Origin of the sequence: Bradyrhizobium sp. Arg816, assembly GCF_029989365.1 — a bacterium.
Lineage (GTDB): Bacteria > Pseudomonadota > Alphaproteobacteria > Rhizobiales > Xanthobacteraceae > Bradyrhizobium.
In genome coordinates this window covers 57,672-115,051 of record NZ_JAPRAQ010000021.1, presented here as the reverse complement: position 1 = coordinate 115,051, position 57,380 = coordinate 57,672, and the positions used below count along the sequence as shown (strand labels likewise).

Here is a 57,380-nt window from a genome sequence, read left to right as displayed (position 1 = left end):
CGCTCTTCGTCGCCGATGACCTGCTTGTATTTAATCTTTTGTCCAGTCCCGGTGCAGGTAAAACGACGCTGCTCGTCCGCGGGGTGTCTGAGCTCAAGCGTAGCCGGCCGGTCGGGGTTATCGAAGGCGACCAGCAGACCTCGAACGATGCCGAACGCATTCGGGCCGCCGGCGTGCCAGCCATTCAAGTCAACACCGGCAAGGGTTGCCATCTCGACGCTGCGACGATTGGCGAGGCTTATCGCCGCTTGCCGCTGCTCACGGGTGGTATTCTCTTCATCGAGAACGTCGGTAATCTGATCTGTCCCGCAGCCTTCGATCTTGGCGAGGCCTGCAAGATCGTAGTGCTGTCGATTACCGAAGGTGAAGACAAGCCGCTCAAATATCCTGATATGTTTGCCGCTTCTTCGCTCATGGTGATCAACAAGATTGATCTGGCCCCGCTGCTTGAGTTCGATTTGGGCAAGACGATTGAATACGCCAGACGAGTCAATCCAAAGATCGACGTGCTTGTAGTTTCGGCTCGTACGGGCGAGGGTTTTGGCGCGCTCTACGCCTGGATCGATAGACAGGCGGGGCATCAGAGGCGCGCCCTAGAGGACACAAGGCGATGAGCGCCCCAACCACCTGCGACCGAACGCGGCTGCGCGTCCGCGTGAGTGGGGCCGTGCAAGGGGTCGGCTTTCGTCCTTACGTCTATGGACTCGCCATGCGCTACGGATTGGCGGGATTTGTCATCAATGGCCCCGAGGGCGTTACGATCGAGGTCGAGGGCCACCGTGCGTCGGAGTTTGTCGCTACGTTGCCGCTCGAGGCGCCTCCGTTGGCACGCATCGACCACATCTGCGTTCGGGAGACTGCGGCGCTCGCGGCGAAAGACTTTTCGATCGGCACGAGCGAAGGCGGCAAATTGTCAACCCAGATCGTCGCTGATGCTGCTGCCTGCCAGCAATGCCTCAGCGAGCTGTTCGATTCAGAAAATCGGCATTACCTTTACCCCTTCATCAGTTGCTGCAATTGTGGCCCACGCTACACCATCGCCGAACGGCTGCCGTACGACCGCCGCAACACCGTGATGAGGGCTTTTAGGTTGTGCGCCGCCTGCGCGGCCGAATATGCCGATCCGGCGAGCCGCAGGTTTCATGCGGAGGCGATCGCGTGTCCGACATGCGGGCCTCGGCTCAGCCATGGGATCAGCGCCATTGTCGCGGCAATCGCGGGGGGACAAATCGTGGCGATAAAGGGGCTGGGTGGGTACCAGCTTCTTTGCGACGCGCGTAACCAGGACGCCGTGCAGCGTTTGCGCGGCAGAAAGCAGCGCCTTCAGAAGCCGTTCGCGATTATGGTCGATTCCATAGAGCGCGTCAGCGACATCGCGGAGGCGAACGCGCCCGAGCTTGCGCTGCTCGAATCCGTAGCACGTCCCATCGTCCTTCTGCCTTCGCGCAACAATTTGGCGCCCGCCATAGCTCCTGGCTTATCTCGTGTGGGTGTCATGCTGCCTGTAGCGCCGCTGCATCACCTCATCCTTCATGCGCTTCGCTCGGCAGGAGCATGTGCGGAGACCGGCCCGGTCATCGTTGCCACCAGTGCCAATCTTTGCGGCGAACCGCTCCTGATCGACAACGCGCAGGCGCTGCGGCGGCTCAAGGGGATCTCCGACCTTATCGTGACCCATGATCGCGATATAGTGACGCGTGCTGATGACTCCGTGGTGTCGGTGGTGGCTGGCCGGCCGCAATTCATTCGTCGTGCCCGTGGCTATGTTCCCGAACCGATCAGGCTTGCGATGTCTGTGCCGCCCGTACTCGCCGTGGGCGGCGCACTGAAATCGACGGTCACCATCACGCGGGACAACCAAGCGTTCGTCTCCCAGCATATTGGCGATCTGGATACGGCCGAAGGCATCCGTGCGTTCGAGGAGACGATCCGACGCCTCACATCGAGCCTTGATGTGGAGCCTGTCGCCATCGCCCATGATCTGAATCCCGATATGGCTTCTACCCGGTTTGCGGAAGCAAATGGCCGCGCGCTGGTCGCTGTCCAGCATCACCACGCGCACGCTGCCGCAGTGATCGCCGAGCATGGCCATGCGGGACCTGCGCTTGCCCTGGTGCTCGATGGCCATGGCCTTGGCTCCGAGGGCGGTAACTGGGGTGGCGAGCTATTGTTGTGCGAAGGGACGAGGTGCCGACGTATCGGGCACTTAGCGCCCCTGCAAATGCCTGGTAGAGATCGTGCAGCCCGCGAGCCGTGGCGCATGGCCAGCGCAGTACTACATGAGCTCGGCCGGGGTAACGAAATCGGGCCGCGCTTTGCGGCGCAACGGCAGGCTGGATGTGTGTCGGCCTTGCTCGAACAGCCGGGCGGGGTCACCACGACCAGCGCGGGTCGGTTGTTCGACGCGGCAGCGGCGCTGCTGGGGATTGCGAGTTTGCAGAGCTATGAGGGCGAAGCGGCGATGAAGCTCGAGGCGCTGGTGCGGCGGACTGCGATTCTCGAAGCCGGCTGGACGATCGATGGTGGCGTGCTGTCGCTTCGTCCGCTGTTTGCGCGGTTGATTGCAGATGACATTGACGCGGTGGGCGGAGCCGGGCTGTTTCATGGCACCTTCGCCGCCGCCTGCGTTGACTGGGTCAGGCGGTCTGCGCGGACAACGGGCGTTAATACCGTCGTTCTGAGCGGCGGCTGCTTCCTGAACGCGACGCTGGCGGATGAAATCCCGCGCGGTTGCAGCGCTGCCGGCCTTACCCCGCTCGTGCCACGGCGGGTGCCGCCCAATGATGGCGGTTTGAGCCTTGGCCAGGCCTGGATTGGCGCTCTGCAGATAGCTCAACAGTCGTCCGCCAGGGGAGGAACAGCCTGATATGTGTCTTTCGGTTCCGGCAAAGATTGCGAAAATTCTTCCCAACGACATGGCCATAGTGTCCATCGATGGCATCAGCCTGGAGATATCGATCGCTCTCGTCGACGAGCTCGAGGTCGGCGATTGCGTCCTTGTCCATGTCGGCTATGCGCTGGCCAAGATCGATCCGACGGAAGCCAAGCGCACGCTGGAGTTGCTGCAGGAGCTGGGCAGCGCAGGAGAACGCCGATCATGAAATATGCGGACGAATTTCGCGACAAGGCCATCGCGCAGGGAATTGCGCGTGCGATTGGCGCCGAGGTCAGTTCGCAAAGAGCCTATCGGTTCATGGAATTCTGCGGCGGGCACACTCATGCGATCTCCCGCTACGGCCTGGAGGATCTGCTGCCCGCGAACGTCCGCATGATCCACGGGCCCGGTTGTCCCGTCTGCGTTCTGCCCGCCAGCCGAATCGATATGGCGATCCGGCTTGTCGACCGACCAGAGGTCACTCTGTGCGTCTACGGCGACCTGATGCGCGCGCCTGGGTCGCAAGGACAGTCCCTGTTGCGAGCTAAAGCGCTCGGCGCCGACATCCGGATGGTCTACTCGACGCTCGACGCTATCCGGCTCGTCGAACAGGCGCCGAGCCGCGAGGTGGTCTTCTTTGCCATCGGATTTGAGACCACGACGCCCCCGACGGCGGTGATGATCCGAATTGCCGAGGAGAAGCGGTTGAAGGGCCTCAGCGTGTTCTGCAACCACGTGCTTACACCCTCCGCGATGCACAGCATTCTCGAGAACCCCAAAATCCGCGACACCGGCGGGGTTCCAATTGACGGCTTCATCGGGCCTGCACATGTCAGCACCATTATCGGTACGCAGCCTTACGAGCCCCTGGCAGAACAATTTGGCAAGCCGATCGTGATCGCGGGATTTGAACCGCTCGATGTGATGCAGGCGATCCTTATGCTGGTGCGGCAGGTGAACGAAGATCGCTACGAGGTGGAGAACCAATACAGTCGTGCGGTGACGCGTGGCGGCAATCGGCGCGCCAAGGACGAGGTATCGCAGATATTCGAACTGCGCGAGCAGTTTGAATGGCGTGGGCTCGGACTCGTACCCAACAGCGGACTGAAGCTGAAACGGGCTTACGCGCAATTCGACGCTGAGACGCGTTTTGCGATCCACGACCTACGTGTCGCAGACAATCCGGCGTGCGAGTGCTGCGCGATCCTGCGTGGCGCCAAGCGGCCGGTCGAGTGTAAGCTGTTTGGAACCGTCTGCACGCCGGAAACTCCCATAGGGTCCTGCATGGTATCATCGGAAGGCGCTTGTGCGGCGTATTGGACCTATGGCCGAGTTCGCGATGAACCGTTGAGGCGCACGTCATGAGCGTAAAGGGCTATCAACGCAAGCTCGACGTCGAGAACGGACGCGTTGATCTTTCCCACGGATCCGGGGGCCGTGCCATGGCACAGCTGATCTCCGGTCTTTTTCACCAAGCCTTTGGTAATGAATGGCTCGCCCGCTGCAATGATCAGTCGGCGTTTGACGTCACGGCAGGCAGGATGGTGATGACGACCGACGGCTATGTGGTCTCGCCGCTGTTCTTTCCCGGCGGCAATATCGGGTCACTGGCTGTGCACGGCACGATCAATGATGTCGCGATGTCCGGCGCGCGTCCCCTCTATCTGTCGGCCAGTTTTATCATCGAGGAGGGCTTCCCGTTTTCTGATCTGAAGGCGATCGCCGATTCCATGGGCGCGGCAGCGCGCAGTGCCGGCGTTTACATCATTGCCGGAGACACCAAGGTCGTCGAGCGCGGCAAGGCGGATGGTCTGTTCATCTCTACGACCGGGATCGGGATTGTGGCCGATGGGCTCGATCTCTCCGCCGACAAGGCAAGGGTCGGGGACCGTGTGCTGGTCTCCGGTAGCCTCGGCGATCATGGGGTGGCGATCATGTCAAAACGCCAGAACGTCCCTTTTCAAACCGAGGTCGTCTCGGATTCCGTAGCGTTGCATAACCTCGTAGCGGTCATGGTTGCCGCCGGCGGTAGCGCCATCCGGGTGATGCGCGACCCCACGCGCGGTGGGCTTGCCGCGACCCTCAACGAGATTGCGCATCAATCCGAGCTCGGGTTCCGTCTGCAGGAAGCATCCATTCCGGTGAAGCCGGCGGTTGCGGCTACCTGCGAACTTCTTGGACTCGATCCGATCCATGTCGCCAACGAAGGCAAGCTCGTTGCGATCGTCGCGCCTGATTTGGCCGATGCCGTGCTTGCAGCCATGAAGGCGCACCCGCTCGGGTCCGACGCAGCTGATATTGGCGAAGCGGTGGCTGACAATCGGAAATTTGTGCAGATGGCGACCGGTTTCGGCGGTCGACGAATCGTCGACTGGTTGTGGGGCGAACAATTGCCTCGGATCTGTTGACACGCTGCGCATCGTCCAGCTTTTGGGAACCAAGTTTATGATCAATGGTCATGAGCCATCACCCATCACCCATTAGCTCTGGAAACGATCCCTTCTATGGGCGATCTGCCCAACCGGCAGACTGCGACTTCGCTCTTTGGGCGTGCTGAATTTCGGTTGTTGGCTTTTCCACGAGCCGAGAACGCAATTCGAAACGATTCATCGCCACCGCGCACTTTCGACGGTTAAGCTCAGCGAGCATGGTCACACGATCCGCTCGGCACCCGTGGGTTTGAAATCCTGCGAAGCTTGTCAAATATCGTTGAATTTCTGCGCCATTTTAACGGCTGCGTCGCAATATCGCTGCTCGCTTCCGATTAGAAAGGCGCTCCAGGCAGGAGTTTTCAAATGAAGGTCGGAGTCCCCAAGGAAATCAAGGCTCACGAATATCGCGTGGGCCTTACCCCGGGAGCTGTCCGCGAATACGTGGCAGCGGGCCACCGCGTGATGATCGAGACCAATGCCGGCGCTGGCATTGGTGCAACCGATGACGATTATCGCAATGTTGGCGGAACGATTCTAACTTCCGCAGCTGAGGTATTCGCATCGGGCGAGATGATCGTAAAGGTTAAGGAACCTCAGCCGACCGAATGGTGTCAGCTGCGGGAAAATCAGATCCTGTTCACTTATCTGCATCTGGCCCCCGACCCGGACCAGGCCAAGGGCCTCCTGAAATCTGGATGCACTGCGATCGCCTATGAGACCGTTACTGATGCGCATGGTGGTCTTCCGCTGCTGGCGCCGATGAGCGAGGTCGCGGGTAGGCTTGCGATCGAAGCGGCGGGGGGCGCCCTGAAGCGGAGTGCAGGCGGACGAGGGCTGTTGATCGGTGGGGTGCCCGGTGTTCAGCCTGCCCGAATCGTGGTGATCGGAGGTGGCGTCGTTGGTACGCACGCGGCACGCATGGCGGCTGGTCTGGGCGCAGAGGTGACCATCATCGACCGTTCGATACTCCGGCTCCGCGAGTTGGACGAGCTATTCGAAGGACGCGTTCGCACCAGGTTTTCGACCATCGACTCTGTGGAGGAAGAGGTATTTGCGGCGGATGTGGTGATAGGTGCGGTGCTCGTTCCAGGTGCGAGCGCGCCGAAGCTAGTCCGCCGGAGCATGCTGAGCTCGATGCGCAAGAGGGCGGTGCTCGTGGACGTCGCTATCGATCAGGGCGGCTGCTTTGAGACATCGCAACCAACCACTCACGCTGATCCTACTTACGAAGTGGATGGCATCATTCATTATTGCGTGGCCAATATGCCCGGGGCCGTGCCGCTGACCTCGAGCCAGGCACTGAATAACGCGACGCTGCCGTTTGGTTTGGCTCTGGCCAACAAGGGCTTTTCCGCCGTGCTCGACAATCCGCATCTGCGCGCAGGCCTCAACGTCCATCGGGGCCGGCTAACTTACGAAGCAGTCGCCGAAAGCCTCGGGCTGCCCTTCTCACCGATCGAACAGGCTGCGGCCTGATCCCAGAGGCCCTCATGGGCGTTTCCTCCCTGACTTAGGCCACCCTTCGGGGTGGCCTTTTTTCGACTCCATCGATCTGCTGACCGCGCCGGCATTTATTTCGAATGCGCAGCGAAGCGGAGGATCACCAGACGAACGCCTGGCTTTAATCCCCGCACGATGCGATACAATGTACTTTCGGTCCATACAGCGCATATGAATGCCGGTTTTGCCAATCCAAGGCAATCGAGAATGCGTACTGCGGGTCCGCTGGGGACCCGCGATCACCAGAGCGACTTTGTCTGGCTCGATCGCCGCGACTCATTCTGACTGGCTGTGGAGACGCCAACCGGCCGGTGATGACTGCGCGGGTTATCTATCGTGGTGCTGTCGCCGAAGCCGCCGCTGTCCCGGTGAGTGGAACCATCAAGATGCGGTTCGCGGTCGACCTGACACACCGGCGGAGAACTTTTTGAAGTCGCGCGGCGCATCCATCATCGCCGCAGCACGGCGGGCTTAGGAAGGATCGCAGATCGTTCCCTGAGGCTGGCGAACGCGGTTCACCTGATCGCTGCCTGCCGTGAGATCGACCATGCGCAAACCACGGCATCGAGCTCGAGCTGCTGTCATGCGCGTTGTAGGATTTGCGACACCGTGTCGAGGCGGCGACTTGCGTTCTAGAAATAGCCCAGACAAAATCAAGTCAACTGTCTGGCACAAGACTTGAAAGCAAGAAACTGTCCCGCAACTTTCGCTTATGGAATCGCAGTGATGGCCTACAAGATAATCGCATCCCAGTGCACTGTCTGCGGTGCATGTGAGTTCGAATGTCCCAATGCCGCGATCAGCCTGAAGAACGACATATATGTGATCAATCCGACCCAGTGTACCCAATGTGAGGGGCACTTTGACGCGCCGCAATGCGCCGTCGTTTGCCCGGTGCCCGATACCTGCGTGCCGGCATAGGTGGAGTAGCCGATGAGAGGAGCTCCGGCGCGAAACATGATGAAAACGCGATCGACAGCCGCCGCCTTTTGGATCCGTCTTCTGTTTCTCTCACTCGCTGGCCCCGAGTCGGCGGCAACTTGCGCGATCCGCTCAGATAGATTGCGGCGGAATCCTCGCCAGCGGGAGTTGTCGTTGCGCGAGTGGAGCGGGCAATGGTAGCTGTGCAAGAGACGGTCGAGCGCGTGAAGCGCATCGACGTCGACCAGTATCGTTATGGGTTTGAGACCCTGATCGAGACCGACAAGGCGCCCAAGGGACTGTCGGAAGAGACCGTCAAGTTCATCTCCGAGAAGAAGAACGAACCCGCCTGGATGCTCCAGTGGCGGCTCGAGGCGTATCGGCGCTGGCTGACCATGACCGAGCCGACCTGGGCGCGCGTCGACTATCCCAAGATCGACTTCCAGGACCTCTATTATTACGCGGCGCCGAAGCCGAAGAAGACGGTCACCTCGCTCGACGAGATCGATCCGGAGATTCTCAAGACCTACGAGAAGCTCGGCATTCCCTTGCGGGAAGTCGCCATGCTCGAAGGCGTCGAGCCGAAGCCCGGCGAGGAAGACCCTAACAGGCGCAAGATCGCGGTCGATGCCGTCTTCGATTCGGTCTCGGTTGCGACCACGTTCAAGGCCGAGCTGAAGAAGGCCGGCGTGATCTTCATGCCGATCTCGGAGGCAATCCGCGAGCATCCCGAGCTGGTGCAGAAATATCTCGGCTCCGTGGTTCCGACCTCGGACAATTTCTACGCGACGCTGAACTCGGCGGTGTTCTCCGACGGCTCGTTCGTCTACGTGCCGCCGGGCGTGCGCTGCCCGATGGAGCTGTCGACCTATTTCCGCATCAACGAGCGCAACACCGGCCAGTTTGAGCGCACGCTGATCATCGCCGACAAGGGCTCCTACGTCTCCTATCTCGAAGGCTGCACCGCGCCGCAGCGCGACGAGAACCAGCTGCATGCCGCCGTGGTCGAGCTCGTTGCGCACGATGATGCCGAGATCAAATACTCGACGGTGCAGAACTGGTATCCCGGCAATTCGGAAGGCAAGGGCGGCATCTACAATTTCGTCACCAAGCGTGGCGACTGCCGTGGCGACCGGTCCAAGATTTCCTGGACCCAGGTCGAGACCGGCTCCGCCATCACCTGGAAGTACCCGAGCTGCATCCTGCGTGGCGACAATTCCAGCGGTGAGTTCTACTCGATCGCGATCTCGAACGGTTTCCAGCAGGTCGATTCGGGCACCAAGATGATCCACCTCGGCAAGAACACGTCGAGCCGGATCATCTCGAAGGGCATCGCCGCCGGCAAGTCGCAGAACACCTATCGCGGGCTCGTCACCGCGCACCGGAAAGCGACCGGCGCGCGCAACTTCACCGCCTGCGATTCCCTGCTGATCGGCGACAAATGCGGCGCGCACACCGTGCCGTATATCGAGGCGAAGAACTCCTCGGCGACGTTCGAGCACGAGGCGACGACCTCGAAAATCTCCGAGGACGTGCTGTTCTATTGCATCCAGCGCGGCCTCAGCCAGGAAGAAGCCGTCGGCCTCGTCGTCAACGGTTTCGTCAAGGACGTGCTTCAGCAGCTGCCGATGGAATTCGCGGTGGAAGCGCAGAAGCTGATCTCGATCTCGCTCGACGGATCTGTCGGGTAACCAAACATCCCGCGAGCCCCCTCGAATGCGGCTCGTCAGATGACATTTCAGGGATCAGATCAGAATGGCGCTACTCGAAATCCGAGATTTGCGTGTTGGTGTCGAAGACCGCGAAGTTATTCGCGGCCTCGATCTTAACGTCAATGCGGGTGAGGTGCACGCGATCATGGGGCCGAACGGCTCCGGCAAATCGACGCTCTCGCATGTTATCGCCGGCAAGCCCGGTTATGAGATCACCGGCGGACAAATCCTGTTCAGGGGCGAGAACCTGTTGCGGATGGAGCCAAATGAACGCGCCGCCAAGGGCGTGTTCCTGGCATTCCAGTATCCGATCGAGATCCCCGGCGTGACCACCATGAACTTCCTGCGGGCGGCACTGAACGCTCAGCGCAAGGCGCGCGACCAACAGGAATTCTCCACCCCCGAATTTCTGAAAAGAGTCCGCGATGTGGCCGATTCGCTCAACATTCCGCAGGACATGCTCAAGCGCGGCGTCAATGTCGGCTTCTCAGGCGGCGAGAAGAAGCGCAACGAAATTTTGCAGATGGCTTTGTTCGAGCCGAGTCTGTGCATCCTGGACGAGATCGATTCCGGCCTCGACATCGACGCGCTGCGTATCGTCGCCAGCGGCATCAACGCCTTGCGCTCGCCGAAACGAGCGATGATCGTGATCACGCACTATCGGCGGCTTCTCGACCATATCGAGCCGGAAATTGTACACGTGATGTCGAAAGGGCGGGTCATGAAGAGCGGCGGCAAGGAACTCGCGCTGGAGCTCGAGGCTTGTGGCTACGCCCAATTCGAAGACGCGGCCTGACGGCTCTAGGGATTCCCCGATGAAGCAGGTTTTGCCCAAAGCCGACACCGAACGCGCAATTGACAGTGTTTTCGCTGCGGCGCGTGGACGGATGCCTGGTGCAGGCCTTGTCCCCCAAATCCGGGCGAGGGCATTCGAGGTCTACGAGCGTACCGGCCTTCCGCATCGGGGCATGGAGGACTGGAAATACACAGATCTGCGCGCCCTGATCGGCGAGGTGCTGCCACTCGCTCCGCGACCGAATGCGGAGGCGTTGGTGCGCGCAAAGGTGTCGGCCGAGCAAGTGTCTGCCGATCAGGCGGTCAAACTGGTTTTGGTGGATGGCGTATTCGCGCCGGAGCTATCCGATCTCGGCAGGCTGGAAAATGAAGTTGTTGTGCGGTCGCTGCGAGAGGTTCTGGAGAATTCGGCCACTGAGGCCATCGCCGGTCTGGTGCTGTCGACGACGAACGATTCGGCGATCTCGCTCAATGCCGCAATGGCGACAGATGGCCTGGTGATTACGGTCGCCGATGGCAATGCGGTGAAGCGTCCAATTCAGATCGTTCACGTCGCAACAGGACTGTCGGTGTCCACCTTTACACGCTCCTATCTGCAGCTCGGTAAAGGAGCGCATGCGGCCATCGTGGAAAGTTTCGTCCCGGCTGAAGGCGCGAGCGGCTATCAAGCCAACGATGCGATAATCGCCCTGGTTGGTGACGAGGCGAGCCTTTCGCATATCCGCGTGGCAGCCGATGCCTCTGACGCCGTGAACATCTCGTCGGCGATCATCGCAGTCGGCGCCAGGGCTAAGCTTGACCTCTTCAGCATGACCTGCAGCGGCTCCATCAGCCGCTATCAGGGATTCATCACGCTGGCCGGCGAAGGAACCAAGCTCTCGGCAAATGGGGTTAATCTCATCAGGGACAAGCTGCGCGCCGACACAACGATCGTGGTCGACCACGCCGGGCCACATTGCACCAGTCGGGAGAAGTTCCGCGCGGTCGTCGACGATTGCGGCCGCTCGGTATTTCAGGGCCGAATCGTCGTTCGTCCCGCCGCCCGGAAGACGGACGCCACCCTGACGACGCGAGCGTTGCTCCTATCCGACCAGGCCGAGGCCGACAATAAGCCCGAACTTAAAATCTTGGCTGACGACGTGACCTGCGGCCACGGAGCGACATCGGGCGCGCTGGACGACACGCTCGTATTCTATCTGCGCGCTCGGGGGCTATCCGAGAAGGACGCGCAGATGTTGCTGATTAAAGCGTTTTTTGGCGAGTCGATTGAGGAGATCACTTCTGAGAAACTGCGCGATTTTGTGACAGCGCAAGCTGAACACTGGCTGCAGGCGGGACGATGAGCGCACATCCCGCCGTGAGCAATGGTAGTTACGAGGTCAACCGTCTGCGTACGGACTTTCCTGCGCTCGCCATGACGGTGTACGGAAAGCCGCTTGTTTATCTCGATAACGCTGCATCCGCGCAAAAGCCCAACGCGGTGCTTGACCGTATGATGCAGGTGTACTCCAGCGAATACGCCAACGTTCATCGCGGCTTGCACTACCTCGCTAACGCGGCGACCGAGGCGTATGAAGGCGCCCGTACCAAGGTGGCCCAGTTTGTGAACGCGCGTTCAAACGAAGAGATCATCTTCACCCGGAGCGCCACGGAGGCAATCAATCTGGTGGCCCAGACTTTTGGCCGTGAACGCATAACCCCGGGTGATGAGATCGTTCTCTCGATTTTGGAACACCACTCCAACATTGTGCCATGGCACCTTCTCAGGGAACGACTCGGTGCAGTGATCAAATGGGCACCAGTGGATGATGACGGAAACTTCTTGCTCGATGATTTTGAGCGACTGCTGACCCCGCGCACCAAGATGGTTGCAATCACACAAATGTCGAACGTGCTCGGCACGGTATTGCCGGTGAAAGACGTGGTGAGGGTCGCGCATGCTCGTGGTATCCCGGTGCTGGTCGACGGCTCGCAAGCTTGCGTCCATCTGAGCGCCGACGTCTGTGACATTGATTGCGATTTCTACGTCATGACGGGCCACAAACTCTATGGTCCGACTGGGATCGGTGTGCTTTACGGCAAGTCTGAGCATCTGGCATCGATGCCGCCCTTCAATGGCGGCGGGGAGATGATCCGCGAGGTCTCGCGTTCCGGCGTCATTTATGCTGATCCGCCACACCGGTTCGAAGCGGGTACGCCGCCGATCGTCGAAGCCATCGGTTTAGGGGCGGCTATCGATTACATCAATTCAATAGGCAAGGTGCAGATCCGCAGGCACGAGAGCGTACTGCTCGCTTACGCGCAAGAGAGGCTGGCGGGGATCAATTTCGTGCGCATGATCGGGACCCCGGCCGACAAGGGACCGATCATTTCCTTTGATGTGAAGGGTACGCATGCGCATGATATTGCCACCGTCATCGACCGCGCCGGTGTAGCGGTGCGGGCGGGGACCCATTGTGCGATGCCGCTGCTCAAGCGCTTCGGCGTGCTGGCGACGTGCCGGGCGTCCCTCGGACTTTACAATACACGTGAAGAGATCGATGTGCTCCTGCGTGCGCTTATCAAGGCGCGGCAGCTGTTCTCGTGATCCGGTGAGCCTACGATGTCCAGGTGGCAAGGCAGCTCGCATTGCGGTCTGGAGGATGAGGTCATGCACCTCATCCCATCGCAGCAGGTAAGAACCTGTAGGTCGCAGCAAGCATAGATAGCATGGCAGGCCTGTGTCGGCCAGCCGCCGCTTGCGGCCGGTCTTCCTGTGCGGCGCCTTCGGCGAGCGCGATCGCAGAGTACTGCGATCACGGACACGCTCGAGAATTGGGCGGGCATTTTCACGCATAGCCGGCCCTTGTTCCATTTCGAACAGGGCCAAACCAAGCGTTCTCTGCTCAAAGTGTAATGTCGGGTTCGCAACAACACCGCCCGTCACCGCGCGAAGCGCGCTAAGCGATTTTGATTGCTATGTTTTTTAGTGCTCACGAAGCGCTGGCATGTTGGTTGCAAAAGTCTTGCTCAAGAACCCGCCCTCGCAACAGCTAACCTTCGAAGGACATCAGATGAGTCTCGCCACGACCCAGAGCATCGCAGAAATCAGGGCTCGCAACAAAGAGCTGATCGAGGAGGTGCTGAAGGTCTATCCGGAGAAAACCGCGAAACGGCGTGCCAAGCACCTCAACGTTCACCAAACCGGCAAGTCAGATTGCGGGGTGAAGTCCAACATCAAATCCATACCTGGCGTGATGACGATCAGAGGCTGCGCCTATGCAGGGTCAAAGGGGGTGGTCTGGGGACCGATCAAGGACATGGTCCATATCAGCCATGGCCCGGTAGGCTGCGGTCAGTATTCGTGGGGCTCGCGACGCAATTATTACGTTGGCACGACGGGCATCGATAGCTTCGTGACCCTGCAGTTCACCTCCGACTTCCAGGAAAAGGATATCGTATTCGGTGGCGACAAAAAGCTGGGCAAAATCCTTGACGAAATCCAGGAGCTGTTTCCGCTCAACAACGGCATCACGATCCAATCGGAATGCCCGATCGGATTGATCGGTGACGACATCGAGGCCGTGTCGAGAGCGAAATCCAAGGAATATGGCGGCAAGACCATCGTGCCGGTCCGTTGTGAGGGCTTTCGGGGCGTTTCGCAGTCACTAGGCCATCACATTGCCAACGATGCGGTGCGCGATTGGATTTTCGACCAGCTCGAGTCCGATGGTAAACCAAAGTTTGAGCCGACGCCGTACGATGTTGCGATCATCGGAGACTACAATATTGGCGGCGACGCCTGGTCATCACGAATTCTGCTAGAGGAGATGGGCCTGCGGGTGATCGCGCAGTGGTCCGGCGACGGTTCACTGGCTGAGCTCGAGGCAACGCCGAAGGCAAAGCTCAACATTCTGCATTGCTACCGTTCCATGAACTACATCTCACGCCACATGGAAGAAAAGTTCGGTATCCCCTGGTGCGAGTACAACTTCTTCGGACCTTCAAAGATCGCAGAGTCGCTGCGCAAGATTGCGGGCTATTTCGACGACAAGATCAAGGAAGGCGCCGAGCGGGTGATTGAAAAGTACCAAGCGCTGGTGAACGCTGTGATCGCAAAATATCGCCCGCGCCTGGAGGGCAAGACGGTGATGCTGTACGTCGGCGGGCTCCGTCCCCGTCATGTGATTGGCGCATATGAGGACCTCGGGATGGAAGTCATTGGCACCGGATACGAATTCGGTCACAACGACGACTATCAGCGCACAGCTCAGCACTACGTAAAGGACAGCACGCTCATCTACGATGACGTCAATGGCTACGAGTTCGAGCGCTTCGTCGAAAAGCTCCAGCCTGACCTCGTCGGCTCGGGCATCAAGGAAAAATACATTTTTCAAAAGATGGGTGTGCCGTTCCGGCAGATGCACTCCTGGGACTATTCGGGGCCATATCACGGCTATGACGGCTTTGCGATCTTTGCGCGCGACATGGACATGGCCATCAACTCGCCGGTCTGGAAGAAAACGAAGGCCCCCTGGAAGGAAGCTTCGAGAGCCAAGCTCCTGGCTGCAGAATAAACCAACTCATCTCGCTCTGTGAGAAAGCCGGGGCGACACCAATCTCGATAGTGAAGGATTTCAACAATGGCGCAGAGTGCCGAACACGTGCTCGATCATCTCGAGCTGTTCCGCGGTCCAGAATACCAGCAGATGCTGGCCAAGAAGAAGATGTTCGAGAATCCTCGCGATCCCGCCGAGGTCGAACGCATCAAGGAATGGACGAAGACGGCCGAATATCGCGAAAAGAACTTTGCGCGGGAGGCGCTAGCGGTAAATCCGGCCAAGGCATGCCAGCCGCTTGGCGCCGTGTTCGCCTCTGTTGGCTTTGAGGGCACGCTGCCCTTCGTCCACGGCTCGCAAGGCTGCGTGGCTTATTACCGCAGCCATCTGTCGCGGCACTTCAAGGAGCCTTCTTCTTGCGTCTCTTCGTCGATGACGGAAGACGCTGCCGTATTCGGCGGGCTGAACAACATGATCGACGGGCTCGCGAACAGCTATAACATGTACAAACCCAAGATGATTGCGGTCTCTACGACCTGCATGGCCGAGGTGATCGGCGACGACCTCAACGCCTTCATCAAGACGTCGAAAGAAAAAGGCTCGGTTCCGGCGGACTTCGACGTGCCATTCGCCCATACGCCGGCGTTCGTCGGCAGCCACGTCACCGGTTATGACAATGCGCTCAAGGGCATTCTGGAGCATTTTTGGGACGGTAAGGCCGGAACAGCGCCGAAGCTGGAGCGCAAGCAGAACGGGGCGATCAACATCATCGGTGGGTTCGATGGCTATACCGTCGGAAACCTTCGCGAGATCAAGCGAATCTTGGCGTTGATGGGCATCCAGCACACGATTCTCGCGGATAATTCTGAAGTTTTCGATACTCCGACAGACGGCGAATTCCGGATGTATGACGGCGGCACGACGCTGGAAGATGCGGCCAACGCGGTTCACGCCAAGGCGACAATCTCCATGCAACAGTGGTGCACCGAAAAAACGCTGCCATACGTGGCTGGGCATGGGCAGGACGTCGTATCCTTCAACTACCCGGTGGGTTTATCCGCAACGGATGACTTTATCGTGGCGCTGTCACGCATCAGCGGCAATGAGATTCCCGAGCAACTCGCGCGAGAACGTGGCCGCCTAGTCGACGCCATCGCTGACTCCAGCGCGCATATCCATGGCAAGAAGTTCGCGATCTATGGCGATCCGGATCTTTGCTATGGGTTGGCTGCGTTTCTGCTCGAACTCGGCGCCGAACCGACCCATGTGCTATCCACCAACGGCAACAAGGCCTGGCACGAAAAAATGAAGGTGCTGCTTGCAAGCTCGCCATTTGGGCAGGGCTGCCAAGCCTATCCGGGCCGAGACCTCTGGCACATGCGCTCACTCCTGTTCACCGAGCCAGTCGATTTTCTGATTGGCAACACCTACGGCAAGTATCTGGAGCGCGATACTGGAACGCCACTGATCCGCATCGGCTTTCCGGTTTTCGATCGGCATCACCATCACCGCTCCCCCCTATGGGGCTATCAGGGCGGCCTGAATGTGCTGGTGAAGATCCTGGACAAGATCTTCGATGAGATCGACAAGAAGACAAACGTTCTTGGCAAAACTGACTACAGCTTCGACATCATTCGTTGATGAGCGACCGTGCGCGCCATCGCCCAAGCACTCGACGATGGCACAAGCACACAACGGTTGACCATGCAATTACTTTGCGCTGAGAGGAAAAAGGGATGAGTTCACTAGCGGCCACGGTCCAGAATGTTTTCGACGAGCCGAGCTGCGCCAAGAACGGCAGCAAGTCGGAGGCTGAACGCAAGAACGGCTGCACCAAACAACTGCAGCCGGGTAGCGCTGCCGGCGGCTGTGCTTTCGATGGCGCCAAGGTTGCGCTGCAGCCGTTCACCGATGTCGCTCACTTGGTGCATGGTCCGATCGCGTGCGAAGGTAATTCCTGGGACAATCGCGGCGCGGCGTCGTCAGGCTCGAATCTGTGGCGTACCTCGTTCACAACCGATTTGAGCGAAACCGATATTGTATTCGGGGGCGAGAAGCGGCTGTGCAAAGCGATCAAGGAGATCATCGACAAGTGCGACCCGCCCGCCATCTTCGTCTATCAAACCTGCATCCCGGCGATGATCGGCGACGACATCAACGCAGTCTGTAAGGCAGCATCTCAAAGGTTCGCAAAGCCGGTGATCCCGATCAATTCCCCGGGCTTCGTCGGCTCGAAGAACCTCGGTAACAAGCTCGCCGGCGAGGCGTTGCTCGACTATGTGATCGGGACGCAAGAGCCAGACTACACTACGCCCTACGATATCAACCTGATCGGGGAATACAACCTTTCGGGAGAGCTCTGGCAAGTGAAGCCATTGCTAGACGAGCTTGGAGTACGGATTCTCTCCTGTATCTCCGGTGATGGCAAATATCGCGAAGTCGCTTCATCTCATCGCGCTCGGGCGGCGATGTTGGTGTGCTCAAAGTCCATGATTAACGTCGCACGCAAGATGGAGCAACGCTACGGGATCCCGTTCTTCGAGGGGTCGTTCTACGGTATTCAAGATTCGAGCGAATCGCTGCGTCAGCTTGCCCGCTTATTGGTTGAACGCGGCGCGCCGACAGATCTGCTCGGACGGACAGAAGCGGTGATAGCGCGCGAGGAAGCGTGGGCCTGGGCTGCGATAGCGCCGTACAAGCCTCGATTCGAAGGCAAGAAGGCCTTGTTGATTACCGGCGGCGTCAAGTCATGGTCGGTCGTTGCGGCACTCCAGGAAGCCGGGCTTGAGTTAGTCGGAACCAGCATCAAGAAATCAACCAGGAAAGACAAGGAGCGCATCAAGGAGCTCATGGGGCAGGATGCCCACATGATTGAGGACATGACGCCGCGCGAAATGTATAAGATGTTGAAGGAGGCAAAAGCGGACATCATGCTATCGGGCGGCAAGTCGCAGTTCGTCGCGCTGAAAGCGGCGATGCCCTGGCTCGATATCAACCAGGAGCGTTGCCACGCCTATATGGGCTATGTCGGCATGGTCAAGCTGGTGGAGGAGATCGATAAGTCGCTCTCCAGTCCGATGTGGGAGCAGCTACGTCGACCGGCACCATGGGAGGCATTGGCCAAGGCGATGGAGCAGATGCAATCGCCGGTGGCGGCGATCGCCTGCGATCCGGCGCTCGCCGAAATCGCGCGCCGCGCGAGGAAGATCTGCGTGTGTAACACGGTCGATCTGGGCACGATTGAGGATGCAATATACGCGCACGGCCTGAGGAGCGTCGCAGCGGTGAAAGAGCATACCAATGCGGTCGGTGGCTGCTGCCAGAGACGCATCGAAGGTATCTTGGTGTCCGAGCCGTCTGCCATGCGACAGGCCGCAGAATAGGGAGGCGTCATGGCCATCGTCACGGCGCCGACGAAAGCCTGCGCTGTCAACCCGCTGAAGATGAGTCAGCCGATCGGCGGCGCATTCGCCTTCATGGGGCTGCGTGGGGCGATGCCGCTTCTGCACGGCTCTCAGGGATGCACATCCTTCGGGCTCACGCTCTTCGTCCGGCACTTCAAAGAGGCAGTACCGCTGCAGACCACCGCGATGAGCGAGGTCGCTACCGTACTCGGCGGTTATGAGAATCTCGAGCAGGCGATACTGAACATCTCCAACCGTACCAAGCCAAAGATCATCGGAATCTGCTCGACCGGTGTCACCGAGACCAATGGCGACGATGTGGATGCCTACCTCAAGCTAATCCGAAACAAGCATCCGCAACTCGCAAAGTTGCCACTGGTGTATGTCTCGACGCCTGACTTCAAGGGCGCGTTCCAGGACGGCTGGGAGAAGGCTGTGGCGCGCATTGTGGAGGTGCTGGTGGAAGGGCCCAGCACCAATGGCCTGCGGGACCCCTCGAAAGTGAATATTCTGCCGGGATGTCACCTCACGCCCGGCGACCTTGATGAACTCCGTGTCATAGTGGAGGATTTCGGCTTGTGCCCGTCCTTCCTCCCTGACCTGGCGGGATCGCTCGATGGGCATATCCCCGATGAGTTTACGCCCACGACCATCGGCGGCATCGGCGTCGACGAAATCGCGAGCATGGGCCGCGCCGGATGGACGATTGCAATCGGGGCGCAGATGCAGCGAGCGGCAGAGGTCATGCAGGTCAAGACCGGCGTGCCTTTTCGTGTCTTCGAGCGGCTGTGTGGTCTCTGTCCGAACGACGAATTCATGACGTTCTTGGGCGAGATCAGCGGCCGCCCCATACCCTTGAAATATCGGCGCCAGCGCAGTCAGCTCGCCGATGCAATGCTGGACGCGCACTTCCATATTGGCGGTCGCAAAGTTGCTATCGGCGCTGAGCCAGACCTTCTGTTCGATCTGTCCGGGATGCTGCACGACATGGGCGCGCAGGTGACAGCGGCCGTGACGACCACCCAGTCGAAGGTGATCGAGCGGATCAAGACCAAGGAGGTACTCATTGGCGATCTCGAGGATCTGGAAGGGCTTGCCAACACACACCATTGCGACCTGCTGATCACGCATTCTCATGGCAGGCAAGCAGCGGCTCGGCTTAAATTGCCGTTCTATCGTACGGGTTTTCCGATGTTCGATCGACTTGGTGCGGGACACCGACTATCGGTGGGCTATCGTGGTACCCGCAATCTGATCTTCGAAATCGCCAACCTCGTGATCGCGCATCGCGAGGAGAACGATCAGCCTACGCCCGATAGATGGCGGACTGGGTCCGGACCGCCACGTTGCTCGGGGTATCGCAGCTCCACCGGCGCGGCTGGGAGGGCGATTGGATGAAGGTCGCGTTTGCCACTCAGGACCTGAGACGAGTCGATGCCCATTTTGGTTGGGCAAAGAATATCGCAATCTACGATGTCGCGCCTGGCGGGCACGTGTTTCTCAAAGCGATTGAGTTTGAGGGCGACCTTAAGGAAGACGGCAACGAGGATAAGTTGGCGCCGAAAATCGAGGCTATCAAGGATTGCGCGATTCTTTACGTCGCCGCCATTGGCGGTGCCGGGGCTGCGCGGGTGGTGGCCAACAAGATCCATCCTATCAAGGTGAACAAGCCAGAAAGCATTCTGGCGTTGCTCGAAAAACTCGAGCGCGTACTGAAGGGCACGCCACCTCCTTGGCTACGAAAGGCTATGGCAAAAGACCAACGGCGAACGTTCGAGTTCGACGAATGAGGTGATATGACGGCAAAAATGGAGCAGCAGGGCAGCGCGGTCGATGCGCCATTCCTTATCGAATTGGTCAAGATTTGGCGTGCTCAGGATGCCAACGGAGCTTGGGACGGGAAGAGCGATCTTGACCTGCTCGACCCCTACATCCTGGACAAGAAGAAACGGCGGGCATTGCCGATTATCGGTGATCCCGATCCCGATACACTGTGGCGGCTTGAGCTGTTCTTCGATGCGGTTGCGCTGTCGATCGAGAGGGAGACCGGCGTTATGATTCAGCCGATTCTGAAGCTGCATCATGAAGGCTTCGGGCGGGTAGTGCTCATCGCAGGCCGGCTGATCGCCGTGAACAAGCAGCTGCGCGACGTGCATCGCTTTGGATTCGATAATTTCGCCAATCTGGCTCAGGAGGGGGATAAATATGTCAGCGACGGAATTGACCTAATTCGGAAGTTCCCAGACGTGGCGAACTATTGAGGATACTCACTCATGGGCGATCGCGAAACACTGAAGGCCGAGCTAAGGAAAGTGTCCGCCAAGGCGACGCAAGCCAAGATGGATTTGCACGACCTTTCGGAAGAATTACCCATCAACTGGACCTCGATCATGGTGGTGGCGCAGAAGGCGTACGATGCCTATGCCGAACTCGAGCGCAAGGGCCTCGAATTGAAGGCGCATGAAAAGACTTAAAGGGGCAATGCATGTCGTTTCAAACACGAGACGGACGGGACTGGACGCCACAATACCTGATCTCGATCGATGCCAAGAAGTGCATCGGCTGTGGCCGCTGTTTCAAGGTGTGCGGCCGAGATGTCATGACGTTGATAGGAATCAGCGAGGATGGCGAATTTGTCAACCTCGATGACGATGACGATGAGATCGAAAAGAAGATTATGGTTCTGAATGATCAAGGCGCTTGCATTGGCTGCGGTGCATGCGCCAGGGTTTGCCCGGCCAACTGCCAGACTCACACTTCAGCCGTACCTGAAGCGGCGTGAGCGAACACACTCGTCCTGTCGCGGCAGGCGAGATATAGGTGGAGGAAAGGTGCAATTTTGGTCAGGTGAACTCATGGTGAGGACGGCGCGCCAGAAGGATCTCGATTAAACATCGAATAGCAAGATCGAGCGAGCTAAAGCGCAAGCATTGCCCGGTGATGGTTGGGCGCCGGCTATGTTATGCCGATACAATAGCCGTTGCTCACAAACCACTCGTCTCCAAGGTCCGTCTATTCGTAGAAGGCGAGCCGCGCATCCCTCAGCGCTAAGTACATCGAAGTGGCTGTCATGATGGAGTCCGAAGAGCATAGTTAGGTCGGTCTCTTTGAGCGATCGGCAGCCCGCGATCTTACGTGCGATTCTACCCACAGATCGCGGCTTGTCGCAGCGACTATCTGTAACTCACGCGCAGAGTGCGTCGGGTAGTCACGGCGAAGCGGCAGAGTGCTCTGGTCAGGTTATGGTCAGCTAGGAATTATATCCTAGCCGGCAGAGCTTGCACGGCACGAGCTCAATTGCGTGCAACTTTGCCGATAGGAGAGCGCTCTCATGTATGGCAGAAGCGTTGGGTCATCCAGCCAGTTTACAACCGGTAACCAAACTGACGATTCGTCAGAGGCGGGAGATAGTCCCCGGTTCGCGGAAACAGTTGCAGGAATGGAGCGAGGTGGGTCGTCATCCGAACCAGCGGCGTCATACTCTCTCGTTTCCGAAGCGCCCATTAGAGAGATAGACCGAGATTCCTTCTTGCGCGGAGTTGAGAGATTCTTGCGCAGTGATATCAGGCACATCGCCGAGAACCCAGAAGAGTACTCGGACTTCGTCTCCCAGAAGGCTGAGCGCGCAGCGACGGTTGCTGGAAGTTACGCCAACACCTACGACGATCCAAATAAGCCGGCACGATTTTACAGCTACCGGTTGGGCGACGAAATTGTCGGGCTTCTCAGAGCAGGAGGCCCGGCTCGGATTAAAGGAGACCATTTTCAGCAGCAGTTTGGGCGCAACGATATCACATCCGTGGTAGATCTTCGGGTGACTCATCCGCTTGTCGAGAACGCTGGCGATATCTTGCTAGAACATCAACTGCGAGAGGACGGGGACCATCCGCTGATCTTGTCGCGACCGGCCCTAACGGGCGTGGAACCTCGTCTAGCGGAGATGGGTTTTGTTCACGTGGGTCGTAACCACTGGGCGCTTGATCCCAACCAACATCCCGAAGTGTGGACGAAGAACGAGAACGACGAGTGGCAGCGTGTAGGCAAGCCTACGAAGTATCTTTCGAAAGCGGAGGGCAGTGATGGCGGTCCTCAGACGGATTCCTCGGACGACGACCCTTCATTTTACCTGGAGCGCGCTCTTAGTGGAATGCACATGGAATAAATTGGCTGCAATAGCAGGACCGGGCCTGAAAGGAAGGACATTCGACCGTTCTATGCCGGGCCCAACGGTGTTACTTCAACGGGGGCGCACGCTCGCCGCGGCGCCCTCGCGGCTGAAACGACCGTCCAACCTTTCTCCGAAGGCACTCACGATGCCGCGGTGGGATACGCGACACGAGGCCCGTAACGGGCTTGCCACTGCCGTGGCCAGAACGCGCAGCAACGACCAGCTACCGCATGTAGTCATTCGGCAAATGGTGCAGAATGCTTGAGTACGGTCCTTGCACGTTGATTGCACAACGACAATGAAGAAACTCTTGCAATAAACGAGCGATGAATGCAGCCAGATGCCATCTATGCGATTTGCGGCTTTAACGACATTCCGAGCCGCCAGGCCATGGGATTCCACCTTATAGTCGTCGATGATCACGGCAATTACCGGCCCTGGTCCATCATTGTGGTGCGCTGGGGCAAAAAGGTGCTTGGCTACGCCAATAAATGCCCGCACAACGGCGTCAATTTGGACTGGGAGCGGAACGAATTCCTCGATCCATGCGGTATCCGGCTGATGTGCGGCAAGCATGGTTCGACCTTCGAACTCGGCACGGGCCGGTGCGTCGAAGGTCCATGTCAAGGTAGAGCGCTCACGCCGATAGCGTTGGCAGTTCTGGATGGTGATATCTGCGTCGTTGGTGTGCATCTTGTCGAAGACGATGCATCGGCCAACAACTGAAGACCGCGCTCAGACCGGCCGGTTCTCGTTGCGGTTTTTCACGGGCTCCATCCTCTTTAGCCCGTCGTCGTACGAGATCTCCTCATAGGACAGGTCGAGATCCTTTGCGGCATCGAGGAGGTAATCAAGCTTGCCGCCCGGATCGAGCTTCTTGATCTCGTCCTTGTTGAGCCCGACCAGGTCCATCATCTCCTTCCAAACCGTGGATTCATCGCACGGTAGGACGTTGAAGCTAATATCACCCAACTTCACTCGGTACTTCGCCAATAAATCAATGTTGTTGCAGAACATGAAGTAGCTGCCGGTTGGGCTTAAGGCGCCGTCAAGGACGGTTGCGATGTCAGCAAGATAGGCGAAGGAATGCAGGTAGCCGGCCAGCACCGGAATAGTGCGTTCGCCGTCCTGCGCGATCGTCAACACCTGCTCAATCGAATAGTCTGGCGGCCGTTTCTCGTCCGCGACCTGAGTCTGGAATTTTAGTGCCACGTCGCCGCGAAAGCCGAACCGGCCCGGCTTGGTAGTCCCGCCTTTGAGTACGGCGTTGAGCAGGCGGCCCTCCTTCTCAAGTTTGCCGAGTGCGGTGTTCTCGATTGCAGTCATTAAAGTCTACCTCGATCTAGCTCTTCTCCGACGCCTTGGCCGGTGGCAGATGCGATGCAAATTGCTTGCCGCCGCATGAATAGGGGCCTTCGCCGTAGCTTAGAAAGAAAACGCGTCAGTGGCTGCGATCACCTCAAGGAGCCTTGTCGGGAACCCGACACCGGTTTCGACGCCAACAGGCGCGATCCGAAAAAGTGAGCATCATCAAGCGTCTGCGCGCTGGCACGTGACTTGCCCTTAGCAGCTAGATCCAAGCTGATGAGGGAAAGTCGTGATCAACCTGACGGATAGCGCGGTGAATGCAATCAAGAGCGCGATTTCATCGTCGACGCACCCGACCGGCGGTCTGCGCGTCATGATCGAAGCGGGCGGCTGCAATGGATTGAAATACAAGATGGGTCTGGTCGAAGAACCGAAGCCTGACGACACCGTGCTCGAATGCAACGGGCTGAAGGTGTTCGTCGATAACAAGAGCTGTGAGCATCTGATCGGCACGACCATCGATTTCGTGATGGCACTGGAGAGTTCTGGCTTTACCTTTCACAACCCGAACGCTAGCGCGAACTGCTCATGCGGAAAATCGTTCAGCTGATGAAACAAATCGCTCAGCTGATGAGAAGGAGACATCGAAGCATGCCGGCCGAACCAGGAGAACTGAGGCAGTCGTCGTCCACTGCGACAGACCGAGAGCGTCGCATTCGCGGCGCAATCGAAGAGATCCGACCCAATCTGCAACGCGACGGTGGCGACTGTCACCTGATCGGGATCGATGGCAGCAGGGGCATGGTCAGCCAGACCGGTGCCCGCACGTTGTGTAAGCTTTCGAGCGTGACGCTGAAAGGCATTCAGGCTCGGCTGGTCGATAAACTCGGCGAATTTGTCCGCCTAATCCCCGTCGCTGCTGCAGGCGAGGCAGTGGATTGAGCGAAAATCGAGTGCCGATTTACCTCGATAACAATGCAACGACGCGGACCGATCCATCCGTGGTGCAAGCCATGTTGCCGTTCTTCACCGAGCAATTCGGCAATGCTTCGTCCAGGCATGCCTTTGGCAGCGAGGTCGCAGTCGCTGTGAGGCAGGCCCGGCGTAGCTTGCGCACCCTGCTAGGGAACGCATACGATCATGAAATTGTTTTCACTTCGGGAGGGACCGAGGCCAATAATGCCGCGGTCCTCTCTGCGCTTGCGATGCAGGAAGACCGCGACGAGATCGTCACCACCTCGGTAGAGCACTCCGCCGTTCTTGCGCTAACCGAGCAATTGGCGACAAGAGGAGTCAAGACGCACATCGTACCCGTAGATGCCCGCGGCCGGCTCGACATCGGGGCGTTTCGCGGCGCACTCGGGCCACGCACCGCGATTGCCTCGGTTATGTGGGCCAACAACGAGACCGGAACGCTGTTTCCCGTGGAGTTTCTGGCCGGGTTGACCCGTGAGGCGGGCGCGCTGTTTCACACCGATGCGGTCCAGGCCGTCGGCAAGGTGCCCGTGAACCTAAAGGACAGTGCGATCGACATGCTGTCGCTATCCGGGCACAAACTGCACGGCCCCAAGGGGATCGGCGCGCTATATTTGCGCACAGGGACAAAATTCCGGCCGCTGATCTGCGGCGGATCACAGGAACGAGGGCGCCGTGGCGGAACTGAGAATATTCCTGGCATTGTCGGCCTGGGAAAGGCCGCCGAGCTTGCGGCGGAGCGGCTCGAACCGGAGCGCGTTCGCATTGGCGCATTGCGCGATCGCCTTGAGCAGGGAATTTTGCACAATGGCGAGTGCGTCGCGCTCGGCGATATCAGCAATCGATTAGCGAACACGGCCAATATTGCTTTCGATCATCTCGAAGGCGAAGCCATCGCCCACCATCTCGATAGGGCGGGCATTGCCGTGTCGCTCGGATCAGCCTGCAACGCCGGCTCAATGCAGCCATCCCATGTTCTGCGGGCCATGCAGGTGCCCGCGTGGCGGATGCGTGGCGCGGTGCGCTTTTCCCTGTCGCGTGAAACCTCCTTCGCGGAGGTCGATGAGGTCGTGTGCGCAGTGTCCGACATCGCGGCTCGCCTGCGCGCCACCTCCCCCGTCGCAGTCAGGGAGTAGACCTCGTGAAAATCATGATCCGCCGGTCTCCGGACGCGGGCCTGTCGATCTACGTGCCAAAAAAGGATCTCGAAGAGCCGATCGTGGAATCCGAGTACGAGACGCTATGGGGCGGCTGGATCAAAGTAGCTAATGGCTGGGTGCTCGATTTGCCCGAGATGGCGAGCGACACACCACTACCGATCACAATCAACGCTAAAAAACGGGGCGAAAACGGGGGCGATCCGTGAAGGCGCCCCCGCAGATCGACTTTGTCGATGCTGCCGATGCAAAGGCGACGCTCGTGGACATCGCTGCCGGCCTGAGGGCCGCGAGCGTCATTCCCTATCTCGGTCCTGGCCTTGCCGAATTGTGCAGATCCGATATGCCGACCACGCCAGAGGCGTTGGCCAGCTTCTTCGCGAGCAAGGTTGCGCTGCCGCGGCGGGCTAGGGGCAATGCGTGGGCGTCGGCGCAGCATGTCGAGATCAGCAAACACCGGTCCTCCGTGACGGCATTGATGACGCAGGCCTTCGCTCGGCCGGTCGAGCCGACGCGGTTGCACCATCATCTTGCGTCCCTGTCGCTGCCCGTCATAGTCGACGCCTGGTATGATGCCGCCATGCGCGCGGCGCTGGGTAAGCGCGATGGATGGGGCGAAGTGCAGGGTATCACCCGCATCGGCATTGGCGAGAATCGCTGGTATCGCTTTTACGATTCACTTGGCCAAGAGGTCGACAGTGCCGTGGCCGGCAGCTGGGCGACGGTGTTGTACAAGCCGCATGGCAGCGTGCAGCCGGCCAACAACTTCCTTATCTCCGACGCTGACTATGTCGAGGCGTTGACCGAAATCGACATTCAGACGCCAATTCCGGACATCATCAAGGAAAGGCGAATCGGACAGACCTTTCTCTTCATCGGCTGTCGCTTCAATGACCAGCTGTTGCGTAGCTATGCCCGGCAGATCATCAAGCGCTCGGCCGACACCCACTATGCGATCGTTGATCCAGACGCGCTCTCTCGCAACGAGCTCCGGTTTCTACTCGAGCAAGGCCTTACACCGCTTGCGATTGAGATCCCTTGCGCGGTTGAGATACTGATCACCCATTAGCGTCCTTGTGAAGCCCGAATCCCCCAGCTTGTATCGACTTATTTGCGAGAGCCGCAACGCGAGAAGACCCCTTCAGATGGAGCCGGGTTCCGGCGAGCGCAGCGCGAGAAGAATGCGCAAGCCATGGAGCGCTGCGTGAGAATGACGACGTAACTGTCGCATTGTCAACAAGCGCATCATTGCATGTTCTTACATGCGCTAGCGCCGATCGTTTCCGCTGACTCGTTGGCGTATGGCTGCAATTTCATCGTCTCCGCCATGGCATGCAAGTTGCTACCCAGCTTCTTGAGGCTCGCTCACGGATGGTCCTGGGAGGCCGATGATGCCTGCAGGGAAAAATGAAAATGAACGCGGTCGTCGGACGCGGAAAATATGTCAAAGCTGCAGGGGATAACGGCAAGATGAAGCCCGCCGCCGAGCATAAGGGCTGCCGCGCTTCGGCCAAGACCGGGCAGGCGAGCTGCGGCTCGCAGGCAGGGCAAGGCGATCTGCCGATCGAAATCTGGGAAAAGGTCAAGAACCATCCCTGCTACAGCGAAGAAGCGCATCATCATTACGCCCGAATGCATGTCTCGGTCGCGCCTGCCTGCAACATCCAGTGCAATTACTGCAACCGAAAATACGACTGCGCCAATGAATCGCGTCCGGGTGTGGTGAGCGAGAAGCTCACGCCTGAGCAGGCGGTAAGAAAAGTGCTCGCGGTCGCGACCACCATTCCGCAGATGACGGTCCTTGGCATCGCTGGCCCCGGCGACCCCCTGGCCAATCCAGCAAAGACGTTCAAGACGTTCGAGCTGGTCGCCAAGGCGGCTCCGGACATCAAGCTGTGCCTGTCAACCAATGGACTGGCTCTGCCGGACCACGTTGATACCATCGCCAGGTCGAAAATTGACCACGTCACCATCACTATCAACATGGTCGATCCCGAAATCGGCGCCAAGATCTACCCGTGGATCTTCTTCAACCACAAGCGCTACACCGGCATGGACGCGGCAAGGATACTCACCGATCGCCAGCTGCAAGGCCTCGAGATGCTTAGCGAACGGGGCATCCTGTGCAAGGTCAACTCGGTGATGATCCCAAACATCAACGACCGCCACTTGGTCGAGGTCAACAAGGCGGTGAAGTCGCGCGGTGCCTTCCTTCACAATATCATGCCACTGATCTCCGCGCCCGAGCACGGCACGGCATTTGGCCTCAACGGTCAGCGCGGACCGACTGCGTGGGAATTGAAGGCGCTGCAAGATGCTTGTGAAGGGGAGATAAAAATGATGCGGCATTGCCGCCAGTGCCGCGCCGATGCGGTTGGTCTACTCGGAGAGGATCGCAGCGCAGAGTTCACCACCGATCAGGTCATGAAAATGGACGTCCAATATGACTTAGAGATGCGCAAGGGTTATCAGGACAGGGTAGAGGATGAGCGTGCCGCCAAAGTCGCGGCCACCCAAAAGGAGCTTGCGGAATTTGCCGGAGAGATGAGCGCGATCACTCTTTTAGTTGCCGTCGCAACCAAGGGCTCGGGGTTGATCAACGAGCACTTTGGGCATGCAAAGGAATTTCAGGTGTACGAACTTTCTACATCTGGCGCCAAATTCGTCGGCCACCGCCGCGTGGACGTTTACTGCCAGGGCGGTTATGGCGAGGAGGACAGGCTTTCTGCCATCATGCGTGGCATCCATGACTGCCATGCGGTCTTCGTGTCCAAGATCGGCGGCTGTCCGAAAAGCAGTCTGATCAGGGCGGGGATCGAGCCGGTCGATCAATACGCCCATGAGTTCATTGGGAAGTCGGCGATCGCCTGGTTCAAATCCTATCTGGACAAGGTGAAACGCGGGGAGATCCAGCACGTGCAGCGCGGCGACGCCGCGGTCCGGCAAGGATCTCTGATCTCCGTAGCGTAAGGGGAAATATGTGCCATTCAAGATCATCGCCTCGCAGTGTACGAGCTGCTCAGCCTGCGAATCCTTATGCCCGAACGTTGCCATCTCGGAGAAGGGGGCGAGCTTCGTCATTGAGGCGGCGAAATGCACTGAATGTGTTGGCCATTTCGACGAGCCGCAATGTCTCGCCGCCTGTCCGGTCGACAATACCTGCGTGGTTGACACATCCTTGCCTCGCTACCAGGCGCCAACCTAAAGCGTGAGGCCCATGAGTGGCATGACAAGAGCTGGTTCTGAAAGCGCCATAAGCTTCGTGCTGCGCGTTGGCGGCGGCGCAGGCGCCGACGTGCGATCTTCCATCACGGACGAGGACTGCGCTGGATTGCCCTGCGATCGTGCTGTAGCCGGTCGGCAGCACGGGCCTAGCGGGCATTGCATTCCGCGCGGTGGTCCAAAGGCGCTTCGCGATGCCGAAAGCGGCCTTCGGCAGCGCTGCCATCGTCGATGTGACCGACGATGCCGCGCGAGGATGAAGTGATGCAGGATCTCGCCTGCGGTGGGCGAGGCGGCTCCCCGCATCTCCAAAGGAGCGATCCATGAGGAGCGATACATGAACAGCATCGTTCGCGACAGCGACGTCATCGAGCTCAGCGAGCCGCCTATTTTCAGCTTTGGCCAAAAGGTGCGAGCCAGTCGCACCATCCGCAATGATGGCACCTATCGCGGCAAGGAGATTGGCGACGTTTTAGTCAAGAAGGGAGAGGTGGGTTACGTCGTATCGATCGGCACGTTCCTGCAGCAATTCTACATCTACGGCGTCGAGTATCTGGAAAGCGGCTACCGCGTTGGCATGAAGCGCAAGGAACTAGAGCCGGTGGACGCCTGCGAGGAGATCGATGATCTGCCACTGCCGGAGGAGTCATGACGCAGCCCGGCTTTCCGAAATATCGACGTGGCCAGCGGGTCAAGACCGCAGTCGACCTCATCAACGACGACTCATTTCCCGATACGGAGCCCGAAGGAGTCTTGCTCGCCGCTGGAGCGACCGGTGAGATCACCAACGTCGCGATCCATACCGAAGCGAACGTGCCGATCTACATTGTGGATTTTGGTAAGCAGCTGCTCATCGGCTGTCTTGAAGATGAAATCGCAGTACTTTGAATGGAGGCTTTCGCCATGAATGCTGCGCTGATGAGAAAGATAAAGGCCGGGCTGGTGCCTCACCCCAACGAGCTCGATCGCAAACGGATCGAGCGCGGCTTGAGCTCGCGCAAGTGCTATCTCTACGTCTCGCCGAACGTGACGCCGGTGAGGGGCGGCTATCTCGTCGAGAGCCCATGTTGCTCGCGCAACATCAACAAGGATGGCGCTCTCATCGATGTCGCGCTGATTCTTTATGATGCCGTGAGCGGAGTCTGGAAGCTGTTTCGCAAGAACCACGCGCGAGGGATCTGGGAATTTTACAGCCTTTACCATCGGCTGACCTCTGCAATTGACGAATTGAATGCGGATCCGGAGCGTCTGTTTTGGCAATGATGCCCCGCCTTTCAGCAGTCATAGAGGAGCCACGATGGCGCTCACCGCGGAGGAAGTGATCGAAATCGAGCGGCTGCTTGCAGCCGATGTCGCCGAGATGGATCCGTTTGTCGAGCTGCGGCGCCGCTTTCCGCAGCTTGCTTGGGTGCGCTGTGATGCGTCGGATGTGGCGGATCAGCCGTTCCGGCAGTTTCCGCGTTTCGACCTTCATCTGATCGATCGATCGGATCACTGCGTGCAGATTACGGCCGATCCGACGCGGGCGACCGGCATCGTATTGGCCAAAAGGAATGTTGGGCGGTGAGCACTGAACTAGCAGAGTATCGGCTTGATGGCGCGCTCACTGTGGAGGAGAATACATCATTCATTCCACTGTCCGATCCCGATATCACCTTCGCCGAGCTTTCTGCCGTTGAAACGCTGCTGTGTTCGCCGCAAATCTCCAACGGGCGGATTACTGAGGCGTTTGAGCGCGCTTTCGCCGCCTATCTTGGCCGCAAATATGCTGTTGCGGTCTCGAGTGGTACCATCGGGCTTCTCCTTGCGCTGAGGGCGCTCGGCATTGGCCCGGGGCATGAGGTTATCGCCTCGCCCTACTCCTTTCGTGAGACCGCGCATGCCATCAGTCTCGCAGGCGCACGAGCGGTATTTGCAGATGTCGACTATTGGTCGGGAGCATTAGTCCCAGCGAAGGCCGAAGAGCGCATCACGGCCAACACGCGGGCGATTGTCGCCGGCAATCCCAACGGTCATCCAGCGCCATGGTCGGAGCTGCGCGCGGTCGCGCGGCGCCATCAGCTGCTGCTTTTGGAGGATTCCACCGAGGCGATCGGATCGAGCTACAAGGGTGAGCTCGTCGGCCGGTTTGGCGACCTCGCGGTGTTCGACTTTGCTCAGCCGGTGGCCCTAACCTGTGGCGAAGGCGCAATGGTGGTGACCGACGATATCGACATCGCGCTCGGCTTGCGTCGCCATTGCGCCCATCGCCTGGACGAGCGCTCTTCCGTTGTTGTCGGTAGCACGGCGCCTTATCAGGCCGGCATGAGCGATCTCACGGCTGCCTTGGGCCTAGCGCAGCTCAAGCGTCTCGATGAAATCCTGGAGCGGCGTCGGTTCATCGAGCAGCTTTATAACGCGCATATGCAATCATTTGAGGGCATCAAGCCGCCTTATGTTGGCCCCAATGTGAGCGAGGTGAACTGGTTGCTTTATCTCGTTCATCTGGGGACACGCTTCACGCGATCGGGGCGCGACGCCATTATCGATGATCTGCGCGTCGCGCAGGTTGAATCCGCCGCCTATAGCCAACCCCTGCACTTGCAACGACACTACTTTGACTTCGGCTATCGGCGTGGCGATTTCCTGGTTGCGGAAAAAATAGCAGATCGCGCTCTTACCCTTCCGTTTCACACCCATCTCACGAACAAGCAGATCGAGTTCATCGTCGAGACCATGAAAGATGCGTCGATAAACGTGGGAGCGGGTGCCGCGATTTACTGAGATGCTCGTCATCCACGACGCGGAAGAACGAGGATTGAATTGCGATGAGCGTGGTGTTTCTCATCGCGAGAGATGAGCAACCGGACCGAGGATACGTCGTTTGTCGCTGCGTCGTCGGAGACATCGTGATCCACATGGCTGGAGCGCCCCGGATGCCGCTGGCGGCATGCACTCGTCTTAAAGCCGCAAGAGAAATGCTCCAAGCGAGCGCGAAGAAGATCTACTCGATAGCGGAGAAGGCGGGCGTTCAAGGCGCGGCTTGAGAGCCTACGCGTCAAGGTGCCCCAAACCAAGCACATCACGGTCGAGATTCTCGGTGTCGCTCAGGATCTTTAGTTACCAAAACAGGGGATCGGTATGAACTCGCAACAAGTCATCATCCACGTCCGCTTCGCTCCGAACGGAAGAGTGATCCAAATCAGCGAGCGTCCGGCGAAGCTCACGCCGAACCAGTGGTTTGACGTCCTCAACACCCGTGCCAACTCAGCTTACCGACCTCTCGCTCGTGGCCGTGGGATGTTTCAGCTGAGCCGGACTGCGATCCAAGCCTTCAAGCAGGAAACTGCGAGGCCGGGATGAGCGAACCTATAATCGGCAACCTGATGAGCGGTCACATCGAGGTTTTTGCCGTCTGTCCGGCCGATGCCATCGAGCGGAGTGAGGCCATGGGCTTTAGCCTGTTGCGGATTGATGATTGGGGCGAGAGCCGACCGTTTCCAATTATTGTGGTGCGCACCTTCGGCAATGACTATTTCGGTTACGTCAATCGCTGTCCGCATGAGAGCGTCTGGCTCAACATCGGCTCCGGTGCGTTTTTCTCGGCGGATCGCTCCTTTCTCAGATGCGGCCGGCACGGTGCAAGATTTGAGATCGACACTGGGATGTGCATCGACGGCCCTTGCGATGGACAATCGCTTGAGCCGGTAGCGCTCGCCGTAATCGAAGGTGACGTCTGCCTGTGCGGCGTCAAGCTGCTCGAGGACGATCGGTTTGCCGACCCCTTCGGGGACAGCGACGAAATGATGGATATCACGATCCATCCGGACTAACGGGCCTATCGCTTTGTTGTGCTCAAGCTGCCTGAGGCGCTTTGCCTTCGGATGAGGCCATTGTACTCGTGAGCGTTGGCGGATGCGTGTCACAGTGTGTGATTTGTGAGACAAAACGGGCACCTCGTCGGATTGCGGCCTTGTACTCCGCGACCTCCGCAGCACCAACAAGCTGCTCTTGCGCTGGCTCGTCAAATCGAGCCGGCAGGCGGGACATGCTTTCTACCCCGGCGATATGTTTGAGCGGGAAATGCCCCCGGCGGCAGGAAGTTCGCCGAGGGTATCGTCTGGGCTTGGAGAATGGGGACCAGGGCCGACAGGTCCGTTTGGGCAGGAGGAATGATGATCCTGCGTCAGAAGGCCGGCCGGCGCAGCTGGCGTTATTGCCTCCGCTTCAACTGCCATGCCAAACCTCGGTTCGTGCTAGGCTCTTACCGAATGACGCCACCATCGTCAGTTAGGGCCGGTTAGGAGCAAATGCATTCATGGGCACGTGTTCTTTGTTCCGCATTTGCCGCTGCAAGCGCGTCTTGACGCGTATCGTGCGAAGCGTGGTCCCAATCTGGGGCCGCTGTGTTGCGGTTTAACGTTGCTGCCGACGGGGATTGCGACCGGCTTGGTCTGCAGCTTCAAAGGTGGCTCGGCGATTCATCCCTGCCTCGTTGGGCTCTCGCGACAGCGCTATCTCTTGAGCAAACGATAGATGGGCTGCGGCGGAACGCAACGTCCAGCTTCAGGGCGAGGAAGATGCTGTGGGCTCGCGCCGGTCAATGCGGCCAGCCGATCACCCATGGCAGAACACGGCGCTCGATTCACCGCACGTTCGATCTCCTCACTAGGCGGCTCGAGTGCCATGAAGATCACTGCTCATTCCAAGATATGATAGCGCAAGAGCTGGGCAAAATAACTGAGATTCTCGGTTAGTCTGCGTACGAACTGCAGAAGGGTGAAGGGTCAAACGCTATGCGAGGTTTGTCGTGTCCGAAACAGAAGCGAACGACATTGTCGCAACCTTCGCAATAATTGTGAGTCGCGTAAAGCAAGGGATCGTTGCAGAAACGAACGTTACGCATCTGGTGTGCAACTTGCTTTGGAGAAGTTGGATGGTGAGGAAGTGATGAGGGAGCAGAAAGATCGCGATGAGGGCAGAAGAGGTTGGAATTGATCTAGGAGGCTGCTCTGGACGCGAAGATATCTATCGCTGATCTTCAACGACGACAATCACTATGGCGCCCGCTCATTTCGCCTGCTTTGGCAAGCGCGAGTGGGAATCATTAGCATCAATTGGTCGATGCGGCGTTTAATCGTAAGAGATTGCGGGGGCGATGTGCTCGCATCTTGTCTCTGCTCAGCTGAATTCCATTGATCACAGGATAGGCGCATGAACTCAGAAACCGAATTCGAGCTTCCTCAACTTTATAGGCATCATGTCTTTGCCTGCAACACGCAGCGTCCGCCAACTCATCCGCACGGCAGCTGTGGCGCCGCCGGCGCGCAAGCCCTGTGGGATCGAATGGCCAAGGCGATCGAAGCGCAAGGCCTCAACGATATTGGCTTCACGATGGCAGGCTGCCTTGGCTTTTGTAACTCTGGTCCCTTGATGGTCGTCTATCCCGACGGAGTGTGGTATCGCGCGACCACGCCTGAGGATGTTGACGAAATCGTAGACTCCCACCTCAAGCAAGGCAAACGTGTCGACCGCCTTGTGATGGTGCTAAAGCGAAGCTAGAGGCTTCGATTAGCGGCCACTTACCCGGACTAGCAAGCATCGACGGCTTGTCCGGCGATGAGCTGGCCGCTCAGAGCTCAGATCGTCTGAGGTTGTGCGTAGCCATCACGCCCCGGATGGGAGAATAGCGAGTCATTGACTTTGCGCGGCGTGCCGCCTTTCTTCTTCGGCCCAGTCGGCAAATGGCGCCTTTGCAACGCGCGACTAGATAATAATATGAACATATGCTGGGTCGATCTGTTTGTGTACCGGCACTCCATGCTGCGTGATCCGTAGCTCACAACGAGAGCAGTGCTGCGAATGGCTTCCCGCGTCTTGCGAAATGACGCGTCCTTGACGCGTCATCTCGCTCTGCTTGCACTACTCAGGTTATGGTACGCGCTCGATGAGCTCGCAGCGGCCGGGTTGATGAAACGGAGTCCCCTTTCTGATCCTGTTTTAGCGTCAGAACTTGTAAGCGACGCCGCCGCTGACGAGCCATGGGTCGATGTTGGCGCGCCCGGTGACGGCAATCGCATTGTTTACGGTCGCAGAGTACTCCGGCCGCAGCCATAGCTTCTTCACGTCAAAGTTGAGGCCCCAGTTACGATCAAGCATGTAATCGAAGCCGAATTGGACCGCCGCGCCGAATTGGTTGCTGATGCGCAAATCCGTAACGGCAAGCCCGGCGAGCGACGTATTGGCTGCCGATTGGTTGAAGAATGCGGTGTAGTTGATGCCCGCGCCGATATAGGGCTTGAGCGCGCCGAAATCGGTGAAGTGATATTGCAGGGTCAGTGTTGGCGGCAACAGCCAGGCGTTGCCGATATCGAGGCCAGTGAGCACGCCATTGCCGCTGATGTGATGGCTAGTCACGCCGAGAATGAGTTCGGCGGCAACGTTTTTTGTGAAGAAATAGGTGATGTCGAGCTCGGGTATGGCTTGATCGCTGATGGAAAGCCCAGAACTTGGTGAGGACAGCGAGGGCGCCCCGGCGACGCTGACTGAGCTGCCTGCAGTATTCGGCAAAACGCCAAGCACGCGCAGGCGGATCATCCATGGATTGAAGGGTTCGATCGGGGGCGCTTTATAGTAGATCGGCGCTCGGCCCAGATCTGCAGCCTGTGCCGGGATGCTGGCCAACGAGGTTGCTAACGCGAGGAGTGATGCCCTCGTCAGAACTGTCCTTGTTCTCATCGAATTCTCCATTCCAAAAGTCGCGCGAAGAGCCGCGCGAGATCTCTGTCACACACGGGGAATGGCGGAGGATTTGATGCCGATCAAAATGGGAATGGGCAGAGCGAAATTATGCCGCTAAGTTGCATAAGGATCACGGCCGCGAAGCCTGTTCTGATCGTTATTCAAGTCAAGAGCGCCGAGTCTCTTCAAGAAACCGCCTCTCGGCCTGGTGCTCTGATCGGATCCAGGCCGCGGACGTGATGCGCGATAAGGGCGGGAACTGTCGCGGCCTCTCACAACGGCGAGAAGCGCGGCATTCGAGCGCCGCATAGGCGAACGGAGCAGCCACTCGCGCGCGCCGTCTCAGCGAGGGTGCCGTCGCCTATTGCCCGTTAAGGAAGCCGGAAGTGGGAAACGTCATCTTTGGCTTGTTTGATGGGGCTGGGGGACGCTCCTTGGTTTCCTCAGGTCTGCGGACAGGGCGTGGGGTTTGCTTCGTGCAAGCATCCCTCGAGATCATCTTGCGTCTTGCGGCCAAGCAGCGACAGCACGGGCTCATGATCGAGTCCGGCACATCGTGCCCCGTCTACGTCGATCAGCGGTCGTCGTATCAGGAGCGGATCGCCCACCATCAATGCGAGTGCGCTTGCCGCGTCGATAGTGTCGGGATTGACTTCGCCTGACTTGATACGTGCTGCAGCTCGGTTGAACCAGGAGCCGACGGGCATATTGCCGAAGAAGCCGCTTAATTCCTCCGCATCCCATGGCTCCTTCAAGATGTCTTGGGGGATCACGTCGTGCCCGGCGGACTTCAGCGCTTGAATCTGACGCGCGTTAGTGGCGCAGCCGGGCTTCTGATAGAAGATGATTGTCGTCACGACATACCTATGTCGGCGCGCTGAGCTGAACGATTCGTACGGCGCGGCTGCTTCGGGAGCCTGTTCAATTTCTTGCCGATCATCTCCAAAGTCAGCCCAAGCCCCGTACCAATGTATGCAACCTCGCCGCTGATGCGCCAGGTTTCGGGCCCGACCGGCATATTCACGGTCGTCAAATCGGAGCAAGTTCCATTCCACACCTGAAGGCATCGGAACAGGTTTTTCGCGTTGATGGTTGTGGTCCTTTGTTAGCTTTCCGACAGCCGCGCAGATCCTGTTAGATCCAAAACAGCCAGTACCTTGCTCACCGGCTAGTTGGTTTTCAGAAACGTAATCAGAAGCTTAAGGAGCGTGGTCAAGCGTTGGCACGGCGGTTGCTAATAAGTGGCAGCAACACTGAGTGAGGGCTGAGTGCACGCCGACGCGTAAGACGAGCGATGTGCTCCTTCCCTTGAACCCGTGTGCTTCCGTTTCTGAGAGAGAAACAAGCTCGCGCGCAACAAGCGCGCAACTTTTGGCAAACCGGTTGATGGAGAGCAACATGTCTTCACTAAGACAAATCGCGTTCTACGGGAAGGGCGGCATCGGCAAGTCGACCACTTCGCAGAACACGCTGGCGGCGCTGGCCGAGATGGGTCAGAAAATCCTGATTGTGGGGTGCGACCCGAAAGCGGACTCGACCCGCCTGATTCTGCACGCCAAGGCGCAAGACACGATCTTGAGCCTTGCAGCGAGCGCCGGCAGCGTGGAGGACCTCGAGCTCGAGGACGTAATGAAGGTCGGCTACAAGGACATTCGCTGCGTGGAGTCCGGTGGTCCTGAGCCGGGTGTCGGCTGCGCCGGCCGCGGCGTCATTACCTCGATCAATTTCCTGGAGGAGAACGGTGCCTACGAAAACATTGACTATGTCTCATACGACGTGCTCGGCGACGTCGTTTGCGGTGGCTTTGCGATGCCGATCCGCGAGAACAAGGCGCAGGAAATCTATATCGTGATGTCTGGTGAAATGATGGCGATGTATGCCGCGAACAACATTTCGAAGGGAATCCTGAAATACGCAAACTCTGGCGGCGTGCGGCTGGGCGGTCTGATCTGCAATGAGCGGCAGACCGACAAGGAGCTGGAACTGGCGGAAGCGTTGGCCAAAAAGCTAGGCACTCAACTGATCTACTTCGTGCCGCGCGACAACGTGGTGCAGCATGCCGAGTTACGCCGCATGACGGTGCTCGAATATGCACCCGATTCCAAGCAGGCCGATCACTATCGCAATCTTGCGACCAAGGTTCACAAAAATGGCGGCAAGGGCATCATCCCGACTCCAATCTCCATGGACGAGCTCGAGGACATGCTGATGGAGCATGGCATTATGAAGCCCGTGGACGAAGCCATCGTCGGCAAGACCGCCGCCGAACTCGCGGCCTCGTAAAGGTCGCGAGTCGCGGCCTTGCGAAGGCGCGCGACGAATGCCGGTCTCCCTCACCCCCCATCCCGGGAGGCCGGCATTCTGACGATCGACCCTGATCAAAACCAGGATGCGGCAGCGCAAGCCTGACCATTGTGGAAACTCGTAAAATTATGTCCGAAGCGCACTTCCTTCCGTTGATGGCTGCTTGTGCCGTTGATGCCAACAGTCAGATGCACAGGGGAATTGCAATCTACAGCCTGCTCACCGGTGTGCCTCCAGCAGATGCCGATATTGCCGTCGACAGCAATCTCGATCGCCATGTCCTGGCGTCCATCCTTGCGGCTGCCACAATGGATGGTGGCTCCCTTCCCGAGAAGGCCGGCCTGTCGGGCCTTGAACTGGCGGCCTTGCTGGAGCAGTACTTTCCCTCCCTTGAGATCAAGCTCGCGGAGCAGCTCTCGGCTTTCAAGTGCGAAGAGGACGACGAGATCGCAATGCTGCGCGATTTCTTGCTCAAGCAACGCTCGACTGAAGGGGATATCGGCCGATGGCTGGCTGCGATGATCGCGCGCCGCGCCATTGAGCCAGACCATCTGTGGGAAGCTCTCGGCTTGCGCAATCGTGGCGAACTCTCTCGGCTGCTGAGCCGCCATTTCGCGCCGCTCGCCTTGCGCAATGTCAACAATATGCGCTGGAAGCGCTTCTTCTACCGCATGCTTTGCGAGGATGAAGGCCTCGTGATGTGCACGACACCCGTGTGCACGCAATGTGTCGACTTCAACCTCTGCTTCGGCGAAGAAAGCGGTGAGAGCCGGATGGCCGAGCGCCGGCGCGACTTTCTGTTGCAGGCGGCTCGGCCGGTCGTTGCCGGCGACTGGCCATCTGAACTGCCACAAGGGTCCGCGATCGCACCATCATCGGAGAAAGCCTCGCAGGATTTGGTAAGCCGCGCGGAAGGTTGAGGGCGCGGCTGACGCCGTTTCGAGCGAGTGACCATGTGTCCAAGGCGGCGGCGGGCTCAAGTGCTCCGCAACAATTCTCACCTCCTGGCGCGCCGCAACTGCATTAAAGTTCGAACTCGGCGGGGCAATAGGCAAGGCGTCATTTACGACAATCCATTTGCTGAAGCTTAGGTAGGTCAAACAATGAGGAGCTCTCGCGTGATTGCCGCTAGCACCGCCGCAAAGTCGTCTTGGTCCGACCAGGTGCGCGCCAAGCCCACCGTGCTCAACGACACGACATTACGCGACGGCGAGCAGGCACCCGGCGTTGCGTTCACCGCAGAGGAAAAGCTAGCGATCGCGCAGGCGCTGGCACGGGCCGGAGTCACGGAGATCGAGGCGGGAACGCCGGCGATGGGCAACGAGGAGATCGCCGCCATTCGCGCCATTGTCGAAGCAGATCTTCCGCTGACCACCATAGGCTGGTGCCGGATGCGGGAATCGGATGTCGACGCGGCGATCGAAGCAAAGGTGTCCATGATCAATATGTCGATCCCGACCTCCGATGTCCAGATCGCGGCCAAGCTAGGTGGTCATCGCGACCTGGCGCTGGAACGGGTGAAGCGATTGGTAGGCTATGCCTGTGCGCGCGGACTTGAAGTCGCCGTCGGTGGTGAGGACTCCTCTCGCGCCGACATCGATTTTCTCATCAGACTGATGGCAACTGCAAAAGCCGCGGGCGCGCGTCGCTTTCGTATTGCAGATACGCTCAGTGTGCTCGATCCCGACGCAACCTACGTGCTGGTAAGGAATTTGCGCGCGACCACCGATCTCGAACTCGAATTTCACGGTCACGATGATCTCGGACTCGCGACCGCCAACACGCTCTCCGCTATCAAGGCCGGCGTGAGCCACGCCTCAGTGACCGTCATCGGGCTGGGCGAGCGGGCCGGAAATGCCCCGCTCGAGGAAATCGCGGTCGCACTCAAGCAGCTCTACGGTCGCGAGACCGGCATCATACTCCCGGAGCTCGAGAACGTCGCTGCGGTGGTAGCAGCCGCGGCCGCACGTGTGATTCCTGTGAATAAGGCCATCGTCGGAGAGCATGTATTTACGCACGAATCCGGCATTCATGTCGATGGCCTTTTGAAGGATCAACGCACCTATCAATCGCTTGATCCCGTTTTGTTTGGCCGCTGCAACCGCTTTGTGATCGGCAAGCATTCCGGACTTGGGGCGATCACCGCGTTACTCGATGAACTGCAGCTCGTCGCCAGCGCCGATCAAGCCAGACAGATTCTGTCGCAAGTCCGCAAATATGCCATCGAGCACAAGCGGCCGGTCGAGCGCGAAACCGTGGCGGCGATCTGGCGCGACGTGTGCGGATGCCTGGCAACCCACCCCGCGTGAAAAGCCGTGTCCAGCAGCGTTTACGTAAACAGACGCGCCGCAAGGACGGCGTCCGATATCGCTGATGGGCCCGAACGGTGTCCAGCTTTCGCACGTCAGATCCCCTGGCGCGATCTCACCTCCAGATCTTACTTCCCGTTCCGCATACATGCTGTCATCTCCTACCCCATGGCGAGCCGCCCCGCACTGCCAATCGGCGTCTTCTCGCGCTGAGTTCCGGTCCGGCGACCGTCCTGACGAGCGTCAGCCTCGATCGTGGTTTGGCCATTGATCCCGCCAGCAGTCAACAGGCGCCATCTCATCTCATTTACCGTCCAGAGCTAATCCGAAGGAGAATTTCCATGATCAACTCATCCCCGGCAGCCGGTATCCTGGATCGGCTCAGCAAGGCCTCATCGGCGGAGGACTTTTTTTCGCTACTTGGCGTCGATTACGACCCTAAAATCGTGAATGTCGCGCGCCTTCACATCTTAAAGCGCATGGGACAATATTTTGCAAAAGAGCAATTTGCTGGTGCCGCAGAGCCGGAAATCAGAGCTCGGTGCAAGGCGATGCTGGAGCAGGCCTATGCCGATTTCGTGGCATCGTCACCGATCGACCAGCGAGTGTTCAAGGTTTTGAAGGAAGCGGTCGCAGACCCTAAGAAGGCGGCGGCCTTTGTCCCATTGAGCGAGCTGAAGTGATCTAGCGTTCCACTGCAGGCAAGGTGTGCCCGATGGAGCACCGTGGCAACCCGATGTGCGGCCTTCGTCTTTATCCGGGTCAACTCTCTGCAGCTATCACCCGAGCGGCGGCTGTCGTATTCCCGACCCATGTCTGGAGTGGTCGTGTCCACGGTATCAGCGGATATTTCAAGTGTCTGCGAAACCATTACTTTCGACTGACTTTCAGTGTTTTTTGCAACTGGTACGACACTTGCTGTTGTCCTGCCGATCCGATCATCGATGCCGACAGATGGTAGTCGTCCGAGGTGAGATTGAAGGAAGACCCATTATGCTGCTTTTAGTGCCTGCCGAGCCCTGCGCCATCATCTCGTGGCTTACGATCGCGCCAGGTCCGTTCGAAACGGTCTTTGACGCGATCAAGGCTCCGTATGGACGGTGAGATGGTGGTCAATGGATAAGTCGCCCGTTCGCGCTACACCTGGAGAGGGTATGCACAGCGTCGTCCGCATCAAATCGGCCCCGGATTCCGCTCAGATTTGTATCCATCTCATGGCGGATAGCAACATGCGTCAGGAAGAGGGCCAACGTCGGCCCATACGGGCTGTCCGCGCTGGAGGCTCGGCATGGATCGCGTGACAGGTGCGTTGCCAGGATCGCGCTGGTCGTCACAGTCAATGTGGAGCTGGTGGGCCGAAAGTGAGGCGCAGGTATTGCGCAGCGAACGGAATCGCCAACTCAGGCATGGAAGCGAACGGTCAGAATCACCGCGGCGCCCTGGCCACCGCGGTGGCGCTCGTCAAACGCGGCGCGCAAGCGTTCAGTGTGGAAGACCTAGCCAAATCCCGCCGGACCGGTACGTCTATCGCGACGACGCGTCTTGTTGTGAGGCCGGTCTGACCAAGCAGATGGGGCAGAGCAGCCGGCCACTTGCTGACCAAAAGTGATCTTCAGTTAAGGAAGCTACAAAGCAACCTGTGGCGCGGGCGCGCCTATCTTTGAGGGGAATTTAGAGTATGAGCAATGTCACCAGAACGGCCATGTCGGCGCCGGCCGGGCGCGCAGCAGCCAAAAAAGAACTGCCGGAGCACTTCAAGGCGTATAAGCACGTCTGGGTCTTCGTCGAGCTGGAGCGTGGCCAGGTGCATCCGGTTTCATGGGAGCTCATGGGTGCGGGGCGCAGGCTTGCCGACAGGCTAAAGGTAAATCTTGCCGCTGTCGTTATCGGTCCGGAGGGGCAGCACACACGTAACGCCGCGCTTGACGCCTTTTGCTACGGCGCCGATTTGGCCTATCTCGTGAGCGACAATGTTTTGTCGGATTACCGCAACGAATCCTATACCAAAGCGCTAACCGAACTCGTCAATACCTACAAGCCCGAGATCCTACTGTTGGGGGCGACGACGCTCGGTCGCGATCTCGCAGGTTCCGTGGCGACGACCCTGTCGACGGGGCTCACTGCCGACTGCACCGCGCTGGACGTCGACGCCGATGGTTCACTTGCGGCGACGCGTCCGACCTTTGGCGGCTCGCTGCTCTGCACGATCTATACCTTGAATTATCGTCCGCAGATGGCAACCATCCGCCCGCGGGTCATGCCGATGCCTGAGCGCGTCGTACGCGATGCTGCTCGTATCATCGTCCATCCGCTCGGCCTTGTCGAAGACGATATTGTCACAAAAGTATTGTCGTTCCTACCCGACCGCGATGCAGAAACGTCCAATCTGGCCTATGCCGATGTCGTGGTTGCGGGCGGCCTGGGACTGGGATCGCCTGAGAACTTTCGGTCGGTGCGCGAGCTCGCGACTCTGCTTGGCGCTGAATATGGCTGCTCGCGTCCTCTGGTACAAAAAGGGTGGGTTACGTCTGACCGGCAAATCGGCCAGACGGGGAAAACCATCCGGCCAAAGCTTTATATCGCCGCCGGCATTTCCGGCGCGATCCAGCACCGGGTTGGCGTGGAGGGCGCGGATCTGATCGTCGCCGTCAATACTGACAAGAACGCTCCGATCTTCGACTTTGCCCATCTCGCGATCGTCAGTGACGCCATCCAATTGCTGCCGGCGCTGACGACCGCATTTCGCGCCCGGCTTTTGCCGAATTCGCGCGCCCGGATCGCGGTCTAGAGGAGATGATGATGATTGAAGAGAGATTCGATGCGATCGTGGTCGGAGCCGGTATGGCCGGCAACGCGGCGGCATTGACCATGGCTAAACGCGGCATGAAGGTGCTGCAGCTCGAGCGGGGCGAATATCCTGGATCGAAGAATGTGCAGGGCGCCATCCTCTATGCCGACATGATGGAAAAACTGGTCCCCGAGTTTCGAGAGGAGGCGCCGCTCGAACGTCACCTGATTGAGCAGCGTTTCTGGATGATGGACGATCGCTCCCATGTCGGCATGCATTACCGTTCAGACGACTTCAACGAGGAACGGCCGAACCGGTACACGATTATACGCGCCCAGTTTGACAAATGGTTCTCTTCCAAGGTGCGGGAGGCTGGCGCGACCTTGCTGTGCGAGACGACAGTCACGGAGCTCGTACGGGATGAGCGTGAAAGGATCGTCGGTGTTCGTACAGATCGCCGAGACGGCGAAATACATGCCGATGTCGTCGTGCTGGCCGAGGGGGTCAATGGCCTGCTCGGGACGCGCGCGGGCCTGCGCGCGCGGCCGAGCCCCGATAACGTTGCGCTCGCGGTGAAGGAGATGCACTTCTTGCCTCGCGAGACCATCGAGGCGCGCTTCAATCTCAAGGGCGATGAAGGCGTCGTGATCGAGGCGGCCGGTACCATTTCCCGCGGCATGACCGGAATGGGTTTCATCTATGCCAACAAAGAGTGCATTTCGCTCGGCATGGGTTGTCTCGTCGCCGACTTCCAGCGCACGGGCCAGACGCCCTACGGCCTGCTCGATCAATTCAAGAGCCATCCCTCTGTGGCGCCCCTGATAGCAGGGTCGGAAGTCAAGGAGTATTCGGCGCATCTCATTCCTGAAGGCGGGTACAAGTCGATCCCGCAGCTTTATGGGGAAGGCTGGGTCGTAGTGGGCGATGCAGCACAACTCAACAATGCCATTCATCGTGAGGGTTCCAATCTCGCGATGACTTCCGGCCGCATCGCCGCCGAAGCGATAGGCCTGGTGAAATCGCGCGGCGAGCCGATGAGTGCAACAAATCTGTCGATCTACAAGAAGATGCTAGACGATTCCTTCGTCATCAAAGATCTAAAGAAGTACAAGGATATGCCGCCCCTAATGCATACCCAGTCACAAAACTTCTTTCTCACCTATCCGCAGCTCATCTCCAAGGCGATGCAAAACTTTGTGCGCGTCGATGGTACGCCTAAGGTTGAGAAGGAGAAGGCGACTCTGAAATCCTTTGTCAAGGCGCGGTCATGGACAGGTCTGTTCGGCGATGCTTGTCGTTTTGCCCGGGCCTGGCGCTGACCGCGACAGTGTGAAGCCCAACAATGGAAGGTCAAAGCATGAATGTCGAACCCCCAGTGCGCGTCGAAGACAAGCTGTATTACAACCGCTATCTTGTCGACATCGGTCACCCTCACGTCAAAGTCCGTGCGCACACGACGCCATCGCCGCAGCTACTTGCACTTTTGAAAGCCTGCCCCGCGCGATGCTACGAGCTCAACGACGACGGCCAGGTCGAGATAACAGTTGACGGCTGCATCGAGTGCGGTACCTGCCGCGTGATCGCCGAGCCCACCGGCGACATCGAATGGAGCCATCCGCGCGGCGGATATGGAGTGCAGTTTAAGTTTGGGTGATGGTGGAACAGGGCCGTGGTGCGACGGAGTAGGTGATAGGGTCTCACCGCATCTGTGGCGCATTCCGCGTCACTTGCACGGCACCTGGAATTCGAGCAAGACACTCTTTCGTGGGGACGCTGCGCAAGACATGACTTGCAGATGTCGTTCGGGAGCCGCGAAGGACTGGTTGTGGCGTCACTGAATGGCGCCACAACGCAGTCGATCGGATGGCAGAGGAGGGATCAACCCCTCGCCTGAGAGGGGTTGGGCCCAGCGGCCTCGATTGCGATCGCCACTGACTGCATGATCGCGGCAAACCGCACGGCGGTCTGGATCGCTTCGGAATTGACGCCCGCGGCTCTCAGTGTCTTCTCATGGGCATCGATGCAGGCACCGCAGCCGTTTATGGCGGAGACCGCAAGCGACCACAGCTCGAAATCGGACTTGTCCACGCCGGGATTGCCGATCACGTTCATACGCAGCCGTGGCGGCATCGTCTTGTATTCCGGGTTGGAAACGAGGTGAGCGAAGCGGTAGTAGACGTTGTTCATTGGCATCAGGGAGGCTGCGGCTTTCGCTGCGGCGATCGCCACAGATGTCATCACAGCGGACGCAGCCGATTCCATGGCGGCAATCAGGGCTGCATTGCGGGTGGCAATCGCGCTCGCCAGCAGCAGCCCGTATTTTCTTTGCGGCGAAAGCGTCTCATCGGCCACCAAGGAGGTCAAGTTAAGCCTGACATCCTTCGCGAAATCGGGAATCCTGTCGCTTAGTTGTTCGATCGACGACATGCTGCCTCAGGCAACCTTCAAGGTTTCGCCGCCGATTTCGCGGCTGCAAGGACAGAGCTCGTCAGTTTGCAGCGCGTCCAGAACGCGGAGCGTGTCCTTAGGACTGCGCCCGACACTGAGATTGGTCGCATAGACGTGCTGGATCGTATTTTGGGGGTCAACAATAAAGGTGTAACGATAGGCAACCCCTTCGGGTGAACGCACGCCAAGACCATCGACGAGCGTTCCCTTTGTGTCGGCAAACTGCCAGATTGGCAGATTGTGCAGGTCGACATGTGAGCGCCGCCAAGCGAGCTTGCAGAACTCATTGTCAGTCGAACCACCCAGTACAACCGCATCGCGGTCGGCGAATTCCTTGGACAGCCGGGCAAACTCAGCGATCTCTGTCGGGCATACGAAGGTAAAATCCTTGGGATAGAAGAAGATGATCTTCCATTGTTCTGGAAAGCTCGCTTCGGTCAGCGTCTCGAATGCACTCTGTCCTCCTTCCTCCTGCGCTTGAAAACCGGGTTTCACCCCTGTGATTTCGAACGGCGGCAACTGACTTCCAATTCCGAGCATGCTGTCCTCACAAATGTTCTTTCTGTAGAAGGTGACTTCATTGTTGAAGCAAGCTATATGCCATCCGTTCTCAGGAGTGGTCGATCAGCGAAAAATGTGCAGCCAAGCGCTTCCTTGCCAAAACTCATGAAAACAGTCTTGCTTTGCGCGACCGCCTGAGATCTTCGCCTGCAAGCGTCTGGTCAAAGCCCCTTCTGCGTCCCTTAGAGCAAACTGCCGCATCTCGCCATCAATGTGCCAAATGACTGTCGGCCTGCCGAGATCTAATGGAAATACTGAACCTGACGAAGGGCGAGGTTCGTAGCATCTGGCGCAAACAAGAGCGGCTGTATTGCCGAGACAACAGATTGCGCTAGTAAGACCAGTTGCTCGCCGTTGCCAAACAAGGTGCGAGTAATCATAGGCTACGGCGCTTCGCGCATTGAGGCGCTTGAAGCGGCGGTAGATCACCAGGCTCGAGGGTTTGCCGGATCCTGAAACGCTTGAAAGCCAACCAAGCTCGCCGTCGGCGGCGATTGGGGCTTGAACTCTACGTAGCGTCAGGTTGTACAGTCTCAGGACGAGCGGATGATCCGCCAGTTCGTGGAAAACGTCAAAGACTACAGAATTACTCCCGATGGTACCAGAGGCCGGGGGAATGGAAAGGTCCCGGCTGCTACGATCAAGTCCAATGTGCAGGCGCTCAACACGTTTGCTCGTTGGCTCCGAGCACATCATAAGGGGCCATTGGCTCTTCGGGCGTTCAATGAACCAAGGTCGCTCGCCGCCGACATCGACGAGTACGCCGAAGCTGGCGGCGATGATCGTGACCGCCCCAGCGCGGCACTTCTCATCTGCGCAGGATCGGGGCTGACGGGCTCCAAGCTGTCGGTGCCGGGGCCCGACTGATGGGACGCGAAACATTGTCGGCTCATCCGGAGGACATCTCCACCATCGATGACTTTTTGACCGACGCTCTGTCCAAGCTTGGATCTGATGCGACCAAGAGAGAGCCGCCGTTTCGACGATGGTTTCCCGGCTACGCTCCTTTAGTGATTGGCTTCAGAGGGAGGGCAGGCCAAGCATCATGGACAGAATCGACGGCAATTCGTAGAAATCGTCATTGAACGCAGATTATGCGGCGTTCAATAAAGCCACAAAGCGGACGGCCCCACTCGATCCCTTTAGAGAACCTAGGTCTCGAGCCCCAACAAGGATTTCGTCCTTACGACGACGACGACAGCCTCATCGCGGCCTTGCCAACGAAGAGCTGAGCAAGCTCGACCCGAGTTCCCAGCATAGGAGAAAAACCATTCAAAGTACTGCTTCGGCGCAACGCAAGTTCAGTGATTGGCTCAGCACAGAGGGCAAGGAGAGCATCGCGAGCCGAATCAACGGCAATAATGAGCAGCAACGCTCGCTGGATGCAGACTACCGGGCTTACGCCGAGGCCAAGCGAAATCTGGCGTGACTCTCAATAAGCCCAGGCAGTATGTGCAAGTCGTCGAGGCAAACAGAGCCCTGGGTGTACCCTTTCCTCAAAGAGCAGGTTCCCCGACTTGGATGCGAGATTTGCCGACGCCGCCGTCCGAAAGTGAGTGGCCGCCGGTGTTAGGCCCGTTTGGTCAGGCCGGCTTGCGGGAGCAGGCTGGGTCGAGCCCGACTTGGTCCCCGCAACTGCCGTCCTATTTCGACTTTCCAACGCCGAAGGGCGAGCCAGCTCGGTCCTCAGATATCTACCGCGGTCTCGGTTCTTTGGTTGACCTGCCGTCCACACCGCAGGACATGCGTGACGCTGCCCAGTCAGGGCCGGTGCTGACCCTGCCGGCAGACCCCCGTTCTTCATCGGGCCGTCAGGCATGCCGCAAGAGCTCGAGGATATAGGATATCTCGTCGGCGAGGATTGGCAGCATGGCTCACAGCCGGTGCCGGATTTCCTGCTCGATGTATTGGACAATAAAATGCTATTGCCGAGTTCGCGAATGGCACCGCAGCCGGTCTCCATCAACGGTCAGACCTACTCCATCACATTGGGTCTGCGAGAACGCCGCGACGCTCAGCTTATTCATCATCCTGGCCCATCCTCGGTTCCTAATGCCCAGGTCGCCGCTTCCAGTGCGAGTCCCTCTGCCGGCGACCGCAGCGGGCGGGTGCTCGGAGCCAGGGACTGGCTGGGGGACGAGCATATCCAGCGGGACTACGAGCTCCTGTCGCAGGAGTTGCGGGGAAGCAATTCCAACCTCGCCCGCCGGATACGATTTGTAGATCTTCTCATGGCCTTTCGGGTGGACCAGGGTACCGAGGCGGACGCGCTCCGCGCATTCCATCGCATTGTCGATGATCGGAATGAGAATGATAGAGCCGACTTCCTGTTCATGCCGGTGAACGATGCCAGCGCTACGGACCTCAATCACCGCGGCTCCCATTGGTCGCTGCTGCTGGCGAACCGCCGCGATCGCAGCAATCCCGTTGCCTACCACGACGACTCCTCCAGGGGGCACAATGATAGGCCTGCAGCAATGCTCGCACAACGCGTGGGGGCCAACCTGCAAAACGCGTCCATACGCCATCAGAGGAACGGCTACGATTGCGGTGTCTTTGTGCTCCACGGTACGCGGGCGCTGGCCAGGCGGTTGGCGGGGAGACGACAGCCAGACCTGAACCCTAGCAATCTCGTAGTCGACCGGCGGGCACTGCACAACCGACTGAGGGGTTGATGTCGGCTTGAACTGGTTAGCGCGTGCGGCTGGTTGAACTGCGACGTCTCGCCATTGAAGGTCCGCAATCAGCCGTTCGCGAGGCATCACGTGGCACAGAGCGTGGGAGCGGACGCCAGAGCTAAGGCTGTTTTCGCAGGCGGTGAAAGAGTTTGATGGGCGATTTCGGAGACGACGTGCTCGACAGTCTCACTGTCGTCATCAAGCGGTCCGGTATCGTCGTCCCCAAATAACCGCAGCTGGGGCTGAAGGCCCCGCTGCGCGCCACGCGCGTTGAGATCTCGCGCCACCACTGCTCCAAGGATTGACGATCACAAGGCAGCAGCGTGCCAACGCGCGCGGTGAAGGTTCGCCAGTCGGCAAGGCATTTCTTCGGAACGGCTGTCAGGACTGGTACGCCTCGGGTGATCGCGTCAACGAATTCGGCGCGCAGGTCCCGGCCGGCGGTTTCTTGTTTGGCGAATTTGTTGATCACGAGAAGATCGATCTCGTTGCGAAGTGCCTGGGAAACGACGGCTGCGGCCTCGGCAAGCCCATTTGTATCGAGATTACAGGACATAGCTCCGCTGCCGAGTGGCTGGGAAATCGAGATCTCTTGTCCTGTCGCAACGTCGACTGCGAGCATGACCTGCGTGCCATTTGCGCACCTCGAGTGTCGCTGCACGATGCCGCCGATGCGTACGCCTTGCTGCGCGATATCCTGAGCGAAATCGGCGAGTAGCCTATCCACATCGTCTTTTGGACGGTAGAGAATAGCCCCCACACTATTCGGATCTATCTCATCCAGATTATCGATCACGGCCGGGTTCCTGTTGATGTGTTTCTCGTATCGGGGCAGAGCTGTCGAACGCTCTCATGCGGATCGTGGCAGACGTTGCAAGCACCGCTCGGCAGCCCCGAGCGGAACGGCGCGCGCGACCTCCGCAAAAACGTCCGCTCCATTGCTGAGCCGTAGCGCATCAAAGGAGCGGCGCGTGATGCGCGCCAAAAGCGGCATGCCAGAACGGCCAGTTTCAAGAGCCAGAACCAAGGTGACCTCCGCCTCGTCGAACGGCAGAGAGGCTTTGATGCGTGCCGGAAATACATTGAGGATAGAGCTTGCACGTGGGGGCTCGCACGCGATGCTGACATCGCTGGCTGCGATGCGCAGCCGCAGCTGCGCGCCCGGTCTAAGCGGCACTCCAGGTATCAGAAGCCGCGCCCCGTTGAGGCGGAGCATGATCAGCCCATAGCGTCCGTCATAGCCGCCGACCAAGGTATCAAGACAGACTGCCGCTTCGCCGCGCCTGGCAAGCGCCGGATCGCTCTGAACGACATTGAGCGGCCCGGCCGCAGTCACGAAGCCATCTTTCATCATGACAAGATGATCGGCAAAACGCTCGATATCAGCGATATCATGACTGATGTAGATCATCGGCAATAGGAGCTGTTCCCGCATGCGCTCGAGAAATGGCAGGATCTCGCATTTGGCGGAGCTGTCGAGCACAGTGAGTGGATCGTCCAGCAAAAGTAGCCGAGGCTGGCCTAACAGCGCGCTGCCAAGGGCAAGTCGCTGTCGCTCGGCCGCGGACAGATGTGATGGGGAGCGCTCGAGCAGTGGCGCCAAGGCGAGCAATTCGACCACACCATCAAAATCGATCAGTGTCGGTGTCGATTTTGACGCCTTGTATAGGAGGGTGCGCCGTACAGACCAATGAGAAGGGAGAATTGATAGCTGGAATACATATGCGACGGGACGCAGATGAGGCGGTCGAAACGTCGTCTCATCCTGCCAAATCTCTCCATCGACCGCACAAAATCCTCTGGGCAGACGCTGCACGCCAGCGATGCAGCGCGCGAGTGTGGTCTTGCCGCACCCGGGCGGACCAAAAATCGCTGTGACGCCTTTGGCTGGCAGGCTGAATTGCGCATCAAGCGGGATGTTTGCTAGAGAGTCGTTGAAGGCAACCTCAATATAGCCCGTTTTTGCTTCTCTCATGAACCTGCGCCTGTGCTGTATCGTCCTATCCAAGTCACGAGCACAATCGCTGCAATGCAGATGACGGCCATGCCTCCGACAATCGAGCCTGTGCCGCTCCAGAACGGCGTCTCTGCTCGCGTGAGGGCATAAGGTGCGGCGGCGGACTGCAGATCGGTGTTAAGACCAGAGGCTTGTTGAGTATCCCCGCGCCGCGAGGATCGTGACAATCGGACGCTGCCCAGTGCGCTTGCCAATGAGAGGCAAAGCGCCTGTCCAGCAGCGCGAGGTTCTCAGCCTGCTCCTCCGGGCGGAGGGCTTCTGCTGAATGTCCAAATGGCGCGGCTTGAGAGGTTTGGCGATAAACATGTCGGCTCGCGCCAGAGCTGAATACTGGCTCGGAGCCGGAAATTCGCATCAAGGGTCCCACAGCTTTGGTAGCCGATTTGAAGTTTGCGCCGGTAGCCATGGTCATGGCCTCTGCATTCTCGGGTGCGAGCAGCATCAAAGCCAGATCGATCAGGATGAAACGGATAAACCTCATTGGAACTCCGGTTTCGCCGCGACGGCTTGCTTCGCGGCGACTGGTTGATCCCTGCCCAGCAATCCGCGTGCCGTTTCAAGGAATCTGCGCGCCTAGCGGTAAGGGAGGCTTTGTATCGGCCTCCACCCAGCGTCTTTAATCGCCGCATCTTATTGTAGGACTTTGGACGCTCGCGTCAGCAACCGCACATGCAGGAGCTACCAGATGGAAGCTGAGGATGATCCATCGCCTCTTGGATTGGGGATGGTGCTTTGGCGAATATGCGGCCGTAAAACTCGTCAATGATGCACAAGTCCATGCCATCCGATTTGGCACCTTCCGATCTGCGCGGAGGAGAAGGTCGGCAGCCGGGCGCTTGGAAAAAGGGCTGACGTGAGATGATATGCGGTGCCCGCGAGCTACGGCAGAGCGTCTTCCTAGCAGCACCGATTGCGGGCGCATTTCAGGGCGCGCAGACCTTCGTTGCAATGCCAGGTGACCCAGGATTGAGCTTCCAAAGATGGATAATTTGACAGGCCCTCTAAGGAATTCTTCCGTCAGCGACCAACAGGTTGGGGCTCGAGGCTCGCAATGTGGGCCCGTTGAATGCTCTAGCTTGGACCGCGACATCGCCTGATTTCGTTGCGGTAGCGCTATCTTCCTCGTTAATCACAACCTAGCGTGTCGCTATCGTGAAGGCCTATTTGTCTAAGGAGGGCTTTGGGGTTGCAATGGTCCGCGTGGGCAGTAAAGGGTAATCGATCTTTGGCAGCTGCCCTGTGAGCGAATTCAGAAAGGCCACAATCTCGTCAGCTTCTTCATCGCTGAGCTTTGCGCCAAGCTGAACCTCACTCATCACGCCAACCGCTTGCTTAAGACTCCAAACCTGACCAGAATGGAAGTAGGGGGGGCGCAATGCGACGTTGCGCAACGGCGCCGAGCGGAAAACATACTCGTCGCCGAGATCCTTGGTGACGGAAAAACGACCCTTGTCTTTCCTCGGAAGCAGGCTTTCGGCTGGCCTTTCAATCATGCCGAACGGGAAGTAATCCTGTCCACCGACGTTGATTCCGTTGTGGCAAGAGGAGCATCCCTTTTCGATGAATAGCTTCAGCCCGGCTTTCTGCTGATCAGTGAGAGCATATCCGTCGCCATCGAGATACTGATCGAAGGGGGCGGCAGGAGTAGTCAAGGTCGCCTCGAAAGCCTCGATGGCCTTGGCGAAATTTTCAAACGTCACGGGCGCCGCATCATTGGGAAAAGCCTTACTGAACATAACGACATAGTCGGTCATTGAATTCAATGTGCTGAGCACGCGTTCGGGCGTCGCATTCATTTCGACGCTGGACTGGACAGGGCCTGCGGCCTGCGCCTTAAGATCCGCCGCGCGTCCATCCCAGAACTGCGCCACGTTGAAGACCGCGTTATAGACGGTTGGCGCACGACGTGACCCCAGCTGCCAGCGATGACCAATCGACGTCGGGCCGGCATCTACCCCGCCCGTCCCAAGATTATGACACGTGTTGCAGCTAATAACCCCGCTCGCCGATAGCCTCGGATCGAAAAACAAGGATTTGCCGAGTGTGACCTTTTCATGGGTGATAGGATTGTCCTTCACCGCTGGAACGATTGAGGGAATCGGTTTGAAAATCCGGTTGGCTGCGCTCATCAAATCCTCATTGGCGCCTGCTGCTGGCGAAACCAGAATAGCTGCGGCCACAACACTTAACCTGGCGGCCAAGGAAAGCTCGCGTACCGCTAATTTACTCATGTGATGTCTCGTTTTTGTCCTAGATCGTGGAATCGCGAACGTAACGCGCGGTCCGCGACCGTCCGCGAAAGACCTGCAACAGTCGACGACGCATGGTGTCTTCCGTGTTCCGGCTAGGCTGCACCCAGGCTGACGCGCTGCCGGTGTTAGTAGCAACCGGCATGCCAGCGGCTCGAGGCCGCTGAGCTGGTTTGGAGCAGTTGCCCACCGTGAATAGCAGCAGGCGGCTGGAGGCCGTGGAATCGACCGTACGTGACAGTTACGACGATCACCATGCAGCCATGGTATCCTGGCCGTCGGTCCAAACGGCTGTGCTTCTCGGAAACCCATCGCACGGAACTCTTTGACACTGCAGGTCAGTTGGTTGGGACCGCGAACAAGCGAGCTGCGTCGACGCAGCTTGTCGCTGATCGTCTCGATGCGTGCCCTTGACGCCCTCAACCCCAACACCAGGCTGAGCGTCACCGACCAACATCGGGGACGTTCGTCCCGGGGGCAGCCGGTCAGGCGTCCAGTTGTCGGGAGTTCGTCCTACTGCCCCCAATGTGGGTATGCTGCCCGTCTCAGAACGTATTCACACACTTGACGATGCTCAAAGTGCTTGAATCAGCCGTGGCGTCAGGTTGTAGCCTTGCGAAGCAGAACGCCGTATTGGCAGCCAGCATCGCCACACGAGCGCTAAACGGCCGATCTCTGCTGTATTTCGGTCTTCGCAATCAGCGTGCTGCGCGTGGCGGGGCAATGATTCGGAAGCCGGTAATCATTGCGTCGGCCCCCCAACAGCGAGACAGTGGCTGCCGAGGCGGCCCAATCCGGTAAACAGGTTATGCTCGCGGGGCAGAGAACAATAGTGAAGGATATGCGGCTTAAGAGAGGTTTGGTGAATCAAGAGCGACGAATGGGCTGGACTTGCAATGCGCATCGCTGTGCAGCCGCCCTCGCCGCGATCGCGATCGCAGCGACGTGGTGCACAGGACATGCTCGCGCGCGAGATCGGCGGGCCGAGGAAGTCTTGATGTCGTGCAGACCAGACGTGATCCGCTTCTGTGACCGCTTTACAGGGCGTAGCGATGTGGACGTAGCCATGTTTTGTCTTAGGGACAATTTCAAGAACTTGCGCGGCGAATGCCGCCGCATGGTGCCAACCGCGGCGGACAGAAACGACGGACCGAGACGACGTCTCAACAGGCTTCCGGTCGTCCTTCATCGAGAGTGAGGCGTCCGAGCGGCAGTTGCACAAATCGAGCGACAGTGAGGTGTTCAGACTGACGGGCGCCGGAGTTTGGCCAGCTTGGTGGCCGAAAGTCGTCGGGCTGGAAGCATCAGCCTGCCGAGCCGCAGTTCATTTATCAGTGGGCTAGCTCGGTGGATCGATTGGCCTCAATCAGCGATCGATAGTGCGCCTATGCGTGTTACGAGGTTGAAATGCGCTCTGAACCTCGATTTCGTACTGCAGCAGTTGCTTTGTTCACCGCTGCAGCCATCCGCCGACTTTGAGGCCGTCGTGAGATTGCCATCGGCTCCGCTGTAACTGGTCCAGATGACCATCTGCGTAAACTGTGGTGGGTACAGCCGGACATCTGCAGGAACCCGTGCTGCCCATCAATCTGCGGCGTTGTGGTCGGCAACCAAGTATTTTCCGGCAGGTGGCCAAATCGGCTATAACTTGCAAAAGACCGGCGAAATGTGAGCGTTGGAGGTTTGTTCGCGGTCTTCAGATTTCTCAGCTGGGGATTAGTTTCGTCTCGACTGCCGGGCTCAAGGTGCAGATAGATCTAGGAAACTTCTTTTGCTAGCCGCCCATCGACTTCTCGAAGGAACCGTTTGATGCCATTGCGGCGTTCTCGATGGGCGCTTCAGGCGAGTCGCTTCGCCCGATCGTGGTGCTCTTGGCCGAATACACTTTAGGGCTCAAGGCCAAAGGAAACGCCGTCGACAAGAGCCGTTCAAAGGCAGAAAGCTGTTCAAGCAGACGCTTCTCAACGGCCTTGCGCTCCGCGCCAGGTAGGTCCCTTTTAAGGAATCGACGGCAGCGCCAGATTTCGTTCCGCAGCCATCTGATCTCACTCAATGTATCATCAATTGAAGTCATCACAGATATAGTTCACTTTCGTCCCTGGAGTATCAATTATGGCGATCGTCATCGAGCGGCCATTCCTTGGCTCCGCACTCCTGCCGAACAACTGCATCCGAGGACTTGCGACTTCACGCCCGTCTTTCGGCGAGCAGTTCGATGTTTGCCACTCTTATCATCAGTATCACCCTACACCGCGCGCGCGACGAGAAATCGAAGCAGATCCTCGCGTTTTCACGGCGCTGCGATCGTGTGCCTTGCACAATTCCTGCGCTCCACAGGATTGATTGGTGCGCGAAGAAAAACCGAGAACCGGAGCAGTTAAATTCATGTCCGACACGCAGACGGCTCAAGCAGGAACTATTAACGCACAACCCATGGTAGATGGCGGCGTGACGGCTTTGTTGCCTGTTGAGTCGCTGGGCGCGACATGACTTGGGCCACAGCTCGCGAGTCGGACCGTAGCGATGTCGAGCTCTAGCGGCCCAAGAGGCGTAGAGCGGCGGCTTCTTGCGAACGCCTCCTCTCTGATGCTGGTCAGTCCCGCGGTGGTACCCGGCATTCGCAATCGCTTACCCGATAAATAATTTATGAGCGAGGTGGACCACATCAACAATATGAGAAAGCCATGGGGACGATTGCTCTAGGAAGGCGAGCCAGCCTGACTGCGATTCCCGGCACGCGCCATCCAATCAAAGAGACGCACGCGCCGGGATTGGGGCGAGGCAAATGTCGGCTAGACGCAGTGTCGAGCCAACTGAGCATTCCATGGACAGTATTGCTATCGACATCCGCTGTGCACAGTCTGCCTCAAGAGACCGATTTAATAGCTTGAATCTCACGCTGCGACAGGTTGTAGGCTTGCTGATGCGTAAAAGATAAAAGGCCCACTTGGCAGGCGTTGATGGCGCATCGCAAGTGGAGACCGATGGGGACGGCGCGCTGATTGCCAGTTTTCTCGCTTGCGGGCGATGGCCAGGGAGCCATTTGCATCGTCCGCACGGGACGTCGGGCTAAAGTACACTGACCAGTTGGAGTCGCGAGATGGCCTAGATGGTGGAACGATACAGGCAGCAGAATATGGCTGACCCCAGCCGTATTCGCGTTTTTACCGGTCCAGCGAAAGCGTGCTGGGTGAACAGCCCGCGCTCGCAGGCAAATACTCCAACGAATAGACTGTTCATATCCGGTCAGAGGCGATGACCGGCAGCACTGACGGCCGCACAGAGCGCTGCGGTGAAAGCTCGGAAGGTCGTTATGTCCTCTCAAACCAGCCTCACGGGGGCGCTAGGCGAAATCGATCGCGCCAGCGACATCGTTGCATTCTCAATAGTGGTGGTCACGCGCGACAAGAAGCTGCGCAACGTCGACCATTCGGTGTTCCAGCAAAAGGCGGCGGTTGAGCTTCAATCTATTCCTGCCGAGTTTCGAGGAAAGCATCCGCGCCGGACGATCGTGGGGCTGCGCCACGACATGCAATGCGTTGAGCCGAAAGGCCGGAGGTCAGGCCGGACGGGACGTTTGCGAGAGAATAGCTTCTCGTGTGTCGCAACTTGACGACGTTCTGATTGGGAAGGTCGGAGTTAGGGGTCCTTTCCATATTTGCAGCATCATTCGATCGGCACTCCAAAGGGGCGGAATGTCGCTGTGGAGCTATCATAATCGCGCAACTCACGCTATCTGAAGCCGTGCGCCTGTGCTGAGGAGAAGAGGTCCAAGCAGTGAGGTAACCGACCAAATGAATCTCTGATAGCAGCGTTCAACGGGCATGAAGCTGCAGTGTCGAAGATGACTATCCTTCGCCGCAACGCGATGTGGTGGCCAAAGATTACAGAACTGACCAAAAAATCAGAAGGACACGGACTTGAGCCAGGCGGAGAATGACGTCGTCGAGCACATGCTCTCGTCATTGACGACCAGCTTATTGCAGAACCGTATCGCGCCCTCTGACGAGCAGGTGATGCATCATTTTGGGCTAGCCTGCGAGAGAGCGGAACTGATCGCGACGGAGGAGATGGCAATACGGATATTGAAACGTGTTTCACGCGAGATCAACGAGGCGCAGTCGATGCTCAAGTTCATTGATCGCGGCGCGGATCGACTAAATTGAGCTCGGCATACAGAAATTCTTAGTCGCACCAGTGCGGATGCAGCTGTTCGATCATTCAGTCGATCGCGTACGGGTCAAGTGCCGTCTCATCAGCGCTTGCCCGTCGAGATCCGCGACGGTGAGCCGAGAGGGG

The 57,380-nt window shown here is 58.5% G+C and carries 56 protein-coding genes (1 of these 56 only partly in view); 46 read left to right on the top strand and 10 right to left on the bottom strand.

The window, feature by feature from the left end; translation table 11 throughout:
- The 21 genes from hypB to OWC48_RS35015 all read left to right on the top strand — a co-directional run.
- Nucleotides 1-614, top strand: partial view of a hydrogenase nickel incorporation protein HypB gene (gene hypB / locus OWC48_RS35115; RefSeq protein WP_282524093.1) — the 3' portion only. The gene continues 346 nt to the left of window position 1, outside the view; 614 of the gene's 960 nt are visible here — the last part of the coding sequence; its start codon lies off the left edge, out of view; its stop codon occupies nt 612-614.
- Nucleotides 611-2,866, top strand: coding sequence for a carbamoyltransferase HypF (gene hypF, locus OWC48_RS35110; RefSeq protein WP_282524092.1), 2,256 nt, complete (start codon nt 611-613; stop codon nt 2,864-2,866). Before hypB ends, hypF begins: the two co-directional genes overlap by 4 nt.
- 49 nt (nt 2,867-2,915) lie before the next feature.
- A complete protein-coding gene (locus tag OWC48_RS35105; RefSeq protein ID WP_306664603.1) occupies nt 2,916-3,101 on the top strand; it encodes a HypC/HybG/HupF family hydrogenase formation chaperone in 186 nt (61 codons plus the stop codon).
- Nucleotides 3,098-4,240, top strand: coding sequence for a hydrogenase formation protein HypD (gene hypD, locus OWC48_RS35100; protein ID WP_282524090.1), 1,143 nt, complete (start codon nt 3,098-3,100; stop codon nt 4,238-4,240). The genes OWC48_RS35105 and hypD overlap by 4 nt, the downstream gene beginning before the upstream one ends.
- Entirely contained in the window at nt 4,237-5,283 is a 1,047-nt protein-coding gene (hypE, locus tag OWC48_RS35095) for a hydrogenase expression/formation protein HypE (RefSeq protein WP_282524089.1), read from the top strand. Before hypD ends, hypE begins: the two co-directional genes overlap by 4 nt.
- 387 nt (nt 5,284-5,670) lie before the next feature.
- Nucleotides 5,671-6,783 carry an alanine dehydrogenase gene (gene ald, locus OWC48_RS35090; protein WP_282524088.1) on the top strand — a complete coding sequence of 371 codons (1,113 nt, stop codon included), beginning with the start codon at nt 5,671-5,673 and terminating at the stop codon, nt 6,781-6,783.
- A 750-nt stretch (nt 6,784-7,533) separates the two neighbouring features.
- On the top strand, nt 7,534-7,728 hold the full coding sequence (locus tag OWC48_RS35085) for a 4Fe-4S binding protein (RefSeq protein ID WP_035730311.1): 195 nt from the start codon (nt 7,534-7,536) through the stop codon (nt 7,726-7,728).
- Nucleotides 7,729-7,922: 194 nt separating this feature from the next.
- Nucleotides 7,923-9,419, top strand: a complete 1,497-nt coding sequence (gene sufB, locus OWC48_RS35080; protein WP_282524087.1) for a Fe-S cluster assembly protein SufB — start codon at nt 7,923-7,925, stop codon at nt 9,417-9,419.
- Nucleotides 9,420-9,483: 64 nt separating this feature from the next.
- Entirely contained in the window at nt 9,484-10,236 is a 753-nt protein-coding gene (gene sufC, locus OWC48_RS35075; protein ID WP_282524086.1) for a Fe-S cluster assembly ATPase SufC, read from the top strand.
- 19 nt (nt 10,237-10,255) lie between these two features.
- A complete protein-coding gene (sufD, locus tag OWC48_RS35070; RefSeq protein ID WP_282524085.1) occupies nt 10,256-11,578 on the top strand; it encodes a Fe-S cluster assembly protein SufD in 1,323 nt (440 codons plus the stop codon).
- Nucleotides 11,575-12,822, top strand: coding sequence for a cysteine desulfurase (locus OWC48_RS35065; protein WP_282524084.1), 1,248 nt, complete (start codon nt 11,575-11,577; stop codon nt 12,820-12,822). Before sufD ends, OWC48_RS35065 begins: the two co-directional genes overlap by 4 nt.
- 466 nt (nt 12,823-13,288) lie before the next feature.
- Nucleotides 13,289-14,791 (top strand): nitrogenase molybdenum-iron protein alpha chain, encoded by a 1,503-nt coding sequence (gene nifD / locus OWC48_RS35060; protein ID WP_282524114.1) that lies wholly within the window; start codon nt 13,289-13,291, stop codon nt 14,789-14,791.
- A 66-nt stretch (nt 14,792-14,857) separates the two neighbouring features.
- Nucleotides 14,858-16,414, top strand: coding sequence for a nitrogenase molybdenum-iron protein subunit beta (nifK, locus tag OWC48_RS35055; RefSeq protein ID WP_282524083.1), 1,557 nt, complete (start codon nt 14,858-14,860; stop codon nt 16,412-16,414).
- 95 nt (nt 16,415-16,509) lie between these two features.
- The gene (nifE, locus tag OWC48_RS35050) at nt 16,510-18,156 is read left to right on the top strand and encodes a nitrogenase iron-molybdenum cofactor biosynthesis protein NifE (protein WP_282524082.1); all 1,647 of its coding nucleotides are present in this window, start codon (nt 16,510-16,512) and stop codon (nt 18,154-18,156) included.
- A 9-nt stretch (nt 18,157-18,165) separates the two neighbouring features.
- Nucleotides 18,166-19,575 carry a nitrogenase iron-molybdenum cofactor biosynthesis protein NifN gene (gene nifN / locus OWC48_RS35045; protein WP_282524081.1) on the top strand — a complete coding sequence of 470 codons (1,410 nt, stop codon included), beginning with the start codon at nt 18,166-18,168 and terminating at the stop codon, nt 19,573-19,575.
- Entirely contained in the window at nt 19,572-19,967 is a 396-nt protein-coding gene (nifX, locus tag OWC48_RS35040; protein ID WP_282524080.1) for a nitrogen fixation protein NifX, read from the top strand. Before nifN ends, nifX begins: the two co-directional genes overlap by 4 nt.
- A gap of 6 nt (nt 19,968-19,973) precedes the next feature.
- On the top strand, nt 19,974-20,438 hold the full coding sequence (locus tag OWC48_RS35035; RefSeq protein ID WP_282524079.1) for a NifX-associated nitrogen fixation protein: 465 nt from the start codon (nt 19,974-19,976) through the stop codon (nt 20,436-20,438).
- Nucleotides 20,439-20,450: 12 nt separating this feature from the next.
- Nucleotides 20,451-20,651: a CCE_0567 family metalloprotein gene (locus OWC48_RS35030; RefSeq protein ID WP_282524078.1), complete on the top strand. Its 201-nt coding sequence runs from the start codon at nt 20,451-20,453 to the stop codon at nt 20,649-20,651.
- Between the two features lie 11 nt (nt 20,652-20,662).
- A complete protein-coding gene (gene fdxB / locus OWC48_RS35025; RefSeq protein WP_282524077.1) occupies nt 20,663-20,959 on the top strand; it encodes a ferredoxin III, nif-specific in 297 nt (98 codons plus the stop codon).
- Nucleotides 20,960-21,727: 768 nt separating this feature from the next.
- A complete protein-coding gene (locus tag OWC48_RS35020; RefSeq protein WP_282524076.1) occupies nt 21,728-22,339 on the top strand; it encodes a host specificity protein in 612 nt (203 codons plus the stop codon).
- Between the two features lie 336 nt (nt 22,340-22,675).
- Nucleotides 22,676-23,071, top strand: a complete 396-nt coding sequence (locus OWC48_RS35015; RefSeq protein WP_282524075.1) for a Rieske 2Fe-2S domain-containing protein — start codon at nt 22,676-22,678, stop codon at nt 23,069-23,071.
- 9 nt (nt 23,072-23,080) lie between these two features.
- On the opposite strand, the gene OWC48_RS35010 is transcribed toward OWC48_RS35015, so the two are convergent.
- Entirely contained in the window at nt 23,081-23,671 is a 591-nt protein-coding gene (locus tag OWC48_RS35010; protein ID WP_282524074.1) for a hypothetical protein, read from the bottom strand.
- Between the two features lie 271 nt (nt 23,672-23,942).
- On the opposite strand from OWC48_RS35010, the gene OWC48_RS35005 reads away from it, so the two are divergent.
- The 14 genes from OWC48_RS35005 (at nt 23,943) to OWC48_RS34935 (ending at nt 34,548) form a co-directional block, all read left to right on the top strand.
- On the top strand, nt 23,943-24,263 hold the full coding sequence (locus tag OWC48_RS35005) for an iron-sulfur cluster assembly accessory protein (protein ID WP_282524073.1): 321 nt from the start codon (nt 23,943-23,945) through the stop codon (nt 24,261-24,263).
- A gap of 41 nt (nt 24,264-24,304) precedes the next feature.
- On the top strand, nt 24,305-24,595 hold the full coding sequence (locus OWC48_RS35000) for a NifU family protein (RefSeq protein ID WP_282524113.1): 291 nt from the start codon (nt 24,305-24,307) through the stop codon (nt 24,593-24,595).
- On the top strand, nt 24,592-25,764 hold the full coding sequence (gene nifS / locus OWC48_RS34995) for a cysteine desulfurase NifS (protein WP_282524072.1): 1,173 nt from the start codon (nt 24,592-24,594) through the stop codon (nt 25,762-25,764). The genes OWC48_RS35000 and nifS overlap by 4 nt, the downstream gene beginning before the upstream one ends.
- A gap of 5 nt (nt 25,765-25,769) precedes the next feature.
- On the top strand, nt 25,770-25,994 hold the full coding sequence (gene nifT / locus OWC48_RS34990; RefSeq protein WP_282524071.1) for a putative nitrogen fixation protein NifT: 225 nt from the start codon (nt 25,770-25,772) through the stop codon (nt 25,992-25,994).
- Nucleotides 25,991-26,854, top strand: coding sequence for an SIR2 family protein (locus tag OWC48_RS34985; protein ID WP_282524070.1), 864 nt, complete (start codon nt 25,991-25,993; stop codon nt 26,852-26,854). Before nifT ends, OWC48_RS34985 begins: the two co-directional genes overlap by 4 nt.
- Nucleotides 26,855-27,198: 344 nt before the next feature.
- Nucleotides 27,199-28,755, top strand: a complete 1,557-nt coding sequence (nifB, locus tag OWC48_RS34980) for a nitrogenase cofactor biosynthesis protein NifB (RefSeq protein WP_282524069.1) — start codon at nt 27,199-27,201, stop codon at nt 28,753-28,755.
- Between the two features lie 10 nt (nt 28,756-28,765).
- On the top strand, nt 28,766-28,990 hold the full coding sequence (locus tag OWC48_RS34975) for a 4Fe-4S binding protein (RefSeq protein ID WP_282524068.1): 225 nt from the start codon (nt 28,766-28,768) through the stop codon (nt 28,988-28,990).
- A 354-nt stretch (nt 28,991-29,344) separates the two neighbouring features.
- The gene (locus tag OWC48_RS34970; RefSeq protein ID WP_282524067.1) at nt 29,345-29,659 is read left to right on the top strand and encodes a nitrogen fixation protein NifZ; all 315 of its coding nucleotides are present in this window, start codon (nt 29,345-29,347) and stop codon (nt 29,657-29,659) included.
- Nucleotides 29,656-29,895 (top strand): nitrogen fixation protein NifZ, encoded by a 240-nt coding sequence (locus OWC48_RS34965; RefSeq protein WP_282524066.1) that lies wholly within the window; start codon nt 29,656-29,658, stop codon nt 29,893-29,895. Before OWC48_RS34970 ends, OWC48_RS34965 begins: the two co-directional genes overlap by 4 nt.
- A gap of 15 nt (nt 29,896-29,910) precedes the next feature.
- The gene (locus OWC48_RS34960; protein WP_282524065.1) at nt 29,911-30,270 is read left to right on the top strand and encodes a DUF3024 domain-containing protein; all 360 of its coding nucleotides are present in this window, start codon (nt 29,911-29,913) and stop codon (nt 30,268-30,270) included.
- A 34-nt stretch (nt 30,271-30,304) separates the two neighbouring features.
- On the top strand, nt 30,305-30,574 hold the full coding sequence (locus OWC48_RS34955; protein WP_282524064.1) for a hypothetical protein: 270 nt from the start codon (nt 30,305-30,307) through the stop codon (nt 30,572-30,574).
- A gap of 41 nt (nt 30,575-30,615) precedes the next feature.
- Entirely contained in the window at nt 30,616-31,770 is a 1,155-nt protein-coding gene (locus OWC48_RS34950; RefSeq protein WP_282524112.1) for a DegT/DnrJ/EryC1/StrS family aminotransferase, read from the top strand.
- 602 nt (nt 31,771-32,372) lie between these two features.
- Entirely contained in the window at nt 32,373-32,819 is a 447-nt protein-coding gene (locus OWC48_RS34940; RefSeq protein ID WP_282524062.1) for a Rieske 2Fe-2S domain-containing protein, read from the top strand.
- Nucleotides 32,820-34,200: 1,381 nt separating this feature from the next.
- Nucleotides 34,201-34,548 (top strand): ferredoxin, encoded by a 348-nt coding sequence (locus OWC48_RS34935; protein WP_282524061.1) that lies wholly within the window; start codon nt 34,201-34,203, stop codon nt 34,546-34,548.
- A gap of 444 nt (nt 34,549-34,992) precedes the next feature.
- Here OWC48_RS34935 and OWC48_RS34930 read toward each other — a convergent pair whose 3' ends face one another.
- Nucleotides 34,993-35,736 carry an OmpW family protein gene (locus OWC48_RS34930; RefSeq protein ID WP_282524060.1) on the bottom strand — a complete coding sequence of 248 codons (744 nt, stop codon included), beginning with the start codon at nt 35,734-35,736 and terminating at the stop codon, nt 34,993-34,995.
- A gap of 434 nt (nt 35,737-36,170) precedes the next feature.
- Nucleotides 36,171-36,584, bottom strand: a complete 414-nt coding sequence (locus OWC48_RS34925) for an ArsC/Spx/MgsR family protein (RefSeq protein WP_282524059.1) — start codon at nt 36,582-36,584, stop codon at nt 36,171-36,173.
- A 541-nt stretch (nt 36,585-37,125) separates the two neighbouring features.
- On the opposite strand from OWC48_RS34925, the gene nifH reads away from it, so the two are divergent.
- From nifH to OWC48_RS34890, 7 genes are all read left to right on the top strand, one after another.
- Nucleotides 37,126-38,010, top strand: coding sequence for a nitrogenase iron protein (gene nifH / locus OWC48_RS34920; protein WP_091956652.1), 885 nt, complete (start codon nt 37,126-37,128; stop codon nt 38,008-38,010).
- Nucleotides 38,011-38,159: 149 nt separating this feature from the next.
- Nucleotides 38,160-38,951: a nitrogen fixation protein NifQ gene (locus tag OWC48_RS34915; RefSeq protein WP_282524058.1), complete on the top strand. Its 792-nt coding sequence runs from the start codon at nt 38,160-38,162 to the stop codon at nt 38,949-38,951.
- Nucleotides 38,952-39,149: 198 nt separating this feature from the next.
- A complete protein-coding gene (gene nifV / locus OWC48_RS34910) occupies nt 39,150-40,340 on the top strand; it encodes a homocitrate synthase (protein WP_404979857.1) in 1,191 nt (396 codons plus the stop codon).
- 341 nt (nt 40,341-40,681) lie between these two features.
- Nucleotides 40,682-41,023, top strand: a complete 342-nt coding sequence (nifW, locus tag OWC48_RS34905; RefSeq protein ID WP_282524057.1) for a nitrogenase stabilizing/protective protein NifW — start codon at nt 40,682-40,684, stop codon at nt 41,021-41,023.
- Between the two features lie 995 nt (nt 41,024-42,018).
- Nucleotides 42,019-43,128 carry an electron transfer flavoprotein subunit alpha/FixB family protein gene (locus OWC48_RS34900; protein ID WP_282524056.1) on the top strand — a complete coding sequence of 370 codons (1,110 nt, stop codon included), beginning with the start codon at nt 42,019-42,021 and terminating at the stop codon, nt 43,126-43,128.
- Nucleotides 43,129-43,139: 11 nt separating this feature from the next.
- On the top strand, nt 43,140-44,447 hold the full coding sequence (locus OWC48_RS34895; protein WP_282524055.1) for an FAD-dependent oxidoreductase: 1,308 nt from the start codon (nt 43,140-43,142) through the stop codon (nt 44,445-44,447).
- A gap of 38 nt (nt 44,448-44,485) precedes the next feature.
- A complete protein-coding gene (locus OWC48_RS34890; RefSeq protein ID WP_282524054.1) occupies nt 44,486-44,782 on the top strand; it encodes a ferredoxin family protein in 297 nt (98 codons plus the stop codon).
- 224 nt (nt 44,783-45,006) lie between these two features.
- On the opposite strand, the gene OWC48_RS34885 is transcribed toward OWC48_RS34890, so the two are convergent.
- Nucleotides 45,007-45,555, bottom strand: a complete 549-nt coding sequence (locus OWC48_RS34885) for a carboxymuconolactone decarboxylase family protein (protein WP_282524053.1) — start codon at nt 45,553-45,555, stop codon at nt 45,007-45,009.
- 6 nt (nt 45,556-45,561) lie between these two features.
- Nucleotides 45,562-46,116, bottom strand: a complete 555-nt coding sequence (locus OWC48_RS34880; protein WP_282524052.1) for a peroxiredoxin — start codon at nt 46,114-46,116, stop codon at nt 45,562-45,564.
- A 567-nt stretch (nt 46,117-46,683) separates the two neighbouring features.
- On the opposite strand from OWC48_RS34880, the gene OWC48_RS34875 reads away from it, so the two are divergent.
- Both OWC48_RS34875 and OWC48_RS34870 read left to right on the top strand, forming a co-directional pair.
- The gene (locus OWC48_RS34875) at nt 46,684-47,004 is read left to right on the top strand and encodes a hypothetical protein (protein WP_282524051.1); all 321 of its coding nucleotides are present in this window, start codon (nt 46,684-46,686) and stop codon (nt 47,002-47,004) included.
- 950 nt (nt 47,005-47,954) lie between these two features.
- Nucleotides 47,955-48,812 carry a Ulp1 family isopeptidase gene (locus OWC48_RS34870; RefSeq protein ID WP_282524050.1) on the top strand — a complete coding sequence of 286 codons (858 nt, stop codon included), beginning with the start codon at nt 47,955-47,957 and terminating at the stop codon, nt 48,810-48,812.
- A gap of 121 nt (nt 48,813-48,933) precedes the next feature.
- Here OWC48_RS34870 and OWC48_RS34865 read toward each other — a convergent pair whose 3' ends face one another.
- From OWC48_RS34865 to OWC48_RS34845, 5 genes are all read right to left on the bottom strand, one after another.
- On the bottom strand, nt 48,934-49,611 hold the full coding sequence (locus OWC48_RS34865) for a DUF2478 domain-containing protein (protein WP_308777022.1): 678 nt from the start codon (nt 49,609-49,611) through the stop codon (nt 48,934-48,936).
- Between the two features lie 54 nt (nt 49,612-49,665).
- On the bottom strand, nt 49,666-50,790 hold the full coding sequence (gene modC / locus OWC48_RS34860; RefSeq protein WP_282524049.1) for a molybdenum ABC transporter ATP-binding protein: 1,125 nt from the start codon (nt 50,788-50,790) through the stop codon (nt 49,666-49,668).
- A gap of 34 nt (nt 50,791-50,824) precedes the next feature.
- On the bottom strand, nt 50,825-51,313 hold the full coding sequence (locus OWC48_RS34855) for a hypothetical protein (protein WP_282524048.1): 489 nt from the start codon (nt 51,311-51,313) through the stop codon (nt 50,825-50,827).
- A gap of 679 nt (nt 51,314-51,992) precedes the next feature.
- Complete coding sequence (locus tag OWC48_RS34850) at nt 51,993-53,063, bottom strand: cytochrome-c peroxidase (RefSeq protein WP_282524047.1); 1,071 nt, start codon at nt 53,061-53,063, stop codon at nt 51,993-51,995.
- Nucleotides 53,064-54,855: 1,792 nt separating this feature from the next.
- The gene (locus OWC48_RS34845; protein ID WP_282524046.1) at nt 54,856-55,155 is read right to left on the bottom strand and encodes a hypothetical protein; all 300 of its coding nucleotides are present in this window, start codon (nt 55,153-55,155) and stop codon (nt 54,856-54,858) included.
- A gap of 1,239 nt (nt 55,156-56,394) precedes the next feature.
- Here OWC48_RS34845 and OWC48_RS34840 point away from each other — a divergent pair.
- Both OWC48_RS34840 and OWC48_RS34835 read left to right on the top strand, forming a co-directional pair.
- Nucleotides 56,395-56,694 (top strand): hypothetical protein, encoded by a 300-nt coding sequence (locus tag OWC48_RS34840; RefSeq protein ID WP_282524045.1) that lies wholly within the window; start codon nt 56,395-56,397, stop codon nt 56,692-56,694.
- A 307-nt stretch (nt 56,695-57,001) separates the two neighbouring features.
- Nucleotides 57,002-57,247, top strand: a complete 246-nt coding sequence (locus OWC48_RS34835; RefSeq protein WP_246788856.1) for a hypothetical protein — start codon at nt 57,002-57,004, stop codon at nt 57,245-57,247.
- Nucleotides 57,248-57,380: the final 133 nt, after the last annotated feature.

Excerpts from the sequence above, each read along its gene's own strand:
- hypF (WP_282524092.1), top strand. The coding sequence starts at position 611 with ATGAGCGCCCCAACCACCTGCGACCGAACGCGGCTGCGCGTCCGCGTG.
- OWC48_RS35105 (WP_306664603.1), top strand. The coding sequence starts at position 2,916 with ATGGCCATAGTGTCCATCGATGGCATCAGCCTGGAGATATCGATCGCT.
- hypD (WP_282524090.1), top strand. The coding sequence starts at position 3,098 with ATGAAATATGCGGACGAATTTCGCGACAAGGCCATCGCGCAGGGAATT.
- hypE (WP_282524089.1), top strand. The coding sequence starts at position 4,237 with ATGAGCGTAAAGGGCTATCAACGCAAGCTCGACGTCGAGAACGGACGC.
- ald (WP_282524088.1), top strand. The coding sequence starts at position 5,671 with ATGAAGGTCGGAGTCCCCAAGGAAATCAAGGCTCACGAATATCGCGTG.
- OWC48_RS35085 (WP_035730311.1), top strand. The coding sequence starts at position 7,534 with ATGGCCTACAAGATAATCGCATCCCAGTGCACTGTCTGCGGTGCATGT.
- sufB (WP_282524087.1), top strand. The coding sequence starts at position 7,923 with ATGGTAGCTGTGCAAGAGACGGTCGAGCGCGTGAAGCGCATCGACGTC.
- sufC (WP_282524086.1), top strand. The coding sequence starts at position 9,484 with ATGGCGCTACTCGAAATCCGAGATTTGCGTGTTGGTGTCGAAGACCGC.
- sufD (WP_282524085.1), top strand. The coding sequence starts at position 10,256 with ATGAAGCAGGTTTTGCCCAAAGCCGACACCGAACGCGCAATTGACAGT.
- OWC48_RS35065 (WP_282524084.1), top strand. The coding sequence starts at position 11,575 with ATGAGCGCACATCCCGCCGTGAGCAATGGTAGTTACGAGGTCAACCGT.
- nifD (WP_282524114.1), top strand. The coding sequence starts at position 13,289 with ATGAGTCTCGCCACGACCCAGAGCATCGCAGAAATCAGGGCTCGCAAC.
- nifK (WP_282524083.1), top strand. The coding sequence starts at position 14,858 with ATGGCGCAGAGTGCCGAACACGTGCTCGATCATCTCGAGCTGTTCCGC.
- nifE (WP_282524082.1), top strand. The coding sequence starts at position 16,510 with ATGAGTTCACTAGCGGCCACGGTCCAGAATGTTTTCGACGAGCCGAGC.
- nifN (WP_282524081.1), top strand. The coding sequence starts at position 18,166 with ATGGCCATCGTCACGGCGCCGACGAAAGCCTGCGCTGTCAACCCGCTG.
- nifX (WP_282524080.1), top strand. The coding sequence starts at position 19,572 with ATGAAGGTCGCGTTTGCCACTCAGGACCTGAGACGAGTCGATGCCCAT.
- OWC48_RS35035 (WP_282524079.1), top strand. The coding sequence starts at position 19,974 with ATGACGGCAAAAATGGAGCAGCAGGGCAGCGCGGTCGATGCGCCATTC.
- OWC48_RS35030 (WP_282524078.1), top strand. The coding sequence starts at position 20,451 with ATGGGCGATCGCGAAACACTGAAGGCCGAGCTAAGGAAAGTGTCCGCC.
- fdxB (WP_282524077.1), top strand. The coding sequence starts at position 20,663 with ATGTCGTTTCAAACACGAGACGGACGGGACTGGACGCCACAATACCTG.
- OWC48_RS35015 (WP_282524075.1), top strand. The coding sequence starts at position 22,676 with ATGCAGCCAGATGCCATCTATGCGATTTGCGGCTTTAACGACATTCCG.
- OWC48_RS35010 (WP_282524074.1), bottom strand. The coding sequence starts at position 23,671 with ATGACTGCAATCGAGAACACCGCACTCGGCAAACTTGAGAAGGAGGGC.
- OWC48_RS35000 (WP_282524113.1), top strand. The coding sequence starts at position 24,305 with ATGCCGGCCGAACCAGGAGAACTGAGGCAGTCGTCGTCCACTGCGACA.
- nifB (WP_282524069.1), top strand. The coding sequence starts at position 27,199 with ATGAACGCGGTCGTCGGACGCGGAAAATATGTCAAAGCTGCAGGGGAT.
- OWC48_RS34970 (WP_282524067.1), top strand. The coding sequence starts at position 29,345 with ATGAACAGCATCGTTCGCGACAGCGACGTCATCGAGCTCAGCGAGCCG.
- OWC48_RS34965 (WP_282524066.1), top strand. The coding sequence starts at position 29,656 with ATGACGCAGCCCGGCTTTCCGAAATATCGACGTGGCCAGCGGGTCAAG.
- OWC48_RS34960 (WP_282524065.1), top strand. The coding sequence starts at position 29,911 with ATGAATGCTGCGCTGATGAGAAAGATAAAGGCCGGGCTGGTGCCTCAC.
- OWC48_RS34955 (WP_282524064.1), top strand. The coding sequence starts at position 30,305 with ATGGCGCTCACCGCGGAGGAAGTGATCGAAATCGAGCGGCTGCTTGCA.
- OWC48_RS34940 (WP_282524062.1), top strand. The coding sequence starts at position 32,373 with ATGAGCGGTCACATCGAGGTTTTTGCCGTCTGTCCGGCCGATGCCATC.
- OWC48_RS34935 (WP_282524061.1), top strand. The coding sequence starts at position 34,201 with ATGAACTCAGAAACCGAATTCGAGCTTCCTCAACTTTATAGGCATCAT.
- OWC48_RS34930 (WP_282524060.1), bottom strand. The coding sequence starts at position 35,736 with ATGGAGAATTCGATGAGAACAAGGACAGTTCTGACGAGGGCATCACTC.
- nifH (WP_091956652.1), top strand. The coding sequence starts at position 37,126 with ATGTCTTCACTAAGACAAATCGCGTTCTACGGGAAGGGCGGCATCGGC.
- OWC48_RS34915 (WP_282524058.1), top strand. The coding sequence starts at position 38,160 with ATGTCCGAAGCGCACTTCCTTCCGTTGATGGCTGCTTGTGCCGTTGAT.
- nifW (WP_282524057.1), top strand. The coding sequence starts at position 40,682 with ATGATCAACTCATCCCCGGCAGCCGGTATCCTGGATCGGCTCAGCAAG.
- OWC48_RS34900 (WP_282524056.1), top strand. The coding sequence starts at position 42,019 with ATGAGCAATGTCACCAGAACGGCCATGTCGGCGCCGGCCGGGCGCGCA.
- OWC48_RS34895 (WP_282524055.1), top strand. The coding sequence starts at position 43,140 with ATGATTGAAGAGAGATTCGATGCGATCGTGGTCGGAGCCGGTATGGCC.
- OWC48_RS34890 (WP_282524054.1), top strand. The coding sequence starts at position 44,486 with ATGAATGTCGAACCCCCAGTGCGCGTCGAAGACAAGCTGTATTACAAC.
- OWC48_RS34885 (WP_282524053.1), bottom strand. The coding sequence starts at position 45,555 with ATGTCGTCGATCGAACAACTAAGCGACAGGATTCCCGATTTCGCGAAG.
- OWC48_RS34880 (WP_282524052.1), bottom strand. The coding sequence starts at position 46,116 with ATGCTCGGAATTGGAAGTCAGTTGCCGCCGTTCGAAATCACAGGGGTG.
- OWC48_RS34875 (WP_282524051.1), top strand. The coding sequence starts at position 46,684 with ATGATCCGCCAGTTCGTGGAAAACGTCAAAGACTACAGAATTACTCCC.
- OWC48_RS34870 (WP_282524050.1), top strand. The coding sequence starts at position 47,955 with ATGCCGCAAGAGCTCGAGGATATAGGATATCTCGTCGGCGAGGATTGG.
- modC (WP_282524049.1), bottom strand. The coding sequence starts at position 50,790 with ATGAGAGAAGCAAAAACGGGCTATATTGAGGTTGCCTTCAACGACTCT.
- OWC48_RS34855 (WP_282524048.1), bottom strand. The coding sequence starts at position 51,313 with ATGAGGTTTATCCGTTTCATCCTGATCGATCTGGCTTTGATGCTGCTC.
- OWC48_RS34850 (WP_282524047.1), bottom strand. The coding sequence starts at position 53,063 with ATGAGTAAATTAGCGGTACGCGAGCTTTCCTTGGCCGCCAGGTTAAGT.
- OWC48_RS34845 (WP_282524046.1), bottom strand. The coding sequence starts at position 55,155 with ATGACTTCAATTGATGATACATTGAGTGAGATCAGATGGCTGCGGAAC.
- OWC48_RS34840 (WP_282524045.1), top strand. The coding sequence starts at position 56,395 with ATGTCCTCTCAAACCAGCCTCACGGGGGCGCTAGGCGAAATCGATCGC.